This window comes from Mizugakiibacter sp. (assembly GCF_039680435.1).
Lineage (GTDB): Bacteria > Pseudomonadota > Gammaproteobacteria > Xanthomonadales > Rhodanobacteraceae > Mizugakiibacter.
The window spans coordinates 1-55741 of sequence record NZ_JBDKSX010000101.1 but is presented as its reverse complement, the minus strand read 5'-3'; the positions used below and the strand labels follow the sequence as shown (position 1 = coordinate 55741).

Below are 55741 nucleotides of genomic sequence, written 5' to 3'. Positions count from 1 at the left end.
GTCGGTATCGGCTACCTGCGCACGCGCGACTACGACCCTGGCCTGACCAGCGAGATCGCGCTGCTGCTGACCTACCTGCTCGGCGCGCTGGCGGTGCACGCAGCGCAGGCGGCGGCCGCGCTGTTCGTGCTGGTCACCATCCTGCTGGCCGGCAAGCAGCGCATGCACCGCTTCGTCCGCCAGGCGTTGAGCGAGCGCGAGCTGCGCGAGGCGCTGATCCTGGCCGCCTCGGTGCTGATCGTGCTGCCGCTGCTGCCGGATCGCGCGATCGACCCGTTCGGCGTGCTCAGCCCGCGCCGGCTGTGGCTGCTGGCGGTGCTGGTGATGGCGATCAACGCCGCCGGCTACGCCGCGCTGCGCGTATTCGGCCCGGGCCTCGGCCTGCCGCTGGCCGGGCTGGCCGGCGGCTTCGTCTCCTCCGCGGCGACCATCGCCGGCATGGGCCAGCGCGCGCGCGAGCATCCGGCGCTGCTGCCGGCCTGCGTCGCCGGGGCGATGCTGTCCAACGTCGCCACCGTGGTGCTGCTGGCGATCATCCTCGCCGTGCTGGACCGCGCGCTGCTGGCGCGCCTCGCGCCGGCACTGGCGGCCGCGGGCGCAGTCGCGGTGCTGGCGGCGGCGGCGGTCGGCCGGCGCGCGCGCGGCACGCGCGCCGCGGGCGTGTCGCCGCCTGTCGGGCGCGCGTTCCGTATCGAGCACGCGCTGCTGTTCGCGGCGATCGTCGCCGTCGCACTGCTGCTCGGCGCGTGGGTGCACCGCAGGCTCGGCGACGCCGGCGCGGTGACGGCGCTGGCGCTGGCCGGCTTCGCCGACACCCACGCCGCGACGGTGTCGGCGGCGCAGCTCGCGGCCAGCGGCGAGCTGGCCGTCGCGGTCGCCGCGTCGGCGGTGCTGGCGGCGTTCGGCAGCAACGCGCTGCTGAAGATCGGCGTGGTGTTCGCTGGCGGGCGTCGCTATGCGCTGCCGCTGGTCGCGGCGATCGTGCTGATGAACGTCGCCGCCTGGGCGACGTTTTACGCGACCGGCTGAAGCCGCCGATTCGCGCTGCGGCACGCGGTCGCATGCCGCTGACGATCGTCAACGAAAACGCACGCGCCGGCGCCGTGCGCGATTCCGCATGCATCGCTGCAGGCCAGCATCGGCGCGGGCCGCAGCGTGCGTGTCGATTCGCGGCGGGCGGCGTCGCGACGCGCGCGCACGCAACGCTGCGGCATGCGGTCGCACGCCGCTGATAGTCGTCAGAGTGACGCGCGTACCGCTGCGTACGCTGTCTCCATCGCCGGACGCATGGTCCGGCCAGGAGCCTGTCATGAGACGTTCCATCGGTCTGTGCATGTTGTTGGGAGTGGCGCTGGCGGCAGGCGGCTGCCAGCGCGATCGCGGTGCGGCGCAGGCGGACGCCGGCGCGCCGCAGGGCGAGCCGATCCACGCCGTGCTGACCAGCCCGCCGAACGTGCCGCCGCCGATCACGCGCAACCACCCGGCGAAGGTGATCGTCGAGCTGGAAGTGAAGGAGGTGAAGCAGGAGATCGCCGACGGCGTCTTCTACGACTTCTGGACCTTCGGCGGCACCGTGCCGGGCAGCTTCATCCGCGTGCGCGAAGGCGACACCGTCGAGCTGCACCTGAAGAATCCGGCCGGCTCGCACATGCCGCACAACATCGACCTGCACGCGGTCACCGGACCCGGCGGCGGCGCCGAGCCGACGCTGACCTCGCCGGGCCACGAGCGCGTGTTCACCTTCAAGGCGCTGAAGTCGGGCCTGTACGTCTACCACTGCGCGACGACCCCGGTCGGCATGCACATCGCCAACGGCATGTACGGCCTGATCCAGGTCGATCCGCCGGAAGGCCTGCCCAAGGTCGATCACGAGTACTACGTGATGCAGGGTGACTTCTACACCACCGGCAAGTACCACGAGCAAGGCCTGCAGGCGTTCGACATCGACAAGGCGATCGACGAGCGCCCGACCTACGTGCTGTTCAACGGCCGCGAAGGCGCGTTGACCGGCGAGCGCGCGCTGCGCGCCAAGGTCGGCGAGACGGTGCGCCTGTATGTCGGCAACGGCGGTCCCAACCTGGTGTCGAGCTTCCACGTGATCGGCGCGATCTTCGACAAGGTCTGGGACGGCAAGCCGAGCCACTTCGAGGAGAACGTGCAGACCACGCTGATCCCGGCCGGCGGCGCCAAGGTGGTCGAGTTCCGCGCCGAGGTGCCGGGCACCTACATGCTGGTCGACCACTCGATTTTCCGCGCCTTCAACAAGGGCGCGCTGGCGATGCTGAAGGTGGACGGCCCCGGGGCGCCGGCGATCTACCACGCCACGCCCGCGTCGCCGGGAACCGCGCCCGAACAGGCGCCGGCCGGGCACGAACACGGCGCGCCCGCGCCGGCGGCGTCCGCCGCACCCGCGGCGGCGGACGCGCCGGCCGGCAAGGTGGCGAAGATCGACCCGATCGCGCGCGGCAAGGAAGTGTTCGAGAGCACCTGCGCGGCCTGCCACCAGCCGACCGGCAGCGGTGTTCCGGGCGCGTTCCCGCCGCTGGCGAAGTCCGACTACCTGGCCGCCGATCCCAAGCGCGCGGTGCACGTCGTGCTGCACGGCCTGAGCGGCAAGGTCACCGTGAACGGCCAGCACTACGACTCGATGATGCCGCCGTTCGGCCCGCAGCTCAGCGACGAGGACGTCGCCCACGTGCTGACCTATGTGCTGAACAGCTGGGGCAACCCGGGCGGCCGCATCCACAGCGACGACGTCGCGGCGGCGCGTCGCGGCGGCGCCAAGGTCGAGGCGGCGCACTGAGGCGGCGGGGGAGGGCACGCGCATGATCCGTTCCGTGCTGCTGGCGTGTGTGTTCGCGCTGCTCGCGGTGCCCGCGGCGGGGGCCGATTACGAGCGCGTGCCGGGCGGAGCGTTCCGCAGCGTGCTGGCCCAGGAAGGCGGCGCGCGCACGCTCGAGGTGGCCGCGTTCCGCATGCGCGCGCTGCCGGTGACCAACGCCGAGTTCCTCGCCTTCGTGCAGCGCCAGCCGCGCTGGCGGCGCGACCGCGTCGCCGCGCTGTTCGCCACGCCCGGCTACCTGTCGCGCTGGAGCGGTCCGCTGGCGCTCGGCGCCGGCGCGCCCGCGCGCCAACCGGTGACGCGGGTGAGCTGGTTCGCCGCGCGCGCCTACTGCGCCTCGGAAGGCGCGCGCCTGCCGCGCTGGATCGAGTGGGAGTACGCCGCCGCGGCCGACGCGCAGCGCCGCGACGCCCGCGCCGACGCCGCCTGGCGCGCGCAGGCGCTGGCGCGGCTGACCGCGGCCTTCGGCGCGCCGCCCGCGGAGGCGGGCCGCGACGCGCCGAACGTCTACGGCCTGCACGACATGCGCACGCTGGTGTGGGAGTGGGTGGACGACTACGCCGCGCTGTTCGTCAACACCGACGCGCGCCAGCCCGGCGAGGCCTCGCTGCTCGGCCTGTGCGGCGGTGCCGCGCTGGCCTTCGCCGACCGCGACGACTACGCGCTGCTGATGCGGGTGGCCGCGTTGGCCGCGCTGGCGCCGGCCGACGGCGCCGACAACGTCGGCTTCCGCTGCGTGCGGGACATCGAGGGAGCGGAGCATCCATGACGACCACGAGCCGCCTGTTCGCGCGCTGCGCCGCGTTGTTGATTGCCGTCGCCGGCGCGGCCGCCGCCGCGCCGTCCGCGCCGCTGCCCGGCGATTCGCTGTACCAGACCGCGCTGGCGCTGCAGGACCAGCAGGGCCGGCGCTTCGACTTCGCCGCGCTGCGCGGGCGCCCGCTGCTGGTCAGCGTGTTCTACGCCTCCTGCCACTCGGCCTGCCCGCTGACGATCGCCACCGTCGAGCGCGTGCGCCGCGCGGTCGGCGCCGGCGCGCCCGGGGTGCTGATGGTCAGTTTCGATCCCGGCCACGACGACGTCGCCGCGCTGGCCGAGATGGCACGCATGCATCGCGTCGATCCCGCGCACTGGCGGCTGGCGCGCCCCGAATCCGGCGACGTCGAGGCGTTGGCCGCGACGCTGGGCGTCGCCTACCGACGCCGCGCCGACGGCGAGTTCAGCCACAACGTGGTGATCGCGCTGCTCGACGCGGACGGCCGCGTCGTCGCGCGCAGCGCGCAGCTCGGCGATCCCGAGCCCGCGTTCGTGGCGGCCGTGCGCAGGCTGTCGATCGCGCCCTGAGCGGGCTGCTCAGGCGACGTGCGCGGCCAGGCTGGCCGGGTCGCCGTCCCACGGATCGAAGTAGCTGCGCCCCGAACGCGCCACCGAATGCTGCGGCCCGCGCGGCGTCATGCGCAGCGCCTTGCGGCCTTCCAACCACAGCGACACCGCGTTGGCGACGCGCGCGCTGCGGCAGACGCGGGCGTGGTCCGCGGTGTCGGTGTAGGCGGCGAAGGTGACGCCGCGCACGGCGGCGGAGAGGAAATGCACGCGGCCGTCGCCCTGCGTGTCCGTGCGCACGCCGGCGAAGTCGAACCAGTTGGGGTTGCGCGTGTTGCGCGTCTGCACGGTCAGCGTGCGCGGCGTGGCGACGCCGGCGCTGATCAGCACCATCACGCGGTCGGCGGCCGCGGCCAGCGCGTTGTCCGGCAGCAGCGGCGCCGCGCTGCTGCCGCCGTGGCCGGCCGCGCGTGCGCGCACCAGCGCCTCGGCGTCGGCGAGGAAGCGCGCGCTGAACTCGCCGCCGTCGCGCACGTTGGCCTGCCAGTTGGCGGCGTCGAACAGGTCCAGCGGCTGGCCGGCCTCGTCGACCGCGGCGTCGCGGAACGACGGCGTCATCGCGTACACCGAGGGGAAGGTGCGCGCCAGCCGGCGGTAGTCCTCGTCGGTGCCGAACATGCCGTCGCGCTCGCCCTTGACCAGCGACTCGGCGGCGCCGATCGCGCCGCGGAACGGCGGCGCGATGAACACCACGCGGCCGATGCCGGCGAACGGATCGCGCGCGTTGCGCAGGCCGAGCGCCGAGCGCAGCACCAGCCCGCCCATGCTGTGGGTGACGAACGACAGCGGCGCGTCGCGGCCGTGCATGCGCTCGCGGTCCTCGACCTCGCCGATGAACTGCACCAGCCGCGCCGCCGCCAGCTCGACCGGCTTGCGCCAGTCGTAGGTGAACACGTGCACCGGCTCCGGCGCCTTCCACGCGCGCAGCTTGGCCAGCAGCGGCGAGTAGGCGAAGCGGATCAGGCGGAACGGGCGCATCCAGTGCGCGTCGCTGCGGTCGTGCAGGCCGTCGCCGAGCATCATGTCGAGCGGATTCTCGAAGACGTTGCCGACCGTCATGTCCTCCAGGCTCCAGCGCACCGGCCAGTCCAGCGGATAGCTGTCGACCAGCTCGGAGCCCTTGATGCCGGGGAGGAAGATGATGGCCATGGCAGTGCTCGCGCAACCTGTTCAGCAAGAGGGGCGGCAATGACAGGAACGGTTCACGGGGTTCTGTATCGCCCGCTGATGAACGTTACGGGCATGGAGGCGTAGCGTAGCGTCTTCGTGCCCGGGTCAGGTGTAACGCGGCTGCGTATCGCAATCTCGTGCATGCTGTGCCCCACCTCGGGCGTCGGCACGGCGTCGAGCAGCCATGCTTGCGCGGCGGTGCCGTCGGGCCGGAATGCGATGACGTAATCCGCAGTCCCTGATGGAAGCGAGGAGTCGGCATGGTCGGCGCGTGACGGCGCATATGTCCGAGCGAGCGATTGCCTGGAATAATGTTCCTCAATGGCTTTGCTGCAGGCGCGCACGTGCGTGTCGTAGTTGGCAATGAACTGGTTCAGGTCGTCGACCACGGTTGGCATCTGCTTCTTGGGCAGCCACTTGGAGATCCGGTACACCAGTTCGGCGTAATAGGAAGTCTTGCCCCTCGGCGTCTTGGCGTCGAAGACTCCGGTGTAGTAGCCGTAGATCTGCGCCCACACCATCGCATCCAGCGGGTGGTGATCGGCCAGTTCGAGCTCGGCCATCTTGGCCATCGCCAGCTCGTAGCCGTTGACCGCCGCGTTGCTGAGATAGCGGCGCGCCTTCGCCAGGTCCTGCGGGACGATCGGCACGGCACCTTGCTCGCCCAGCCGATAGATCGATCCGACGAGGTACTGCTTGTAGTAGTCGCCCATTTCGGCATCGTGCTCGAAGATGGCGAAGATCTTGCGGCGTTCGGCCAGCGGCGTGTCCGGGTTGACCATTTCCATGAGCCAACGGCCGCTACCATCCGAATCGTTCGCCGGCTTGGCCGGCGGCGTATCGGCCGTCGCATCGGTCGACCTGATGAGCGTGGGGCCGGTATACGAATCCGCTGCCGACGAAGCGGCTGCCGGCGGCGCCGCCCATGCCGAGTGGCAGACCAGGCCTGCGAGGCAGGCGAGCGCGATGACGGTTCCAACGAAGCGCGAGCGTTGCGTGTCCATCCCTGTCCCCCCAAAAGAAACGGCCCGTGCGCGTCGCCGCGCACGGGCCGAATCTAGCGACAACCGGGGTCGCTGAAAAGCGGCTTACTTGGCCGCCATCAGAGCCTTGGTCATGTCGAGCATGCGGTTGGAGAAGCCCCACTCGTTGTCGTACCAGCTCAGCACCTTCACCAGCGTGCCGCCCATCACCTTGGTGAGCGTGGCGTCGTAGACCGACGACAGCGGGTTGTGGTTGAAGTCGACCGACACCAGCGGCCTGGTGTTGACGCCGAGGATGCCCTTCAGCGCGCCGTTGGCCGCTTCGTTGACGACGGCGTCGATCTCCGCCTTGTCGGTCGGGCGCGAGGCGACGAACGACAGGTCGACCACCGACACGTTGATGGTCGGCACGCGCATCGCGAAGCCGTCCAGCTTGCCGTTCAGCGCCGGCAGCACCAGGCCGACCGCGGCGGCGGCGCCGGTCTTGGTCGGGATCTGCGACATCGTGGCGCTGCGCGCGCGGCGCAGGTCCTTGTGGTAGACGTCGGTCAGCACCTGGTCGTTGGTGTAGGCGTGGATGGTCGTCATCAGGCCGTGCACGATGCCGATCTTCTCGTGCAGCACCTTGGCCAGCGGCGCCAGGCAGTTGGTGGTGCAGGAGGCGTTGGAGATGACCTGGTGGCTGGACTTCAGCAGCTCGTGGTTGACGCCGTAGACGAAGGTACCGTCCACGTCCTTGTCGCCGGGCGCGGAGATGATCACCTTCCTGGCGCCGCCGGCGATGTGCGCGCCGGCCTTGGCCTTGGAGGTGAACAGGCCGGTGCACTCCAGCACCGCATCGACGCCGAGCTGGCCCCACGGCAGCTTGGCCGGGTCGCGCTCGGCGAACACCTTGATGCGGTCGCCCTTGACGATCAGGTCGCCCCCATCCACCGACACCTCGTGCGGGAAACGGCCGTGCGCGGTGTCGTGCTGGGTCAGGTGCGCGTTGATCTCCGCATCGCCCAGGTCGTTGATCGCGACCACCTGGATCTCGTTCGTGCGGTTGGCTTCGTACAGCGCACGCAGGATGTTGCGGCCGATGCGACCGTAACCGTTGATGGCGACCTTGATGGCCATGGGGCAGCGTCCTCCGGAGACGATGGGCAAGAGAACCCGCCCACGCGAACGCGCGGCGGGAAGGCCGGTATTTTACCGGATCGGGGCCGTCGCCGGCCGCATGCCTCAGCGGGCCGAGGCCAGCAGCGCGCGCACCGCGGGCTCCAGGCCGGTCAGGCCGGCCTGCCGGCCGGCGGCCAGGGCCTGCGCGGGCGCGTGGCCGTCCACCCATGCGGCTTTCAGCGCCACCAGCGCGCCGACGCGGTTGCCGCTGCCGCAATGGACGAGCACGGGCCCGGCGCCGTGGCGGGCGAGCGCATCGGCGAGCCGCCGGGCGGCTTCGCGGCACAGCGCCGCCGCGCCGTCGATCGGGATATGCACGTAGGCGAGGCCCAGCGCGCGCACCACGGCGTCCTCGTCCCAGTCGCCGAGTTCGGCCTGTGGGCGCAGGTTGATCACGCATCGGCCGCCGGCGCGGGCGAACGCCGCCAACTGTCCGGCGGACGGTTGGCCGCCGCAGAGCAGGCCGGGGTGCGGGCAACATTGGTTGGGCGCGAACGGGGCGGATGCGTTCAAGCGGCATCTCCGGAAACAGCGGGCGGGATCCTGGCGACGTTGCCGCCGCCGGGCGCGGCGGCGGCCAGCCGGGCGGCATGGGTGCGTTCGCTGCGGTCGTTCCGGCCGGGCGACCGGCGAGCACATGCGTGCATCATGGATGACTTGTTTAGATATTTCTCATATTCTGCCGAGCCGCCAGGTATGGAGTCCGTTCGATGAGCCCCCGCATCGTTCCGTTTTTCCACGCCGACAGCGGGACATGGTCGTACCTGGTCGCCGATCCCGCCGGGCACGCGGCGGTGGTCGATCCGGTGCTCGACTACGATGCCGCCGCCGGCCGCGTCTCGACGCGCGCCGCCGACGCGATCGTCGAGCGCGTGCGCACCGACGGCCTCGACGTGCAGTGGATACTGGAAACGCACGCCCACGCCGACCACCTCAGCGCCGCGCAGTACCTCAAGGCGCGGGTCGGCGGGCAGGTGTGCATCGGCGCCGGCATCCGGCGGGTGCAGTCGACCTTCGCCGAGGTCTTCAACCTCGGCGGCGATTTCGCCACCGACGGCTCGCAGTTCGACCGCCTGTTCGACGACGGCGAACGCTTCGCCATCGGCGCGCTGCAGGCGCAGGTGATCGCCTGCCCGGGGCACACCAACGACAGCGTGTGCTACCGGATCGACGACGCCCTGTTCGTCGGCGACACCTTGTTCGCGCCCGACGTCGGCACCGCGCGCTGCGACTTCCCGGGCGGCGACGCGGCGTTGCTGTACCGCACGATCCGCCGGCTCTACGAGTTGCCGGACGCGACCCGCGTGTTCCTCTGCCACGACTATCCGCCGCAGGGCCGCGCGCCGCAGTGCGAGACCAGCATCGGCGCGGAGAAGGCCGCCAACATCCACGTCACGGCCGCCACCGGCGAGGACGAGTTCGTCGCCCGGCGGCGCGCGCGCGACGCGACGCTGGCCGCTCCGCGCCTGCTTTATCCGGCGGTGCAGGTCAACATCCGCGCCGGCGCTCTTCCGGCGGCCGAGGCCAACGGCCGCCGCTATCTCAGGATTCCGCTGCGCGGCGGCGACTGAAAGGCGCCGCCGGCGCGGCCGATCCGAGCAATGGCCCGGCGACGTATCGGGGCCAGGGCGCCATCGGGGTTTCACGCATGCTCATGCCGCTTGCGCGCGATGCGGGGCCGGTTCGCCCGTGGCGCGCCCGCGCGCGGACCTGCCGTGCGCGGGCGTGGCCGACTCAGAGCTTCCAGGCATAGGCGATGCCGAGCGAGTTCTCGTGCATGGAAATGCGCTCGTTGCCGGCCGGCGCGCCGCCCATGAACACGGGCAGGATCGAGGCGCCCTGCACGGAGCGCTCGAACGCGTGCATGTACGCCACCGTCCACTCGCCTCCCGCGCGCGTCGTGTAGGTGAAGCCGAGCGTGAGGTGGTTGGTGACCACGCCGGGCGCGAGGATGTTGAAGGTCACGTCCGCGCTGCCGATCGGCTCGTCGCAGTGGTTGAAGCCGGCGCGCCAGGTCCAGCGTTCCGAGCTGGCGTACTCGAGGCCGAGCTTCCAGACGTTGATGTTCTTCCAGCCGAAGCCCGGGCCGTTGTCGGCGCCCAGTTGCGCCGGCACCAGGCTGTGCTGCCCCACCGACGCGACGTCGCCGTAATTGATGCGCTGGTAGTCGAGGGCGACGGTCAGCGGGGCGCTCGGCGTCCAGGCCACGCCGAGGCTGTAATTCTCCGGAATGTCGAAACTGCCGCGGCCGGCGAACAGGCCGGCGTACTCGGAGAAACGGCTCATGTGCGTCTTGCCCGCGTAGGCCGCGCCCACGGCGAAGGCCGGGCTGATGCGGGCGTAGTAGCCGACGCGGACGCCGACGCCGCGGGAATCGTCGTGCCCGTTGTTGCTCACCTTGTCGGGTTGCGCGGAGAGCCCGGGGATGCCGGCGAATGCCTGCAGGCCCTTGGCCGAGAAGCGCTGGAAGGTGAGCAGCGGCGCGATGCCGATCGACTGGTTCGGGGTGATTGCGTACGACAGCGTCGGCGCGACGATCAGTTGCGTCAGGTCGACGCCCAGCGCACCGGAGCCGCACAGCATGTTGGCGGCGCCCTGTCCGCAATTGAACTGGCCGCCGGGATAGTCGGTGTTCATGCCGCCGTTGCCGTAGACGGTCACGCCGAGGGCGAGGTTGTCGCGCAGCATGCGGTTGTAGGCGAACTCGGGAATCGCGAAGTAGCTGCGGCCGCTGTCGACCGAGCCGTCGAGCCCGGGGCCGAGGCCGCTGCGCTCGGCGCTGCGCTCGGGATTGAACGCATCGAGGCCGACGTCGAGCTGGTTGCCGGCCATCACCATCGTGGCCGGGTTGTTCGCGCCACCGAAGGCCTCGGCCACCACGGCCGCCGACGCGCCGCCGCGGCCTTTCGCCTTCATGCCGTAGCCGTGCGAGAAATAACCGTCGGTTGCCGACGCCGTGCCGCAGCAGAGCATGAGCGCACCGATGAACACCGCGATTCGCCGTTGCATGAATCCCCCTCCCACGTGTTGCCCTGGATCGGGCGTGTCTGTGCCGATTGCGTGTTGGCTATATACTCATACGGGTATTGGTATATGGACCTAGCCTAGCACGCAAAAACAGGATTGCCAGGCGTGGACATCGCGGCCGCGAATAACGCCGTTACCGGCCTCCGGGATAATGCGATGCAGCATTTCCGCTGTCGCGATTGAGCGAGGACGCAACAGTGCCGGAACGCCGCGCCACGTCTGTGGCACCATTGAACGAATGGGATATGCGTTGCCGCGGCGACTCGCCCCGCAGCCGAGAATTTCTGCCGGCCCTTTGCCGTCGGGTCGTGCGGTGCAGCATTATTGATGGGTTCGTTTCGACGGAATCGTCCGCATGAGCGCGAAAGAGCAGCACGACACCGAGCAGGCGCATCGCCGCCGCATTGCCGCCCGCCTGGCCCGCATCGAGGGGCAAATGCGCGGCGTCCAGGCGATGATCCTGGCGAACGGCTCGTGCGAGCAGGTGGCCCAGCAGCTCACGGCGGCGCGCCGCGCGCTGGACAAGGCCTTCTACGACATGCTCGCCTGCAGTCTGGTCAGTCACGTCGAGGCTTCGGCGGACCTGGACGACATCCGCGCCTCGACCGGCGAACTGGCGCGCCTGCTGGCCAAGTTCGGTTGAGTCGGCGTTACTCACCGAGCATTTCCTGCTCCATCTGCAGATAGACGTTGTAGGCGTTGCGGCGGTTGGCGACGTCGAAGGTCGGCTCGGCCTGGAAGCGTTTCCAGTCGACCTGCCGGTATGCGTCGTCGAACGGCACGAAGTTCCGTACCGCGCGGCCCATCTGCTCGCGCAGGAAGTCGAGGTATTCGCGGGTCATGCGGGCGTCGCGGCGCGGCGCGAACGAGGCCGGTCCGTGCCCCGGCACCATCACCCGCGACGGAATCGCCAGCAGGCGGTCGATCGCGCGCAGCCACAGGCGCGTGTCCGCGTCGCCGATGAAGGGCACCCGCCCGGCATAGACCACGTCGCCCGAGTACAGCACGCCGTCGGGTTCGACCTGCATGGCCAGATCCTCGGGCGAGTGCGCCGGGCCCAGTCGGCGCAGCGCGAAATGCACGCCGCCCATGACGAAGTCCTGGTCGCCGTCGATCCAGCGGTCGGGCAACGGCAGGCTGAAATGCGGGCCGAGCCAGCGGCCGATGATGCGTTCGCGCTCGGCCAGGCGCTCGGCCGCGGCGGGAGAGTTCAGGTAGGCGCGGGCGCGGGCGTCGGCCCAGATCTCGGCGCCGATGCGGCGGAATGCCGGGATGCCGTAGAAGTGGTCGGCGTGGTAGTGGCTTATGACGACGCGCCGGATCGGCCGGTCGGTGCGCGCGCGGATCGCCGCGATCAGGCGGTCGGCCAGGGCCGGCGAGCCCAGCGCGTCGAACACCACCACGCCGCCGTCCGTGATCACGAAGCCGGCGTTGGCGATGAAACCCTCGTTGGCCCGGCTGGCTTCCTCGAGCCGCCCCTCGACGTAATAGCTGTGCGCTCCGACCCGGTGCACCGGCAGCGCCATGTCGCTCGCCGCCCATGCCGCGGGGGCGGCGTGCGCGGGCGGCGCGGGCGCGGCGCGCGCCGGTGCCGCGGTGGCGATCAACGCCAGCAGTGCGGACAGCGCGAGCCGGAGCATGGTCAGGCGATGCCGGGGTCGTCCCGCACGCCGACCAGGCGCGGAAGGTTGAGCCTGGGCGCAGCCAGCGCCGGGTGCGCCTTGAGGTAGTCGGCGACCACGTCCCAGACCGGTTCGCCGCTGGCGTCCTCCGCGACCGAGGCCCAGCCGGCGACCTTGTAGGTGCGGGTCGCGTCGATTGGCTTGCCGTCGAGGCGCAGGTCGCTGATGCGCCGCCCCATGGGCGCGCCCGGGTCGCAGGCGTAGCTGAGCCCGCCGACGCGCACCATGTCGCCGCCCTGCTGGTAGTAGGGATCGGGGTTGAACAGGTTGTCGCCGACGTCCTCGAGAATCGCCTTGATGCGCTCGCCGGTGAAAGCGTTGACGGTGACGGTCGGATAAGTGATTGCGGTCTGGTCCATCAGCCGCTCGCGCGTGATCGGCTCGCCGGGCAGCAGCGTGGTGCCCCAGCGGAAGCCGGGCGAGAACGCGATCTCGGCGTCCTTGACCGCCATCAGCGCGTCGAGGATCAACTGGTCGAAGCTGCCGTTGAAGTTGCCGCGGCGGTACAGCAGGCCCTCGCTGACCGCGAACCGTTCGGACAGCCGGGCCTCGTGGGGTTGGCGATGGCGCGCGATCAGCGCCTGCATCGCCGGGTCGGCTTCGAGCAGGTTGCTGAACACCGGCAGCAGCCGGTAGCGGAAGTCGTGCAGCCTGCCGTCGCGCACGTCGAGGTCGAGCACGCCGACGAACTTGCCGTTGCTGCCGGCGTTGGTGACCAGGGTCTGGCCGCCCGCGTTCTTCACCGCCACCGGCCGCGGCACGCCGTCGTGGGTGTGGCCGCCGAGGATCGCGTCGAGGCCGCGCACGCGCGAGGCGAGCTTGAGGTCGCAGTCCATGCCGTTGTGCGAGAGCAGCACGACGATCGCGGCGCCGGCCTTGCGCGCCTTGTCGATCACCTGCTGCAGGTGGTCGTCCTGGATGCCGAACGTCCAGTCGGCGACGAAATGGCGCGGGTGGGCGATCGGCGTGTACGGGAACGCCTGGCCGATCACCGCCACGTCGACGCCGTTGACCTCGCGCAGCGCGTAATCCGGGAATACCGGGTCGCCGAAGTCGGCGGTCTGCACGTTGTGGGCGACGAAATCGACCTTGCCCTTGAACGGCCCGTCGACGACTTCCCTGACGCGTTCGGCGCCGTAGGTGAATTCCCAGTGCCCGGTCATCACGTCGACGCCCAGCTCGAGCTGCGCATCGACCATGTCCTGGCCGCGCGTCCACAGCGAGGTCGCGGAGCCCTGCCAGGTATCGCCGCCGTCGAGCAGCAGCGCGCCGGGGCGGCTGGCGCGCAAGCGCTTGATCAGCGTCGCCAGGTGCGCGTAGCCGCCGACCCGGCCGAACCGGCGCGCCGCCTCGACGAAGTCGAGGCAGGTCAGCGCGTGCGCCTCGCGCGTGCCCGGCCGGATGCCGTAGTGCTTCAGCAGATGCTCGCCGACCAGGTGCGGCGGCTGTCCGCGCGCGGCGCCGACGCCGATATTGGCCGACGGCTCGCGGAAGTGGATCGGCAGCAGTTGCGCGTGGCTGTCGGTGACGTGCAGCAGGCTGACATTGCCGAACGCCGGCGCATCGTACAGCGCCTCGCCGGCGGCGGCCGCGAAGGCGCGCCGCGAACCCAGCGGCAGTCCGGCGGCGACGGCGGCGGCCAACAGCCGGACGAACTCGCGGCGGCTCATGCTCATGTCGTGGACTCCCGTGCGCCTACCGGTTGACCGGCGAATCGGGGTCGAACAGCAGCGCCATGACGTCCTTGATCTGCTGTTCGTCGAGGATGCCCCGGCTGCCGAAGCGCGGCATCGCCGAGCACAGCGTGAACGCCTTCATGTCGTAGATCATGCTCCAGGTGAGTTTCAGCATCTCCTCGGAGCGCCCGCGGTTCTTGCCGAACTGGTACAGCGACGGGCCGATCGTGCCGTAGGCGACCTCGTCCCCGGACAGCCGGTGGCAGGCGTAGCAGTTGCCGCCGGAGGGCTTGCCCGGGTCGTCCGAATACTGCTTGCCGGTGCCTTCCTGGGCGATCGCCTCGCCGCGCTTCCAGTCGCCGAGGAAGTTGCCGTCGGCCGGATACCTGATGCTCGCGCGGTTGGCCGCCATCGCGCGCGCGGCGTCCTCGCCGGGCGGCATGCCGGGTGCGTAGCGCGAGCACAGCGCCTGGGTCGCGTCCTGGTCCAGGCGCTCCATGCCGGCCTGGCCGTGGGCCTTGAACGAGGACTGCATCGCGGCGCGCGCCTGCGCGTTGCGGTCGGGGCCGGCGGCGGCGGACAGCAGCGGCACGGCGGCCAGCAGGGGCATGAGGCGGATCAGGATGCGCATGGTCGGGTCCTCAACGCTTGAGACCGGGGGCTGCCAGCTCGCCGCCTTCGGCGTTCTTGGCGAGGAACATGGTCAGGGCGATCGCGGCGTCGGAGCCGTACGTCATTTCCGGCAGGCGCTGCTGGCGGAAGCAGTCGCCCAGGCGCCACTCCATGGTGCGCACCTCGCCCTGCGAGACGCGATAGGCGGGCCAGGTGGTGTAGGCCTCGCGCGCGCCCTCCGGCGTGGCGAGGTCGGGCAGCCGCTGCAGGCGGATGCGCTTGTCGGGCTGGCTGTGGCACGTCGCGCAGGAGAAATCGTGGGTGCCGGCGCGGTAATAGAAGATCGCCTCGCCCAGTGCGTAGGCCCGCTTTTCCTGCGGGTGGTCCAGCGGCAGGCTGATCGGCACGCCGCGCGAGGCGTCGACGAGGTAGGCCGCCAGCGCCTCGAGGTCCGACTTGCGGTCGCCGTCGCCGAAGCGGTTTGCCACCAGGTCGGCCTGCTTGAAGCCCTGCTGCACGACCATGCAGGTGAGCAGGCGCGATTCCAGATCCTGCACGCGGCCGCTGTCGACGAAGTAGCGGGGCAGGTGCGCGTAGGCGCCGGCGATCACGCCGACGCCCATGCCGAGGTCGCAGGTGTTCGCCAGCGCGACGTGCTTCGGGCCGCGCGGCGCGGTCCACAGATCCTTGCCGCGCGTCAGCCACAGTTCGGCCGGATTGTCGTCGCCGAACATCGCGCGGTATTCGGCCACCGGATCCTGGTTCGCGGCGGACTGCGCCCAGACCAGCGTCGCCGTGAAACTGCAGGCGGCGGTTACCGCAGCCGCCAGCCAGAATCCGAACTTCTTGGCACTCGCCTTCATGTTTCGTTCTCCCGATCGCCCCCGGCGCTCATGGCTTGATGTGTGCGTGGCCTTCGCGCGCCTGCAGGCGCGCGATCCCGGTCGTGCCGGATGGCACGGCCTGCACGCCGTCCGGCAGCGGCTCCCCGACCACCGGCGCAAACGGGTAGCCGCCCGGCGTCCGGCTGCCCCCGAGCAGGAAATCCGCGCCCGCGCCGATCGCCCCCGGCACGACCCGCGTGCACGCGGCGGCGCCGGCCTGCGCAGCGGCGGCGCGCGCGGGCGTCGCCGCCGCGAACGCCGCGGCGGTGCCCGGCAGCAGGATCGAAAGCGGGGTTCGCATCGTCTCCGTCTTCTCGCAGGCGCATCGTTCGCCCTGGCCGCGCCCGGGCGCGCTCAGCCGATCGCCGCCTCGTCGGTGCGGCTCTCGCCCTCGGAGTCGGTCCACGTGACCGTGACCTTGTCGCCCTTGGCCGCGCCCTTGAAGCGGAACGCCAGGAACGGGTTCTTGGACACCGCAGGGCCCCAGTCGGCGGTCAGGACGTCCTTGCCGTTGCAGTTGACCTTCACCGTCTCGATGTAGCGCGCGGGCACCAGCTTGCCGTCGGCATCCTTGCGCAGGCCGGTTTCCATCGGGTGCGCCATCAGGACCTTCACCTCGACGGTGTCGCCGGTCAGGGTGGCGCGGATTCGCATCGGATCTGCCATTGCTCTCTCCTCGGAATACCGCTCAACCGCCGCAACCGCCCAGGGTCACCTTGACCAGGCGGTTGGCGTAGAAGAAACCCTGGTCGGTCTGCACCAGCGCGTACAGGTTCGACGTCTCCGCGATCTTGACGCGCGTCGACACGTACGGCTCGGTGCCGTCGGGGATGTGGAAGGCGGCGGACAGCGCGTGCGGGTTCTTCTCCGAGACGATGGCGATCAGGCGCGTGCCCGGCAGCTTGCTCTGGATCTCCACCGGCACCACGGCGCCGTTCTCGGCGATCTCGGGTGCCTTCAGGTCGATGTCGGCGGACGGCTGCGCCTTGCCGCCGCCCAACTGCTTGACGACGTCGTCGAGGTTGGTCGCCTCGAATTGCGGGCGGTGGTCGCTCGGCGCGAGCGGGTTGACCGCTGCTGCGGCGCGGCGCGGGGCGAGGCCCGTGGCGGCGACGAGTAGCAGGGCGGTGCCGCTGGCGGTGGCCTGCAGGAACGCCCGTCTGGACAGGTTCATGGATGGTGTCTCCTCGACTTGGTGTTGCGGTTGCTGTTCAGGGGCCCTGCGCATGGCGGCGCGATCGCGTGGTCCGCTCACGGCGTCTTCGCACCGGCCAGCACCCACTGGATGATGGCGGTCAGCTCGACGTCGGACGGCCCGGTCTGCGGCGGCATCGGCACGCTGCCCCAGACGCCGGAACCGCCCTCGCGGATCTTGCGGGTGAGGTGCGCGGTGGCCGTGGCGTCGCCCTGGTACTTGCGCGCGACGTCGCGGAACGCCGGGCCGACGATGGCTTTGTCCGTGCCGTGGCAGGCGACGCAGCCGTACTGCTGCGTCAGGGCATGTCCGGAGGGTGCGCCGGCCGGCGCCGCGCCGGCCGGCGGCGGCGCCTCGTTCATCGTGGCCAGGCCGCGGAAGTTGTCGCGGATGTCGCCGTACATGCCCTCGACGAATCCGGCCGGAAGCTGGCCGGTGATCGCGACCGCCTTCTCGCAATCCTTCATGCAGGCGGTGTTGCGCACGTCGGGTTTGCCACGCACGCTCATCATGCCGGGGAACGGCTTGAAGCCGTCGCGGTTCGGCATCTTCACCGCAGGCAGCGTCTGCCGGTTCGCCACGAAGTCGGCGGGCACGATGTCGTTGAGGTTGAGCACGTAGGCGGCGACCGCGTACACCTCGTCCGCGCTCAGCGACTTCGAGTGCGGGAAAGGCATCGCGCGGTTGATGTAGTCGAACAGCGTGGTGGCGTAGTTGAGCTTGCTGCCGACCGTGCGTACCGGCGCGCCGCTGGCCAGCGAGCCGACGCCGCCGGCGAGCGCGATGTACTCGTTGCTGTCGCCGAAGGTGCCGTGGCAGGCCGCGCAGTTGGCCTCGTAGACCTGCTCGCCGTCGGCGACCGAGCCCTGTCCGTCCGGCAGGCCCGTGCCGTCCGGGCGCACGTCGATGTCCCATCCGGCGATCTGCTGCGCGCTGGCCGGATGGCCCAGCCCGTAGTCCCGGGCGTGCGCGGCCAGGGCGATGCCGATCAGCGCCAGCGCTGCCGCCGCGCCCGCGAACCGGTCATACCTGGACATTGTGCACCTTCCCCTCGGCGTCGACGGCCCAGGTCTGGATGGCGTTGTTGTGGTAGATCGAGTGCGTGCCGCGCACCTCGCGCAACTGGCGCATCTTCGGCTGCACGTAGCCGGTCTCGTCGATGCAGCGGCTCTGCAGCAGCGCGGGGTCGCCGTTCCACGTCCAGTCGATGCGGAAGCGGGTCAGCGCCTTGCTCAGCACCGGTTCCTGCAGCGTCGCCGTGCGCCAGTTCCTGCCGCCGTCGGTGGACACGTCGACGCGCTTGATGCGGCCGCGCCCGGACCAGGCCAGGCCGGTGATCTCGTAGTAGCCGCCCTTGTCCAGCAGGTGCTGGCCGCCGGACGGCGAGGTGATCACGGATTTCGCCTCCTGGATCCAGGTGTACTGGCGGCTGCTGCCGTCGGGCATCAGGTCGCTGTACTGCAGCGATTCCTCGCGGGTGTTCCACGGCATGTCGCCGACCTCGAGGCGGCGCAGCCACTTCACGTTGGAGATGCCCTGCACGCCAGGCACCAGCAGGCGCACTGGGTAGCCCTGCTCCGGGCGCAGCATCTCGCCGTTCTGGCCGTAGGCGACGAGCACGTCGTCGAGCGCGAACTCGATCGGGATGGTGCGCGTCAGGCTGGCCGCGTCGGCGCCCTCGGCGAGGATGTACTTCGCCTTGGCGCGGTCGAAGCCGGCGTCGTCGAGCAGGGTGGACAGCGGCACGCCGGTCCACTCCGAGCAGCTCAGCATGCCGTGGGTGTACTGCACGGTCGGCACGGCCGGGTTGCCCCATTCCATCGCCGTGTTGGCGCCGCATTCGACGAAGTGGATGCGCGACACCGACGGGAACCGCAGCAGGTCCTCCATCGTGTAGATCTTCGGCTGGCGCACCAGGCCGTGCAGCATCAACCGGTGCTCGTAGGGATTGATGTCCGGCCGGCCGTTGTGGTTGCGCTCGAAGTGCAGGCCGTTGGGGGTGATGATGCCGAACAGGTTCTGCAGCGGCGTGAATGCCACCGAGGAATGCTTGGTCGTGGTGAGGCCGGGGCTGAGCCGGCGGATGATGTTCTTCTCGTAGGAGGCAGGCACGCCGTACGGGTTTGCGCCGACCGGCTGGCCGAGCACTTGCGACCACGGCGGCACGTTGGGCGGCAGGTGCGCGGGATCCGCCGGCGCGCCTGCGGCGTGCAGCGCGCGCGCGCCGAGCAGCGCCGCGCCGCCGGCGATCAGGTTGCCGAGCGCGCGCCGGCGCGCCTGCCCGGGGGCGCCGAGGAAGTTTTCCGGCGCCGGTAGCAGTCGGCCCCGCTTCGGATCCTGTCGATCCATGCGTTTCTCCGCGTCTTGCGCCGACGCGGCCCGACCGGGGCGCGCGTCGCCGTGGAGCTCATCGCCGCAGCCGCGTGCCACCGCGCGCGGTCGCCTCAGGGCAGTCCGACCACCGGGCGCTGCTCGGTGGTCCATTCGTACATCGAGCCGTCGTACAGCCGCACACTCGGGTTCTTCATCACTTCGCTGAGCACGAACCAGGCGCCCGACGCGAGGTGGCCGGTGTTGCAGTAGGTGATGCTCGGCTTGCCCGGGTCGACGTCCACGTGTTTGAGCACCGCCGCGTAACGGGCCGCGTCGAGGAAGCGCTCGCCGCCGTCGGCCTTGACCGTGCGCAGCTCCGGCGGGAAGTCGACCGCGCCCTCGATGTGGCCGGCCTGCGCCACGTTCGGCTTCTTGGCCAGGCCGACGTAGAACGCCAGCGGCCGCGCGTCGACCATCTGCACGCCGGTGCCGATCGCCTTGGCGACGTCCTCGCTGCTGGCCACGTATTGCATGCGCGCCGCGGTCGCGGCCCAGTTGCCGGCGCCGGGCGTGGCCGCGGCGGCGCTGAACGGCAGGCCCTGCTGCAGCCAGCCGGCGGTGCCGCCGTCGAGGATCGCCAGGTGGTCGTCGCCGTACACCTTCATCGACCAGTACACGCGCGCGGCCATGTCGAGGTCGCCGCCGGACTCGCCGTTGGCGACGATCACGGTGGGGCGGTCGGCGCGGACGCCGGTCGCGCGCATCAGCGCCTGGAAGGCGTCGCGGTCGGGCAGCATCCATTTGATCTCGCGGCCGTCGATCTGGCGCGCCGTGCGCACCTTGGCGAAGTCGAGCGGCAGCGCGCCGGGGATGTGTCCGCCAAGTTCGGACAGCGACGGCTTGCCGTTCTCGGTGACGAACGCGGGCGCCTTGGTGAAGGAGGCCAGGTCGTCGCGCACGTCGACGACGTTGACCTCCGCGCGGTGCTGCGCGAGCCACTGCGGGCTCACCAGCGGACCGGGCAGTTCGACCGCGTGGACGATCGCGGGCGCGAACAGCGCGAACGCGAGTGTGATGACCGATGTGATGCGCATGGACATGGCGAGACCCCGGCTCTGTGGATGCCTAGTGGAAAACGCGGTCGAGCGCGGCGAGCTGGTCCTCGACCGACACCCGGCACTGGCTGAGTACATACATGCGCCGGTCCTCGGACAGCCCGGGCCGACGGCCGCCGCGCCGGCGCGCGGCGATGCGCCGGTCGCGGTGGCGCAGCAGCGCGGCGATCTGCGGCGCGAACACGCCGAGCTGCGCGCGCAGCCAGCCCTCGACCGGATCGGTTCGTGCGGCCGGCGCAGCGGCGATGCGTTCCGCCAGCGCGATCACGCGCGCGGCGGGCAGCCAGGTTTCGTCGGTGACCCAGCGCTGGGTGGTGAACAGGCGCAGCGGCAGCCCCCGAGCGTCGACGCCGATCGCGACCAGGTGCGCATAGCGCGGCGCGCCATCCGCGGCGGGATCGAGCCGCGCGAACAGGTGGAAGTGCCCGTGCTCTCCGCGCGGCGTGCCGGCTGCCGCGTGCGCGTGATAGTAGTAGTGCAGTCCGCCCGGCTTGCCCTCGAGTCGACCGGCGGCGCCGGCGGACCGGTAATGCCGCCACGCCTCCGGCGCGGCGCCGTCGTCGACCAGCGCCGCCAGCGGCGCGTGGCCGGCGCCGACGAACGCCTTCAGGCTGTCGACCAGCGTGCCGGCCGCCGCGTAGGCGCGCGCGCGGCGCGTGCGGTCGAGCATGCGCAGGCGCCTGGCGATGCGGACCCGCGGGAAGTGCAGGTACGGGCTGTCGGCGTCGGCGCGCGGCGCGGGCATCGTCACTTGCCGTCGTCCTGCGTGCACTTGGGCTTCGGCGCGCACGGGTTCTTCGGCGCGGCCTGGTCGCACTTCGGCTTGCTCGCCTTCGTGCCCGCCTTCGGCGCGCATGGGTTGGCGGCCTTGCTCGGCGCGCAGGGATTGGCGCTGCGCGTTTTCTGCGGTGCGCACGGATTGGCGCTGCGCGTTTTCTGCGGTGCGCACGGGTTGGCGCTGCGCGTTTTCTGCGGCACGCACGGGTTGGTCTGCGCCCGCGCGTTCTGGATGCCCGCGAACGGGGCCAGCGCCGCGGGCAGCGGCGCCAGCGCGCCGAGCGCCAGGGTCACGGCGGACAAGGCGCCCGCGAGCGATGCCGGGTGGGTATGCTTCTTCGCTTTCATCGGTGGCCGCCTCGCGACGGGATGGGGGCCGGGGTCAGTCGGCGCAGGTGATCGATGGGGAAGTGCCGGTGCGGCGGGTGAACCAGCTCACGGCGACGGCGCATCCGATCAGCAGCGCCAGCACCGCCCATACCGGCAGGCCGAGCAGTTGGCCCAGGGTCTGCGCTTCCGGACCCGCCGCGGCCGTCAGCATGGGCGCGATGCGGTCGTAGATGCCCGCGAACAGGAACACGCCGATGATCAGGCCGACGAAGAACACGATGCCGTCGAGTCGCCCCGCCGCCGCGCCCACGATCGACGTGCCCGGGCAGTAACCGCCCACGCTCATGCCGGTGCCGATCAGCGCGCCGCCCAGCAGGGTGGCCCAGAGGTAGGTCGTCGGCACGAACAGATCGGTCTGCCGCACGAGGCCGGCCAGTTCGAGCACGTACAGGCCGCTGGCCGCCACCAGGATCGCGGTGAACATCACGTTGAACACCGTCCAGTCCTGCAGGCGCAACTGCGCCGACAGCCGGCAGCCGTTGCCGAGACCGCCGCGCTGCAGCACGTAGCCGAACAGGACCCCGCAGACCAGGCCCGAGAGCGGGCCGTTCCATCCGAACGACAGGATCATTGCCACATCCTCCGCGTGAGCAGGCCGGTCAGCAGGCCGAAGCCGAAGAAGCCGATCAGGAACACGAACCCCGCCGTCGCCAGGGTGGCCGCGCCCGACAGGCCAAGGCCGCTGGTGCAGCCGGCCGAGACGCGCGCGCCGAAACCCGAGGCGATCCCGCCGAACAGCGCCAGGGCAAGCCTGCCGCCCGTGCCGAAGCGCGGCGCGCCTTCCACGCGCAAGCGCAGGCGCCCCGACCACCAGGCGGCGAGCAACGCGCCGATGCCCATGCCCAGCACTTCCCAGACGATCCAGCTGTTCAGCGGGTTGTTGCCCTCGGCCACCATCGGGCCGAGGTAGCCGTTGCCCTGGGTCGCGGTCGGCGCGAGGACATCGGACGCGGCGGCGGCGACCGCGGTGGGCGCGCCCGAAGCCCCCAGGCCGTGGCCGGTGAGGACGAAAGTCAGAAGCAGGACGAGGCCGAGTGCCGCACCCGCCAGGTAGGCATTCCAGATCGGTCGCTGTCGCATGTCGAACGCTCCAGGGCTGTTGACGGCGCGCGGGGAAAGTCGGGTGGCCCGAAATACCCCTAGGGGTATATAGCGACAATTTGCCGCAGTGTCATGTTGCGCCGCGATAAGTGGCGCGCTGCCTGGCTTTCGGCGGCTTGGCCGCGACGGAAGCGACGGGTCAGCAGCGGCGCCGCGGGCGCGGCGCGGCGCGCGTCGGCGCCTCGTCGGCGCCGCTGCCGCAATAGATGTCGTGCAGCGTCGCGATCAGGCGCTCGACCGGACCTTCGGCGAGCCGGTACCAGATCGTCTGCGATTCGCGCCGGGTCTGCACCAGACCTTCCCTGCGCAGCTTCGCCAGATGCTGGGAGAGCGCGGACTGGCTCAGGCCCTCGAGGCGCTCGTTGATCTGGCCGACCGACAGTTCCTGGCCCACCAGCAGGCAGAGGACGCGCAGGCGTTGGGCGTTGGCCAACGGCTTGAGCAGGCGCGAGGCCTCGTCGGCGCTGCCCTGCATGGCTTCGAGATCGAACGGGAAGGTGGTGGTCATGGCGGCGTTACCGAAACGCCGGTGCGTGGCCGGCGAGCGTTGACATCGTAGCACCGACTAAATAAGCTAATGCTAAATTAGTTATTAAAGATATCCGCGGGGCTGGATCAGGATCAAGTCCGCGGCCGGCGAGCTGCCTAGCCTGAGCGCGCATGCGGAGGAGAGTCGGTCATGGCCAAGATCGTTGTGCTCGGTGCGGGTTTGGGCGGGATGAGCGCCGCCTACGAAATCAAGGCGCTGCTGGGTGCCGCCCACGCGGTCACGGTGGTCGGCGACGGCCCGCGCTTCTCGTTCACGCCGTCCAACCCGTGGGTGGCGGTGGGTTGGCGCCAGCCCGACGAGATCCAGCTCGAGGCCGCCGTGCACCTGCGCAAGCGCGGCATCGAGTTCATCGACGACCCGGCGGCCGAGATCCGTCCCGCCGAAAACCGGCTGCTGACCAAGGGCGGGCGCAGCGTGCCGTACGACTACCTGGTGATCACCACCGGCCCGCGCCTCGCCTTCGACGAGGTGCCCGGGCTCGGACCGGACGGCCACACGCAGTCGGTGTGCACCACGCCGCACGCGAGCGCCGCCTGGGCCGCCTACCAGGCGTTCCTGCAGCAGCCCGGCCCGATCGTGGTCGGCGCGGCGCAGGGCGCGAGCTGCTTCGGCCCGGCCTACGAGTTCGCGATGATCCTCGATGCCGACCTGCGCAAGCGCAAGTTGCGCGACAAGGTGCCGATGACCTTCGTCACCAGCGAGCCGTACATCGGCCACATGGGCCTCGGCGGCGTGGGCGACTCCAGGGGGCTGATGGAGGCGGAGATGCGCCAGCGCCACATCCGCTGGATCGCCAACGCGCGCATCAAGGAGGTGCGCCTCGCCGAGATGCGCGTGGAGGAACTGGATGCGCAGGGCAAGGTGGCGCAGGAGCACGCGCTGCCGTTCGCCTACTCGATGGTGATCCCGGCGTTCACCGGCGTCGACGCGGTGCGCGCCGTGGAGGGCCTGGTCAACCCGCGCGGCTTCGTGCAGATCGACCAGCACCAGCGCAATCCGAAGTACCCCAACATCTTCTCCGCCGGCGTGTGCGTGGCGATCCCGCCGGTGGAGCCGACGCCGGTGCCGACCGGCGCGCCCAAGACCGGCTTCATGATCGAGTCGATGGTGACGGCGATCGCCACCAACCTGCGCGACGAGCTGGCCGGCCGCCCGGCCACGGCGGAGGCGACCTGGAACGCGGTGTGCCTGGCCGACATGGGCGATACCGGCGCCGCGTTCGTCGCGCTGCCGCAGATCCCGCCGCGCAACGTCACCTGGACCAGGATCGGCAAGTGGGTGCACGTGGCCAAGGTGGCGTTCGAGAAGTACTACCTCGGCAAGCTGCGCTCGGGCAACACCGAACCGATCTACGAGAAATACATCTTCAAGGCGCTCGGCATCGAGCGGCTGAAACCCGCCGGCGGCAAGCGATGACGCCGGTTCGCGACCGACCCAGGAGAAAGGCATGAATATCGACCGCATGGTGATGCGCTTCGCCGGCAGCGTGGTGATCCTCAGCGTGGCGCTTGCGTACTTCTTCTCGCCGTGGTGGCTGCTGCTGGCGCTGTTCGTCGGCGCCAACCTGCTGCAGTCCTCGTTCACCGGTTTCTGTCCGCTGGCGCGCATCCTGCGCAAGCTCGGCCTGAAGCCCGGCTGCGCGTTCCCGTCGTGACGACCATGCGCATCGCAGCCAACGGAGAGCGGACGTGTACTACATCGTGAAATCGGACAAGACCTTCGCGCAGGCGGTGGACGACCTCGACGCCGCCGTCAGGCGCCACCAGTTCGGCGTGCTGCACGTGCACGACATCGGCGCCACGCTGCGCGGCAAGGGCCAGGCGTTCGCCGGCGAGTGCAAGGTGTTCGAGGTATGCAGCCCGCGCCATGCGGCGAGCGTGCTGGCCACCGACCTGCGCCTGAACATGGCGCTGCCGTGCCGCATCTCGGTGTACACCGAGGGCGGCGCCACGCGCATCGGCATGATCGAGCCGCAGCGCATGCTGGCGATGCTGTCCGACGATCCGGCGCTGGCCGCCGTCGCGCGCGAGGTCGAGGACGCGACCCGGCACATGATCGACGAGGCCCGCTGATGCGCCACGCCGCCCGCTGCGCCGCGCTGCGCCGCCTGCTGCCGCTGGCCGCTTCCGCGCTGCTCGCCGCCTGCGGCGGGGCGCAGCAGGCGCCGTCGCCGCAGGCGCCGCCGCCGCTGGCGATGCTGACCGTGCAGCCGCAGCAGGCGCGCCGCGAGCAGGCCTGGGACGGCGTGGTCGAGGCGGTGCACCAGGCGACCATGTCGGCGCAGACGGCCGGCCGCGTGGTCGAGCTGCCGTTCGACGTCAACGACTACGTGCCGGCCGGCGCGGTGGTCGTGCGCTTCACCGACGTCGAGCAGCAGTCCGCGCAGCGGCGCGCGCAGGCCGCGCTGGCGGCGGCGCAGGCGACCTACGACGAGGCGCAGGCCTCGTACCAGCGCACCGCCGAGATCTACGCGCGCAAGTTGGTCGCCAAGGCGCAGCTCGACCAGGCGCTGGCGCGCCGCGACGCCGCGCGCGCGGCGCTGCAGTCGGCGCAGGCCGCGCTGCGCGAAGTCGGCCAGCAGCTCGACTACACCGTGGTGCGCGCGCCGTATTCCGGCATCGTTACCAAGCGCCATGTGCAGGTCGGCGAGGCGGTGCAGCCGGGCCAGCCGCTGATCTCCGGCGTGTCGCTGGAGGAACTGCGCGTCAACGTGCAGGTGCCGCAGAGCGCGGTCGACGCGATCCGCCGCTTCAACGCCGCCGACGTGCTGCTCGACGGTGGCGTGCATCGCGTCGCCGCGGCCAAGGTGACGGTGTTCCCGTACGCCGACCCGGACACGCACACCTTCAGCGTGCGCCTCGACCTGCCGCCGCAGAAGACCGGGCTGTACCCGGGCATGACCGTCAAGGCCGCGTTCGCGGTCGGCGAGGCCAGGCGCCTGCTGCTGCCGGCGAGCGCGCTGGTGCAGCGCAGCGAGGTCAGCGGCGTGTACGTGATCGGCGCGGACAACGCCGTCAGCCTGCGCCAGGTGCGCCTCGGCCACCGCTACGGCGACAAGGTCGAAGTGCTGGCGGGCCTCGCCGCCGGCGAGAAGGTCGCCGCCGATCCCGGTGCGGCCGCGCTGTTTCTCGCCAAGCAGCACGCGGCGGAGCCGGCGCGATGAGCGAGCCGCGGCTCGGTTTTTCCGGGCGCATCGCGCGCGCCTTCCAGGACAACCCGCTGACGCCGATCCTGGCGCTGGCGGCGCTGCTGCTCGGCCTCGCCGCGGCGCTGATCACGCCGCGCGAGGAAGAGCCGCAGATCGACGTGACCATGGCCAACGTGTTCGTGCCGTTCCCCGGCGCGGACGTGCACGACGTCGAGAACCTGGTCGCGTTCCCGCTGGAGCAGAAGCTCGCCGAGATCCAGGGCGTCAAGCACGTCTACTCGGTCAGCCGGCCGGGCATGGCGGTGATCACCGTCGAGTTCCAGGTCGGCGTGCCGCGCCAGACCGCGATCGTGCGCCTGTACAACCAGGTGTTCCAGAACCAGGACTTCGTGCCGCCCGGCCTCGGCGTCGGCCCGCCGCTGATCCGGCCGATGAGCATCGACGACGTGCCGGTGATGGCGCTGACGCTGTGGACCGACGACGCGCAGCGCGGCGCCACCGAGCTGGCCGAGGTGGCGCACACGCTGGAGACCGAGCTCAAGCGCGTTCCCGGCACGCGCGACGTGTACACCATCGGCGCGCCCGAGCGCGCGGTGGTGGTGCAGCTCGACGCGGCGAAGATGGCCGCCTACGGCCTCGCCATCGGCGACTTGTCGCGCGCGCTCGGCGCCGCCAATGCGGTCAGCCAGGCGGGCGAGCGCGTCGCCGGCGACCGCGACGTGCCGGTCACCGCCGGCACCTTCCTCGCCGACGCCGACGAGGTCGCCGATCTGGTGATCGGCCTCAAGCACGGCCAGCCGGTGTTCCTCTCCGACGTGGCGACGATCCGCCAGGGCGCCGACCTGCCCAGCCGCTACGTCTGGTTCGGCACACCGCCCGGCAAGGGCGGGCCGGCGACCGGCATCGCGCCGGCGGTGACGGTCGCCATCGCCAAGAAGTCCGGCACCAACGCCGCCGACATCACCACCGCGATCGCGCGCCGCGTCGAAGCGCTGCAGGGCGTGTCGATCCCGGCCGGCGTGCATGTGGCGGTGACCCGCGACTACGGCCGGACCGCCACCGACAAGGCTGACAAGCTGATCCACAAGCTGATCTTCGCCACCTTCTCGGTGGTGCTGCTGGTGTTGATGACGCTGGGCTGGCGCGAGGCGGTCGTGGTCGGCTCGGCGGTGATCATCACCCTGATGCTGACCCTGTTCGCCTCCTGGGCGATGGGCTTCACCATCAACCGGGTGTCGCTGTTCGCGCTGATCTTCTCGATCGGCATCCTGGTCGACGACGCCATCGTGGTGGTCGAGAACATCCACCGGCACATGGCGCTGGGCGGGCACAGCCTGCGCCAGGCGATTCCCGAGGCGGTCAGCGAAGTCGGTGGGCCGACCATCCTCGCCACCTTCACCGTGATCGCCGCGCTGCTGCCGATGGCGTTCGTCTCCGGCCTGATGGGCCCGTACATGCGGCCGATCCCGATCAACGCCTCCGCCGGCATGCTGCTGTCGCTGGCGGTGGCGCTGGTCGTGACGCCGTGGCTGGCGCTGAAGCTGCTCGGCCACCACCACGTGCCGCCGGCGGAGGAAGCGCGCGAAGCGACGCGCGGCGGCCGCCTGCTGCGCCTGTTCCGCCGCGCGATGCTGCCGTTCCTCGAAGGCGAGCGCGCGCCGCGCCGCCGCCGCCGGCTGTTCGTCGCGATGGGCGCGCTGGTGATCGCCGCCGCCGGCCTGGTGGTGGTGAAGGCGGTGATCCTGAAGATGCTGCCGTTCGACAACAAGTCGGAATTCCAGGTGGTCGTCGACATGCCCGAGGGCAGCACGCTGGAGACTACCGACCGCCTGCTGACCGAACTGGCGCACGCGCTGGACCGCGTGCCCGAGGTGGAGAACTACCAGGGCTATGCCGGCACCGCTTCGCCGATGACCTTCAACGGCCTGGTGCGCCAGTACTACTTGCGCAGCGGCCCGATCGTCGGCGACCTGCAGGTGACGCTGGTCGACAAGGCCAGGCGCAAGCGCCAGAGCCATGCGATCGCGCTGGCGGTGCGCCCGGCGCTGGCCGCGATCGGCACGCGCTACGGCGCCTCGGTCAAGGTGGTGGAGGTGCCGCCGGGCCCGCCGGTGCTGGCGCCGATCGTGGCCGAGATCTACGGCCCCGACTACGCCAAGGTGCGCGCGATCGCGCTCGGCCTCGAGAAGGATTTCCGCGCCGACCCCGACCTGGTCGACGTCGACACCAGCGTCGAGGCGGACGCGCCGCGCGAGGTGATGGTGGTCGATCGCGAGCGCGCGGCGCGGCTCGGCCTCGACCAGGCGGCCATCGCGCAGGCGCTGCGCGCGGCGCTGTCCGGCGTCGACGCCACCTACCTGATGGACGGCCGCTCCAAGTACGCGGTGCCGGTGCGCCTGCGCCTGCCGGCGGGCGACCAGGCGGCGCTGGCGCAATTGTTGGCGCTGCGCGTGCGCGCGCAGGACGGCGCGCTGGTGCCGCTGTCGGAAGTGGTCGCGGTGCGCCCGGCGAACTGGGAGAAGGCGATCTACCACAAGGACCTGCTGCCCTACGCCTACGTGACCGGCGACGACGCCGGCCGCACCGACAGCCCGCTGTACGGCATGTTCGCGATGGTCGGCAAGCTGCGCCACGACGCCGTGGCCGGGCAGCGGTTGCAGCAGCGCTTCATCGCCCAGCCGGACGACGCCACGCGCTACGCGGTGAAGTGGGACGGCGAATGGCAGATCACCTACGAGACGTTCCGCGACATGGGCCTGGCCTATTCGGTCGGCCTGCTGCTGATCTACCTGCTGGTGGTCGGCCAGTTCCGCAGCTACGTGGTGCCGCTGATCATCATGGCGCCGATCCCGTTGACCGTGATCGGCGTGATGCCCGGGCATGCGCTGGTGGGCGCGCAGTTCACCGCCACCTCGATGATCGGCATGATCGCGCTGGCCGGCATCATCGTGCGCAACTCGATCCTGCTGATCGACTTCATCAACCACGCGCGCGCCGCCGGGCGACCGCTGCGCGAGGCGGTGATCGAGGCCGCGGCGGTGCGCGCCAAGCCGATCGCGCTGACCGCGCTGGCGGCGATGATCGGCGGCTTCTTCATCATCGACGACCCGATCTTCCAGGGCCTGGCGGTGTCGCTGATCTTCGGCATCCTGGTCTCGACCCTGCTGACCCTGCTGGTGATCCCGCTGCTGTACTACGCCTGGCTGGCGCACCGCGAGGGGCCGGATTAGCGGGCGCGACGCCTGCGCCGTCCCGGCGCGGGCTGTGGCACACTCGCACGCTTTGCGCCACGACCCGCCGCCTTTCCCCCCATGCACCGATCGTTGTGGATCGCATGCCTGTTCGCCGCCTTCGCCGCCGCGCCCGCCCGGGCGTGGGGGCCGCTGGGCCATCGCGTGGTTGCCGAGCTGGCCGGGCAGCAGTTGTCCCCGGCCGCGCGCGCCGAGGTCGAGCGCCTGCTCGCGCCCGAGCACGCGCGCACGCTGGCCGACGTCGCCACCTGGGCCGACGAGCTGCGCGACGATCCCGCGCAGCGCGCGTTGGCGGAGCGCACGCGCCGGCTGCACTACGTCAATTTCCGCGGCGCCGACTGCGTCTACGTGCCGCCGCGCGACTGCCGCGACGGCCAGTGCGTGGTCGCGGCGATCGACCGCTACGCCGCGATCCTCGCCGACCGTTCGCGCCCCGACGCCGAGCGCCGCGAGGCGCTGAAGTTCGTCGTGCACTTCGTCGCCGACGTGCACCAGCCGCTGCACGCCGGCTACCGCGACGACAAGGGCGGCAACGATTACCAGGTGCGCCATGGCGAGCAGGGCACGAACCTGCACGCGGTGTGGGACTCGCTGCTGCTGGATTCGCGCGGCCTGCGCTGGCGGGCGTACGCGGCGGCACTGGACGACGACGGCCCGGTGTCGCTACCGCCGCCCTCGCCGCCGCTGGACGATCCGCCGGCGCAGTGGGCGCAGGAATCCTGCCGCATCGTCCGCGACGACGGCGTCTATCCGCGCGGTCATGCCATCGACGCGGCCTATGTCGCCGCGGAACGCCCGCTGGCCGAACGCCGCCTGCGCGAAGCGGGCGCGCGCCTCGCCGCGCTGCTGAACCGGGCGCTGGCGCGCTGAAAACGATTGCGGAGCGGCGGTCGCGGCGCCGCCGTCGGGCTGTGCTAGCTTGACGGCATGAGCACGATCCGCCGCACCAAGATCCTCGCCACCCTCGGACCCGCCACCGATGCGCCGGGCATGCTGGCCCGGCTGCTCGAAGAGGGCGTCGACGTGGTTCGCCTGAACCTCTCGCACGGCAACGCCGACGACCACCTGCGCCGCGCCGCGGCGGTGCGCGCGGCCGCCGCCGCGATCGACCGCGAGGTCGGCGTGCTGGCCGACCTGCAGGGGCCGAAGATCCGCATCGAACATTTCGCCGCCGGGCCGGTCGAGCTGGCCGCCGGCCAGCCGTTCACGCTGGACTGCCGCGCCGACGCGCCGCCCGGCGACGCCAGCCGCGTCGGCGTCAGCTACCTCGGCCTGCCCGGCGACGTGCGCGTCGGCGACGTGCTGCTGCTGGACGACGGCCTGATCGCGCTGGACGTGGTCGAGGTGGCCGCGCCGGAGGTGCGCTGCCGGGTGCGTTTCGGCGGCCGCCTGTCCGACCGCAAGGGGCTGAACCGGCAGGGCGGCGGCCTCAGCGTCGCCGCGCTGTCCGACAAGGATCGCGCCGACATCCGCCTCGCCGCCGAGCTGGACGCGGACTTCCTCGCGGTGTCGTTCGTGCGCAGCGCCGCCGACCTCGCCGAAGCGCGCGCGCTGCTGCGCGCGGCCGGCGGCCACGGCGCGCTGGTCGCCAAGATCGAGCGCGCCGAGGCGATCGACGTGCTCGGCGAGATCATCGACGCGGCGGACGCGGTGATGGTCGCGCGCGGCGATCTCGGCGTGGAGATCGGCGACGCCGAGCTGCCCGGCCTGCAGAAGAAGATCATCCGCGAATCGCTGGCGCGCAACCGCGCGGTGATCACCGCCACGCAGATGCTGCAGTCGATGGTCGAGGCGCCGATCCCGACCCGCGCCGAAGTGCTGGACGTCGCCAACGCGGTGATCGACGGCACCGACGCGGTGATGCTTTCGCAGGAAACCGCGGCCGGCAAGCATCCGGACAAGGCGGTGGCGGCGATGCGCCGCGTCTGCCTCGGCGCCGAGCGCCAGTTCGAGCCGACCGAGGACCTGTCGCAGGTCGCGCACCAGCTCGATCGCACCGACCAGGCGATCGCGATGGCGGCGATGTTCCTGGCCGGGCGCGTCGGCGCGCGCGCGATCGTCGCGCTGACCGAATCCGGCGCCACCGCGCAGTGGCTGTCGCGCTACCGCTCCGCGGTGCCGATCTACGCGCTGGCGGGCAACGATGCCGCGCGCAGGCGCATGCTGCTGCTGCGCGACGTGGTGCCGGTGCGCTTCGATGCCGGCGACGTCGAGCCGGCCCACGTCGCCCGCAGCGCCGTGCAGCACCTGTTCGCGCTCGGCGCGCTCGGCGAGGGCGACCGCGTGATCCTCACCCACGGCGACCGCACCGGCCGCCTCGGCGGCACCAACACCCTGAAGCTGCTGCGCGTTGGGCCGGACGGCATCGCCGAGAGCCTGCGCGACCTGTGACGGCGGCCGGGACATCGGGAGACGGAGCACGCGGAGGTGCGCGCGCGCGGCGTCCGCCTGGCTGCTTGACCGTCGGGCGGCAGTCTTGATCTGACGCAGATCGCGTGCGCCGCGTGCGGCACAGAGTGCGATCCGGCAGCGCCGCGGCGGATCGTCAATCCCGCGCCGGGCTGATAGATTGACCGTCCGTTTGGGCCATCGCGTGGCGGAGAGTGGACATGAAGGGCTGTGAGCGCACGCCTCGTACCGCAGCGGTGCTGGCCGGCATCGGGCTGATCCTCGTCGGCGCGGCCGCCCAGGCCGCCACCCGCCGCGTCGCGCCGGAGCGGCTGGAGCACTACTGGATCCTGTCCAACCGTGCCGAGCTGACCGCCGACGCGCCGATCTCGGGCAAGAATCTCGACAAGCCGAGCTGCGCGGCGGTCAGCTACACCATCGGTTCCGACGGCGCCACCTACGACCTCAAGCTCGAGCGCGTGGTGCCGCAGGGCGATCTCGGCAAGGTGGCGCTCAGCATGGTGGGCAACATGCGCTATGCGTTCGCGCCGGCCAACCTGGCGCGCGAGCCGGTGCGCACCTACCTGGTGGTGCCGTTCAACCTGCCGCGGGCGCCGGCCGGCGCTTCCTCGGCGGCGCAGGCGCAGGTGCAGGCCGAACGCGACCGCATCGGCGCGGCTTGCCGCCTGCCCGGCTTCGGCGCGCCCGCCGGCTGAGCGGGCGCCTTGCCGGCCGGGCATGGCGCCATGGGCTGGCCTATAATCCGCGTTCCCCCTGGGAGCCGCACTCCGGCGGAGGCGGCGCAACGGCCGGGTCACGTCCGGCCATCGGTCTTTTCGGAGTGGTCATGAGCATCGAACAGCTTGAGAGCATCGCCCAGGCGATGGTCGCCCCGGGCAAGGGCATCATCGCGATCGACGAGTCGAACAACACCATCAAGAAGCGCTTCGATGCCGTCGGCGTGGAGAACAGCGAGGAGCATCGCCGCGCCTACCGCGAGATGCTGCTGACCACGCCGGGCCTGAACGAGCACATCTCCGGCGCGATCCTGTACGACGAGACCATCCGCCAGTCGACCAAGGCCGGCGTGCCGTTCACCAAGATCATGCTGGACAACGGCATCCTGCCGGGCATCAAGGTGGACAAGGGCCCGCACCCGCTGGCCGGCTTTCCCGGCGAGGTGGTGACGGAAGGCCTCGACGGCCTGCGCGAGCGCCTCAACGAGTACGCGCGCCTCGGTGCCAGGTTCGCCAAGTGGCGCGCGGTGATCGCCATCGGCGAGGACATGCCCAGCTCCACCTGCATCGACGCCAACTGCCACGCGCTGGCGCGCTACGCGGCGCTGTGCCAGGAAGCGGGCCTGGTGCCGATGGTCGAGCCGGAGGTGCTGATGGACGGCGACCACGACATCGACCTCTGCTACGACGTCACCGAGGCCACGCTGCGCAGCCTGTTCGCCTCGCTGTACGAGCAGGGCGTGATGCTCGAGGGCACCATCCTCAAGGCCAGCATGGTGCTGTCCGGCAAGGACTGCGCGGAGCAGGCGGACATCGAGGAAGTCGCCGAGGCGACCATCCGCTGCCTGAAGACGACCGTGCCGGCCGCGCTGCCGGGCATCGTGTTCCTGTCCGGCGGCCAGAGCGACGAGATGGCCACCGCGCACCTCAACGCGATGAACCAGATGGGCCCGCACCCGTGGCCGCTGTCGTTCTCCTACGGCCGCGCCATGCAGCAGGCCGCGCTGAAGCTGTGGGCCAAGGACATGGCCGGCAACTTCGCCGCCGCGCAGAACACCGTCGCGCAGCGCGCGAAGGAAAACGGCCTCGCCGCGCTCGGCCAGTGGTCCAGGGCCGCCTGAGCGGTTCCGTCGGCGGACGAAAAAACGGGCGCCTCGCGGCGCCCGTTTTCGTTTGCGGCATCGCCTGGGCGATGCGGTGTCCGATCAGAAGCGGTACTCGGCGCTGACCGACAGCAGGTCGCCCTTGGCGTCGATGTCGGAGTCGTTCGCCCAGTAGCGGTCGTAATTCAGCCCGACGCTGACGTTGTTGCTGAAGTCGTAACCGAAGCCCACGCCGCCGTAGTACTTGTTCTTGTTGTTGCTTTCGCTGACCGAGATGATGCCGGCGCCGGTGTCGACGGTGCCGCTCAGCTTGCGGTGGCCATTGAAGAAGCCGGCGCGCGCGGAGAAATACCACTGCTCGGCGATGGCGAACTTGCCGTTGACGCCGACGTTCCAGCCGCTCAGCTTGAACTCGGCGCTGGCGCCGGGAACCTTGTCGGTGAACTTGCCAAGGTCGACGTAGCCGGCTTCGACGCCGAGCAGCACGGACGGCGATACCGCCCAGCGGTAGCCGCCGTTGATGGCGAAGCCGGTGTCGGTGTCGTCGGAGGCGTTGACGCCTTTCAGCTTGGACTGGCCGACCTGGCCGTTGACGAAGACGCCGCTGCTGTAGTCGGCGGCCTGGCTGAGGGTCGGGACAGCGAAGGCGCACGCGACCAGGGCGAGCGCAAGCATGCTCTTCTTCATTTTTCAGGTGTCCTGTATGGCTTGGCGATGTTTCTGCGCCGCCGGCCCATGCTCGGTCAGCGCTTCCTGTCGCGCTCGATCCCCCGCGGGCACGGCGCGGCGACTCTAGGGGCGCGTGTGCCGATCCATCGTGTGTTGGATCAAGGAACGAGAAAAAAAACGGGCGCCGTACGGCGCCCGTTAAGTTGGAGAGTGCGGTGCGAGCGGGGAAGGGGGCGGCGCCTGTCCCGAGGCGTCGGTGCTCTGGCCACACGCGGCCCGCTTGCGCGGACCGGCCTGAAGGCCCGGGTCGGGCCTTCGGACTCGTGTGCAGCACGCGCGGTGCGGGCGCGCGGCGCGATGCTGCTGGAAAACCGTGGGGTAACGCAGCGTGCGGGGCACCGATGCCGCCGGCGCCCCGCGCGCCGTTCATCAGAAGCGGTACTCGGCGCCCACCGACCACATGTCGGTGCTGAGGTCGAGGCCCTTGTTGTCGGCCTTGTAGTAGTCGTAGTTCAGGCCGATGCCGAAGTTGTTGCTGAAGTCGTAGCCGAAGCCCACGCCGCCGTACCAGTCGGTGTTGTCGGCGCTGACCCGCACCGGCGCGGCGCCGTTGTCGTTGACGCCGTGGCCGGTCCAGCCATAGATGCCGGCGCGCGCGCTGGCGTACCAGTTCGGCGTGAAGTTGTAGTGGCCGTTCACGCCCGCGGTCCAGCCGTGCAGCTTGGACTTGTCGTTGGCGACCACCGGGTCGCTGTTGAAGGCGTTCTTCAGCTTGATGTTGCCGAGGTCGTTGTAGCCGACCTCGACGCCGAGCAGGGTCTGCGGGGCGACGGCCCAGCGATAGCCGCCGTTGATGCCGTAGGCGGTGTCGCTGTCGTTGTACGGGCCCTTGTCGACCGAGGCCTGGCCGACGTTGCCGTTGACGAACCAGCCGTTGGTGGCACCGGCGTCCTGGGCGAAGGCCGGCGCGGCTGCGATACCGGCGACGAGGGCGAGGACAGTCAGGGACTTCTTCATGGGGAGTATCTCCATATTCGTAGTGAAGCCGCGGCGCGGGGGACGTCGCGGTGAAGGTGCCCGGCCTTTGTTCGCCTGCGCGGCCGGGTCACGCTTCGACCGTAGCTGGAGCGTCCTGAATGCAATTACAATACCAGTGCGTTCAGTTTTTGCTCAGGAACCTGAGCGCGACAAGCCAGCCCCCGATCGGCGACAATTTCGGCTTTGTAGCCCCACGATCCCCGGAGATCCTCGATGCCGACCCGCCGCGAACTCGCCAACGCCATCCGCGCCCTCGCGATGGACGCCGTGGAGGCGGCCAGGTCCGGCCATCCGGGCATGCCGATGGGCATGGCCGACATCGCCGAGGTGCTCTGGAACGACTTCCTCAGCCACAACCCGGGCAACCCGAAGTGGCCCAACCGCGACCGCTTCGTGCTGTCCAACGGCCACGGCTCGATGCTGCAGTACGCGCTGCTGCACCTGACCGGTTACGACCTGCCGATCGAGGAGCTGAAGCGCTTTCGCCAACTGCATTCGAAGACCGCCGGTCACCCCGAGGCCGCGGAAACTCCGGGCGTGGAAACCACCACCGGTCCGCTCGGCCAAGGCCTCGCCAACGCCGTCGGCATGGCGTTGGCCGAGAAGGTGCTGGCGGCGCGCTTCAACCGCGACGGCTTCCCGATCGTCGACCACTACACCTACGTGTTCGCCGGCGACGGCTGCATGATGGAAGGCATCTCGCACGAGGCCGCCTCGCTGGCCGGCACGCTGAAGCTCGGCAAGCTGGTCGTGCTGTACGACGACAACGGCATCTCCATCGACGGCGAGGTGCACGGCTGGTTCACCGACGACACGCCGAAGCGCTTCGAGGCCTACGGCTGGGAAGTGATCCGCGACGTCGACGGCCACAATCCGGAAGCGGTCAAGGCGGCGCTGGTGTCGGCCGCGCTCGATCCGAACAAGCCGACGCTGATCTGCTGCAAGACCGTGATCGGCTTCGGCGCGCCCAGCAAGCAGGGCAAGGAAGTCAGCCACGGCAGCCCGCTCGGCAAGGACGAGATCGCCGCCGCGCGCCGGCAGCTCGGCTGGACGCATCCGCCGTTCGCGATCCCCGACGCGATCTACGACGCCTGGAACGCCGAGGCGCGTGGCGCCGAGCGCGAAGCGGCATGGAACGCGCTGTTCGCGCGCTACGAGCAGGCGCACCCCGCGCTCGCCGACGAGTTCGCGCGACGCATGGCCGGCGAGCTGCCGGCCGGCTGGCAGGTGCATGCCGATGCCTGCATCCGCAAGCTGCAGGCGGACGGCCCGGTGGTCGCCTCGCGCAAGGCCTCGCAGATGGCGCTGGACGCCTACGGCCCGCTGCTGCCCGAGCTGATCGGCGGCTCGGCCGACCTGGCCGGCTCGAACCTGACCGTGTGGAAGGGCTCCAAGGACGTCAACAGTAGCGACGGCAGCGCCAACTACGTGCACTTCGGCGTGCGCGAGTTCGGCATGACCGCGATCTGCAACGGCCTCGCCCTGCACGGCGGCTTCCTGCCCTACGACGCCACGTTCCTGGTGTTCTCCGACTACGCGCGCAACGCGGTGCGCATGTCCGCGCTGATCCCGGCGCACGTGATCCACGTCTACACGCACGATTCCATCGGGCTCGGCGAGGACGGCCCGACCCACCAGCCGGTCGAGCATCTGGCCAGCCTGCGCTACATTCCCAACAACCGCGTCTGGCGGCCATGCGATGCGGTCGAGTCCGCGGCGGCGTGGAAGGCGGCGATCGAGCGTCGCGACGGCCCGTCCTGCCTGGTGTTCTCGCGGCAGAACCTGGCCCACCAGCAGCGCGACGCGGCGCAGCTCGCCGACATCGCGCGCGGCGCCTACGTGCTGTCCGACCCGCCGGAGGCGGCGTTCAAGGCGATCCTGATCGCCACCGGCTCGGAGGTTGAGCTGGCGATGGAGTCGATGCGCGCGCTGGCGCAGCAGGGCATCGCCGTGCGCGTGGTGTCGATGCCGTGCGCGGAAGCGTTCGACGCGCAGCCGCTGGAGTACCGCGAGGGCGTGCTACCGTCGTGGTGCCGCGCGCGCGTGGCGATCGAGGCCGGCACCGCCGACTACTGGCGCAAGTACGTCGGCCTCGACGGCGCGGTGATCGGCATGACCACGTTCGGCGCCTCGGCGCCGGCCAACGTGCTGTTCGAGCACTTCGGCTTCACCGTCGCCCACGTCGCCGACGCGGTGAAGGCCGCCCTGCGCTGACGCGCGGCCCGCGGCCGCCGCGGCGCGCACGCTGCGCGGGGCCGCGAGCGCGTGCCGTGGCGCGCCTACGCCCCGGCGAGCAATGCCCGCAGCGCCGCAGGCGCGTCGGCGAGCGCGTCCGCGCCGGCCGCTTCCAGCTCATCGCGGTTGCCGAAGCCCCACAGCGCGCCAATGCCGCGCACGCCGTTGGCGCGCGCGCCCTCGATGTCGAAGTGGCGGTCGCCGACCATCGTCGCGTCGTCGGCGCGCACGCCGAAATCGGCGAGCGCCTGCGCGATCATCGTCGCCTTGGTGCAGTGCCGGCCGTCCGCATCCGGGCCGTACACGCGCGCGAAAGCGGCGCCGAACGGCAGGTGCGCGACGATCTTCTCGGCCTGCGGGCGCACCTTGGTGGTGACGATGGCGAGGCGGCGACCGGCGCCGGCGAGCGCGTCGATCAGCTCCGGCACGCCGGCATAGATCTCGTGCTCGGCCCAGCCCAGCGCGTCGAAGCGCTCGCGGTAATGGCGCACCGCCTGCTCGACGCGCGCGGGGTCGTCGCCGACCACGCTCGGGAACGTCTGCCGCAGCGGCGGACCGATCCAGCCGCGCAGCGTCTCCGTCGGCGGCGCCTCGGCGTCCATGCGCGCGAAGGCGTGGCGCATGCAGGCAAGGATGCCCCGCTCGGAGTCGATCAGGGTGCCGTCGAGGTCGAACAGGCAGAGCATGCTGTCGTCTTGTCTTTCCCGTATGCGGGGTCAATTGCGGTCGCCTGCACGCAGGCGACCGGCGCAGGCGATTTCCCGCAGCGCCCGTTCAGCCCTGCGCCCGCGCTTCCAGCACCGCCACCGCCGGCAGGGTCTTGCCCTCGAGGAATTCGAGGAAGGCGCCGCCGCCGGTGGAGATGTAGGAGATGCCGCCCTCGACGCCGTACTTGTCCACCGCGGCGAGGGTGTCGCCGCCGCCGGCGATCGAGAACGCGCGCGACGCGGCAATCGCCTTCGCCAGCGTCTCCGTGCCGCGGCCGAACTGGTCGAACTCGAACACGCCGACCGGGCCATTCCAGACCACGGTGCCGGCCTGGGCGATCAGCGCGGCGTAGCGCGCGCTGGTTTCGGGGCCGATGTCGAGGATCATCTCGTCGGCGCCGACCCGGTCGACCGGCTTGACCGTCGCCGGCGCGCTCGCCGAGAACTCCGGCGCCACCACCACGTCGCTCGGGATCGGCACTTCGGCGCCGCGCGCCTTGGCGTCGGCGATCACCTTGCGCGCGGCGTCCAGCAGGTCCGGCTCGGCCAGCGACTTGCCGATGCCGTAGCCGGCCGCGGCGATGAAGGTGTTGGCGATACCGCCGCCGACGATCAACTGGTCGACGCGGCCGACCAGGTTCTCCAGCAGCGTCAGCTTGGTCGACACCTTGGAGCCGGCGACGATCGCCAGCAGCGGCCGCGCCGGCGCGTGCAGCGCCTTGGCCAGCGCATCCAGTTCGGCCGAGAGCAGCGGGCCGGCGCAGGCGACTGGCGCGAACTTCGCCACGCCGTGGGTCGAGGCCTGCGCGCGGTGCGCGGTGCCGAACGCATCCATCACGAACACGTCGCACAGCGCGGCGTATTTCCTCGCCAGCGCCTCGTCGTCCTTGCCCTCGCCGACGTTCATGCGGCAGTTCTCCAGCAGCACGATTTCGCCGGGCGCCGCCTCGACGCCGCCGAGGTAGTCGCGCACCAGGCGCACCGGGCTGCCCAGCGCCTGGCTCAGCCAGTCGGCGACCGGTGCCAGCGACTCGGACGCCTCGAATACGCCTTCCTTCGGTCGGCCGAGGTGCGACATCACCAGCACGCGCGCGCCGGCCTCGCGCGCCGTGCGCAGCGTGGGCAGGGCGGCGTCGAGGCGCTGCGTCGAGGTGATGCGGCCGTCCTTGATCGGCACATTGAGGTCTTCCCGGATCAGCACGCGCTTGCCGCGCAGGTCGAGGTCGGTCATGCGAATCACGGACATGGTCGTTTCCTTGGATGGGGTGTCGAATGCAAGCGCGTAAGCCCGTACGAGCAGCCGTCCCTGGTGCGGTGCCACGGCCCGGCCATCCATGGCCGGGCGCTCGCCGGCGCGGGCTGCTATCCGTAGCAGTTCGCGGCGGATCCCGGCTCGCCTTCCCGGATCAGCACGCGCTTGCCGCGCGGGTCGAGGTCGGTCATGCGGATGACGGCCATGGGATCGGTTCCGTAAGGGGGACGCCTGCGGCAGGCGCCGCAGCAGGTGGGCCGCGTATTTTCCGACGGCGCCGGCAGGCAGGCAAATCGGCCCTTCAAAGCCGACGTGGCTCGGGGTACGCTGCGCGATCCCGGCACGCGCGCAGAGGGCGCACATGCAGCACGGACTGGTGCTCTACAGCTACTGGCGCTCCAGCGCGGCCTACCGCGTGCGCATCGCCCTGAACCTGAAGGGACTGCCCTACGCGATCCATGCCGTGCACCTGGTGCGCGAGGGCGGCGAGCAGCATCACGACGGCTACCGCGCGCTCAACCCGCAGGAGCTGGTGCCGGTGCTCAAGGACGGCGAGCGCGTGATCCGCCAGTCGCTGGCGATCGTCGAGTACCTCGAGGAAGCCTACGAGGGCGAGACGAAGCTGCTGCCGATCGCGGCGCGCGACCGTGCGCGCGTGCGCGCGCTGGCGCAGATCGTCGCCTGCGACATCCATCCGCTCGGCAACCTGCGCGTGCTGCAGTACCTCGACCACGAGTTCAATGCCCCGCAGGTCGAGCGCGAACGCTGGGTGCGGCACTGGATGGCGGCCGGCTTCGGCGCGCTGGAGAAGCTGCTTGCCGACAGTCCCTGCACCGGGCGCTTCTGCGAGGCCGATTCGCCCGGCTATGCCGACCTCTGCCTGGTGCCGCAGGTCTACAACGCGCAGCGCTGGGGACTGTCGCTGGAACCGTATCCGACGATCCGCCGCATCCACGACGCCTGCATGGAGCTGGAGGCGTTCCGGCGCGCGCGCCCGGAAGCGCAGCCGGACGCGCCGAAGCCCGGATGATGGCGCGGTTGCGTGGATTGCCCCCGGGACGTAAGCGGAGCGCACGCTGCGCGCTACGCTTTTCCCGAGCCCCGAGCCTCAGAACGCGTTGACGTCGTAGGGGTCCGTTTCGCCCAGCGTGTTGCTGTTGCCGCCTTCGGCGAGGCGGATCTTCAGCGCCAGGCCGTCGCGCGAATCGGCCTTGCTGAGCGCCTCTTCCAGTTCGACCTTGCCCTCCTTGTACAGCCGGTACAGCGACTGGTCGAAGGTCTGCATGCCGTCCTGCAGGCTGCGGTCCATCGCTTCCTTGATCTCGTGGATCTGGCCGCGGCGCATCAGGTCGCGGATGTGCGGCGTGTTGATCAGCACCTCGACCGCCGGCACGCGGCGGCCGTCCTTGCCGACCACCAGGCGCTGGCTGATCACCGCCTTCAGGTTCAGCGCCAGGTTCATCAGGATGTTCTTGTGCGCCGACTCCGGGAAGAAGTTGAGGATGCGTTCGATGGTCTGGTCGGCGTTGTTGGAGTGCAGGGTGGCGAGGCAGATGTGGCCGGTCTCGGAGAACGCGATCGCCGCTTCCATCGTGTCGACGTCGCGGATCTCGCCGATCATGATCACGTCCGGCGCCTCGCGCATCGCGTTCTTCAGCGCCTCGTGGTAGCTGTGCGTGTCGAGGCCGACCTCGCGCTGGTTGACGATCGACTTCTTGTGCCGGTGCAGGTACTCGATCGGATCCTCGATGGTGAGGATGTGGCCCGAGGAGTTCGAGTTGCGGTGGTCGATCATCGCCGCCAGCGTGGTCGACTTGCCCGAGCCGGTGGCGCCGACCACCAGGATCAGGCCGCGCGGCTCCATGATGATGTCCTTGAAGATCTGCGGCAGCTTGAGCTGATCGACGGTCGGGATCTCGCTCTTGATCGCGCGGATCACCATGCCGATCTCGCCGCGCTGCTTGAACACGTTGATGCGGAAGCGGCCGGCGTCCTTGACCGCGATCGCCATGTTCAGCTCGAGGTCGCGCTCGAACTGCGGCACCTGGCCCTCGTCCATCAGCGAGTAGGCGATCTTCTTGACCATGCCGCTGGGCAGGCCGGTGTTGCCGAGGGGGTAGAGCTTGCCCTCGACCTTGATGTTCACCGGGGCGCCCGTCGTCAGGAACATGTCCGACGCGCCCTTGTCGACCATCAGCTTCAGGAAGTAACCGATATCCATGTGACCGCCTGCATTGCAATGGTGGACGCGGGTTCCCCACAATAGCCCGCGCTTCGCAGGGTTTCGTTTATGGCACGTATGTTTCCGAAAATCCAATACCCGCTTCCGCTTTTGGCGCTGCTGGCGCTGGCCGCCTGCAGCACGGCCCCGCCGCCGACCGACGCGCTGGCGCGGGCCCAGGCGCAGGTGGAGTCCGCGCGTGCCGCCGAGGCCCGCGACTACGCGCCGGTCGACCTCGGCTTCGCCGAGCAGAGGCTGGACGCCGCCAAGGCGGCGATGGCGGCGAAGAAGTACGCCGATGCCGCCGACCTCGCCGACGAGGCCGGGGTGGCGGGCGAGCTGGCGCGCGCCAAGGCGCGGCTGGCCAAGCTGCGCGGGGACGTGCAGGACCGCAGCGCGCAGAACGCAAAGCTGCGCGCCGACGTGCTCGACCACGCCGTGGCCGCGCCGGCCCCCTCCAGCAGCAGCGGCGGCGTGCAGTTGCCGCAGATCGAGCTGGCACCCGCGCCGGCCAGCAGCACGCCGCCGCCCGCCGGCGACGGCCAGGACACGACGACTTCCGGAGGCCGGCCCTGATGCTGCGCAAGTACGTTTCGCTGACGCTGGCCGCCCTGCTGCTCGCCTGCACCGGCCTGGCGGCCCACGCCGCCAAACCGGATCTCGACTACCAGCGGCTGGGCGCCAGCCTCGGCCAGCTCGCCGCCGATCCGATCATGGGCGGCTACGCGCAGGCCGAGCAGGCGCGCGCGCGCGATGCGCTGGAGCGCCTGCGCGACGCCGATCGCCGCGGCCGTCCGCACGCGCTGTACATGGCCGAGAAGCTGGTCGACCTGGCCGCCACCGCCGCGCAGATCGAGGACGCCCAGCGCAAGCTGGCCCTGCTCGAGCGCGAGCACGACCGCATCCTGCTCGAGGCCAGCCGCCGCGATGCCGACGCCGCCCGCGCCGAGCTGGAGCGCCAGCGCCTGCAGAACCTGGCCGCCGCCGAGGAAACCGCGCGGCTGCAGGCGCAGGGCGAGGAGGCGGCGCAGCAGGCCGAGCAGGCGCGCAAGGAGGCCGAGCAGGCGCACAAGGTGGCCAAGGCGCAGTCGCGCGCGGCCGCGCTGGCGCGCCAGGAGGCTTCGCTGGCCGAAGCCGCAGTCGCGGCGATGCAGGGCAACCTCGACCATCTCGAGGCGCGGCCCGGCGAGCGCGGCCGGCAGATGGTCCTGGATGCCGACATCTTCGCCGCCGGCCAGGCCAGCCTGCGGCCGGAGGCGAAACGCCATCTCGGCCGCGTGGTCGAGTTCGTGCAGGCCGAGCCGGGCAAGCGCATCCGCATCGAAGGCCACGTCGACACCGGCGGCAGCAAGGCGCTGGCGCGCCAGCGTGCGGATGCCGTGCGCGGCGCGCTGGTCGGCGCCGGCGTCGACGCCGGCCGCATCAGCACCGCCGGCAGCAACGGCCACGGCGACGGTCGAGTGGTCGTGAGCCTGCAGGGCGGATGAGCGCCAAGACGTTGATTTAGCGTTATTTTCACGACAAGTCGCCATTTCCGGAAGCGGGCGCCGGGCGCGGTTGCACCCCCCTCCGCAAAGGAGTAGCGTCGGGCTCATGGAGGGTCGTGCGGCCCTCCCGCGAGCACGGCCCCAGGCATGCTTCCTCGTGTCGATCCGTCACCCGCCAGCGCCGGTTTTCCGCGGCGCGCGGGTGCCCGATGGATCGGCATCTCCCGTTTGTGCTTCCCCCACCGCGGCGCCGCTTCCCCGGGGCGGCCGCGCCGCGCCTTGTCGTACGCCAGAGGAGGTTCGACGATGTTCGAAAACCAGCAGCGTGAAGATGTCGAGGCGCTGATGAAGGCGAATACCGAGTTCCGCCGCCTTTATCAGCATCACCAGGAGCTCGACAGCAAGGTTCGCGACGCGGAACTGGGCGTGCTGCCCATGGACGACACCACGCTCACCACCATGAAGCGTGAAAAGCTGCGGGCCAAGGACCGCCTGCTTCGCATGTGGGACATGCACCGAGGACGCACGCACTGACGGTTTTCCCCTGCGGCCCGCATCGCGGGCCGACCGTCGGCTCGGTTATCATCCGTGCTTGCCCGCCCTGCGGGCAGACTGAGCCGACGACATCCCGACCGCCGCGGCGCCGCGCCGCGGCGGTGGCCCGCACGGAGCCCGCATGAAGGTCCAATCCAGCGTCCTCGAACTGATCGGCCGCACGCCGATGGTGAAGACGCAGCGCCTCGACACCGGCCGCTGCGAGCTGTTCCTGAAACTCGAGAACGCCAATCCCGGCGGTTCGATCAAGGATCGCATCGGCCTGAAGATGATCGAGGCCGCCGAGCGTACCGGGAAGATCGCGCCCGGCGCCACCCTGGTCGAGGGCACCGCCGGCAACACCGGCCTCGGCCTCGCCCTGGTCGCGCAGCAGAAGGGCTACCGCCTGATCCTGGTGGTGCCCGACAAGATGAGCCGCGAGAAGATCTTCAACCTGAAGGCGATGGGCGCCGAGGTGGTGCTGACGCGCTCGGACGTCGCCAAGGGCCACCCCGAGTACTACCAGGACTTGGCGAAGAAGATCGCCGACGACACGCCGGGCGCGTACTTCATCAACCAGTTCGGCAATCCGGACAACCCGGCCGCGCACGAGGAAACCACCGGCCCGGAGATCTTCGAGCAGCTCGACGGCAGGGTCGATGCGATCGTGTTCGGCTGCGGCTCGTCCGGCACCATGACCGGGCTGTCGCGCTACTTCGCGCGCGTCTCGCCGCAAACCGAGCTGGTGCTGGCCGATCCGGTCGGCTCGATCCTCGCCCAGTACATCAACGAGGGCACGCTCTCGATCAAGTCGGCGAGCTGGATGGTCGAGGGCATCGGCGAGGACTTCCTGCCGACGATCAGCGATTTCACGCGCGTCCGGAAGGCCTACGCCATCACCGACAAGGAAAGCTTCCTGACCGCGCGCGAGCTGCTGCAGAAGGAAGGCGTGCTGGGCGGCTCCTCCACCGGCACCCTGCTCGCCGCCGCGCTGAAGTACTGCCGCGAGCAGACCGCGCCCAAGCGCGTCGTCACGCTCGTCTGCGACACCGGCAACAAGTACCTGTCGAAGATGTACAACGACTACTGGATGCTGGACAACGGCTTCCTCGCGCGCCCGCAGTACGGCGACCTGCGCGACCTGATCCTGCGCCCGTACGCGCAGCGCGACACCGTGGTGGTCGGCCCGCACGAGCCGCTGACCACCGCCTACCAGCGCATGAAGCTGTACGACGTCTCGCAGTTGCCGGTGATGGAGGGCGACCGCATCGTCGGCATCATCGACGAGTCCGACCTGCTGCTGCACGTGCACGCCGACGAGCAGCGTTTCCGCGACCCCGTCTCCACCGCGATGGTCGCCGCGCTGCACGTGCTCGACGTCAAGGCGCAGATCCAGGCGCTGCTGCCGGTGTTCGACGCCGGCCACGTCGCCATCGTGATGGACGGCGACAAGTTCCTCGGCCTGATCACCCGCATCGACCTGCTCAACTACCTGCGGCGGCAGGTGCAGTAGGCGCGTCGCAGGGCCGCGGCTGAAGCCGCTCCTGCAGAGGTGATGGCGTCGGGTTTTCGTGGGAGGGGCTTCGGCCCCGACCAGCGCACCGGTCGCGGCTGAACGCTTCCGCAACCGTCGGGTTCCCGGGAATCGCCGACGGTCACGGCGAGTGGGCCCTCGCCGTCGGTACAATGGCAGCTTTCCGGCGCAACCGCCGGCAGAAGCGAGATATTCCATGACAAAAGCCCCGAATCTCGGCCTCGGCACCCGTGCGATCCACGCCGGCCAGAGCCCCGACCCCACGACCGGCGCGATCATGACGCCGATCTACGCCACCTCGACCTATGTCCAGGCGAGCCCCGGCAAGCACAAGGGATACGAGTATTCGCGCACGCAGAATCCGACGCGCATGGCCTACGAGCGCTGCGTCGCCAGCCTCGAGGGCGGCAAGGCGGGCTTCGCCTTCGCTTCCGGTTTGGCCGCGGCCGCCACCGTACTCGACCTGCTCGATTCGGGCAGCCACGTGATCGCGATGGACGACCTCTACGGCGGCACCTACCGCCTGTTCGAGCGCGTGCGCCGCCGTTCCGCCGGTCTCGACTTCAGCTTCCTCGACCTGAATGACCTGCAGGCGCTGAAAGCCGCGCTTAAGCCCAACACCCGCATGATCTGGGCGGAGACGCCGACCAACCCGATGCTGAAGCTGGTCGACCTGACGAAGCTCGGCGCATTCGCACGCAAGCATGGCCTGATCCTGGTGGTCGACAACACCTTCAGCTCGCCGATGGTGCAGCGCCCGCTGGAGCACGGCGCGCACCTGGTGCTGCATTCGGCGACCAAGTACATCAACGGCCACTCCGACATGGTCGGCGGCATCGTGGTCGTCGGCGACCATCCCGAGCTGGCCGAGCGGATGGCGTTCCTGCAGAACTCGGTCGGCGCCGTCGCCGGACCCTTCGACGCGTTCCTCGCCATGCGCGGCCTGAAGACCCTGCACCTGCGCATGCGCGCGCATTGCGCCAACGCGCTGGAGCTGGCGCAGTGGCTGGAGAAGCATCCGGCCGTCGGGCGCGTGATCTATCCCGGCCTGAAGTCGCATCCGCAGCACGCGCTGGCGCGCCGGCAGATGCACGGCTTCGGCGGCATCGTCACCATCGAGGTCAAGGGCGGCTTGAAAAAGGCGCGGCGCATGCTGGAGCGCTGCGAGCTGTTCGCGCTGGCCGAATCGCTCGGCGGTGTCGAGAGCCTGATCGAACACCCGGCGATCATGACCCACGCCTCGGTGCCGCCGGCCAACCGCAAGCGGCTCGGCATCAGCGACGGGCTGGTGCGGCTGTCGGTGGGGGTGGAGGATATCGAGGATCTGAAAGCCGAGTTGCGCGAAGCGCTTGCTTGAGGCCCGCTGGAGTGCGGGTGATTGCCGAGTATTGAGGGTGTGTTGATGCCGGCATTGATGATCCGCAGGCTCTCAGCCCTACTGCTGCGCGGGATTGCGCGGGGGCGGGCTTATGCGCCGCTGATGCGTGTGTACGCTTGGGTGCCGGCGCCGGTGCGGGCCGGCATTCGCCGCAGGCTAACCTGGTTTGCAGGCGGTATGCGGCGAAGGCCTGTCGTGGCGGTACGCGCGAACGACGCGAAGACGATCGCTCCGGCGGATTGGAGGCCACGCCCGCAACACCACGGGGCCGGGGTCAACCTTTACGGCTATGTCCGCGGGGGATTTGGCCTCGCTGAAAACATGCGCCTTTACGCGCGCGCATTGCTCAGCGTCGGTTATCCGACCACACTGCTCGATGCGGGCATCCCAATTCCCGGCCGCATGCTCGACGATTCGCTTGCGCCATGGATTGGCGACACGCCGGCCCACCCGGTCAATTTGTGCTTCGTGAATCCGGACCAGTTTCCTGCGATGCGCGAACATGCGGGCAGTGAAGCTTTCACGAAGCGCTACACGATCGGGTTCTGGCTCTGGGAGCTTGAGCGCATACCGGAAGCATGGTTGCCCGTGCTTGACCTTGTCGACGAGATCTGGGTGCCCACGTCGTTCGTGCAGCAGGCGTTCCGCAAGGTTACGCGCAAGCCGGTGACGTGTGTTCCCATGGCGATCGATGTCGACCCCGGACTTGCGCTCGGGCGTCGGGATCTGGGTCTTGAAGAAGGATGTTTTACTTTCCTGTTCAGTTTCGATTTTCACTCGTATTTCGCCCGCAAGAATCCCATGGCGGTGATCGATGCGTTTTGCGCCGCGTTCCCGCCGACACGCGGCGACGTGCGCTTGGTGATCAAGTCGATCAACGGCGAGCGCTTCCCCGACCAGCTCGCCCAGCTGGCGAGCATGACGGCGCGCGACCGACGCATCATGTTGCACGACGGCTTCCTGGATCGCGGCGAGATGTTCGCATTCCTCGCGTGTGCCGATGCTTATGTCTCTCTGCACCGAGCGGAGGGCATAGGACTGGGGCTGGCGGAGTCGATGTATCTGGGTAAGCCCGTGATTGCGACCGGCTATTCCGGCAATCTCGATTTCATGTCGACGGCGAACAGCTGCCTGGTGGATTTCCACATGGTCGACGTGCAAGCAGGCGAATACGCGTTTACCGAGGGGCAGCAATGGGCCGAGCCTGATGTGGAAGCCGCCGCCGCGCACATGCGCCGCCTGGCCGACCATCCGGAGCAGGCTCGCGCACTCGGTGCGGCTGCTGCAGCCAGTGTCCGCGAACGGCTGTCGCGTGCGCGTTGCGCAGAAGCGGCTGTCGCGCGCCTGCGGGAGATCGCGGCGCTACGTACAACAGACACGGCGCAGGAGACAGCAATATAGCGTTGTCGGCCGTTTGCCGCGGTGAGGTCCAATCCACAGACACCTTCACATGAACGAAATGCTACGGGCCATCTGGCGCTATCGCCACTTCATCCTGTCGTCGATACGCAACGATTTGCGAGCGCGCTTTGCGCGCAGCCGGCTCGGCGCGATTTGGATGATCCTGCAGCCGTTGGCACAGGTGGCGATCTACGCCTTGATTCTGTCGCGCGTGCTGGCCGCGAAGCTGCCCGGCATCGATAACCGCTATGCCTACGTGATCTATTTGATGGCTGGCATGATCGCCTGGGCACTGTTCAGTGAGGTGCTCACTCGCTCGATGACGATGTTCGTCGAGAGCGGCAATCTCATGAAGAAGATCGTCTTCCCGCGTGTGTGCCTCCCGGTGATAACGGCCGGCTCGGCGCTCGTGAACAACTTTCTCCTCCTGCTGGCGTCGGCCGGGGTGTTCGCGCTGGTCGGGCACTTCCCCGGGCCGAACATGCTCTGGCTACCCGTGTTGATCGCGGTCAACTTGGTCTTCGCGCTCGGCGTAGGGCTGATTCTTGGCGTTGTCAACGTGTTCGTACGCGACGTTGCCCAGGTGATGAACGTGGTGCTCCAGCTCCTGTTTTGGCTCACGCCGATCGTATACATGCCGACCATCATTCCCGCGCGGCTGCAATCGGTGCTGGTGCTCAACCCCCTGTATCACCTCGTGGCTGATTTCCAGAGCGTCATCCTGTACGGCCGCGCACCCGGTGTGGTCGGTCTCGCGGTGATCGGGAGCGCCTCCGTGTTGCTGCTGGGTATTTCACTTCTGCTGTTCAGAAAGGCAGCACCCGAAATGGTGGACGTGCTGTGAGCGACGCATTGTTGAGTGTGCGCAATCTCGGCAAGGCCTACCGCGATTACGGCAGCGAGTGGAAGCGTTTCGCTTCCTGGTTCGGCGTTACGGTTCGCTTGCGTGCGGAGCATTGGGTGCTGCGTGGCGTGTCCTTCGACGTTGCCCCCGGCGAGGCGATCGGTATCGTCGGCCAGAACGGCGCAGGGAAGAGCACGTTGTTGAAGCTGGTCACGGGAACGCTGCGCGCCAGTGAAGGCATGTTGACAGTGCGGGGCAGGATCTCGGCGATCCTCGAGCTCGGCATGGGATTCGATCCCGATCTCACCGGACGCGAGAACGTCGTTCACGCGGCGGGCCTGATGGGCTTTCCGCGCGATGCCATCGACTCCGCCATGCCGGACATCGAGTCTTTCGCGGAGGTCGGCGAGTACTTCGACCAGCCGGTGCGCACCTATTCGAGCGGCATGCAGATGCGCGTAGCTTTCAGCGTGGCCACCGCATTCCGCCCCGACATCCTGATCGTCGATGAAGCGCTTTCCGTCGGCGACGCCTATTTCCAGCACAAGTGCTTCAAGCGGATCCGCGAATTCCGCGAACAAGGCACCACGCTTCTGATCGTCTCGCACGACAGCGGCGCCGTGCAGAGTCTGTGCGACCGGGCCTTGCTGCTCGATGCGGGCACGCTGGTGAAGGATGGCGATCCTGCGGAGGTGATGGACCTCTACAACGCTTTGATTGCGGAGCGCGAGAACAGCACGGTGAAATCGCTCAGGCATGAGAGCGGGCGCGAACAGACGGTATCGGGCACTGGTGAGGTGACGGTCGAATCGATTTGCCTCGTGGATGCCGACGGCGCACCGCTCGATCTCGCCGATGTCGGACAGCCTGTTACGCTGCGCGTGCGGGTGACCGTGCACGCCGATGTGCCGCGCCTGGTGTTCGGCTACATGATCAAGGATCGCCTTGGTCAAGCGATGTTTGGTACGAATACACATCACACGAGGCAGGCTCTGCACGATGTGCGTGCCGGGCAGGTCATCGAGTACCGTGCGACGTTTCCGATGAACTTTGGGGCTGGAAGCTACTCGGTGTCCACCGCCCTTGTGAGCACTGACACGCACTTGGTGAACAACTATGAGTGGCGCGATCTGGCACTCGTGTTTACCGTGTCTAACATGACCCGAACACCATTTGCGGGATCAGCGTGGGTGCCCCCGATGATCGAGATCGTGGCATGAGCAGGGTGTCGTACGCGCAGAATTTCGAAGATGTCATGCTTCTGCGCGCTCTGGGTGATATTGAGCGCGGCTTCTACATCGATGTCGGCGCGCAAGACCCCACCACGGACTCTGTGACGCGCCTTTTCTATGAGCGCGGTTGGCACGGTATCAACATCGAGCCCGTGGGGCATTGGCATGAACGTCTCGAGTCAGAGCGACCCGACGATCTCAATCTTCGCGTTGCCATCTCCGATCATGAAGGTGTGGCCAGTTTCTTCGAGGTGATCGGCACCGGTCTTTCGACGACGTCGGTGGAAATCGCCGATCGGCATCGGCGCGATGGGCGTGAGGTCGTGGAGTCAAGCGTCCCCGTCACTACACTCGACGCGGTATGCGCCGTTCATGGCGTCGTCGAGGTGCATTTCCTGAAGATCGACGTCGAAGGGGCGGAAGACGCCGTTCTTCGTGGCCTGTCTCTCGATCGCGTCAGGCCCTGGATCATCGTCTCTGAAGCGACGGAGCCGAACACGCAGATTGCTACCCATGCGCGCTGGGAGAACCTGCTCACTTCCCGCGGTTATGAATTTGCGTACGGCGACGGTCTCAATCGTTTCTATCTTTCGAGAGAGCATAGGGACAGGCGGTCCGCGTTCGCCGTGCCGCCGAATTGCTTTGACGATTTCATCACCTATCGAGAATGGCTCGGGCGCAAGTACGCCGATGAGCTGAAGACGAAACTGGATGGCGAGCACGCAAGGTCGGTAAGCATCGGGGAAGAGCTTCGGCACTTTCGCGATGTATCCGCCGATGCCTTGCGCAAACTTGATTCTGCCGAGGCGCGTGCAGCAGAGATTCAACGTGCGCTCGAGGATGTCGTAGGGATCCGGGACGAGCTCCTTGCGCAAATCGAGGTCGTTCGCGTCGCTGCTGAGAACAGGGGGCGGCGAATTGGCGAGCTTGAACAGCAGGTAAGCGCACTGGATACCGAGCGGCATGACCTGCATCACGCGCTGCAGGTCCGCGATGCTGCGATCGACGCCCTGTTGATGAGCAGGTCGTGGAGATTGACCGCGCCACTTCGCTCCGTTGGGCGTTTACTTCGCATTCCGGCGCGAGGGCTGCGAAGGGCCCGGGGGTTTGCAGCGGCATGGGCGAGGCGTCTCGGCTTGCGAATGGCGGCTGTTCCGTGGCTTCGCGCGCACGCTCGCCGCTTGACAGCCAGCCACCCCGCGGTTCGGCGCAGATTGCGTGACTTTCTCATTGGTCGCGCCGTTTTTACCGATGATGCCATTGAGCGCGTGCAGGAGGACACCTCTGCGGGCAGGGACCTGTCTGCGCGTGAGCGCAAGGTGCTTATGGTTCTTAAGGACGTTTTGGAGTCGACTCGCGGGCCCGGAGGGAAACCCTGATACATGCGTATCGTGATCGATCTTCAGGCATGCCAATCGCGTGCGCACGCGAATCGCGGCATTGGCCGTTATTCGCTGTCACTTGCAAAGGCCATGGCACGGGCATGCGGTGACGACGAGATATGGGTTGCGCTCAACGGCGAAATCGATGGCTCCGTAGAGGCGGTAAGGGCAGAGCTGCTTGGATATCTCCCCAGTGAACGCGTCATCGCGTGGCATGGCACGGGTTCGACACGTGCCGACGCGGCCACGAATCGATGGCGACGGTATGCCGCCGAGCGCGTGCGTCAGGACTTCCTGGATTCGCTTCGTCCCGATGTCGTGCATGTCAGCAGCCTCTTCGAGGGATTCATCGATGACACCGTAACGTCGGTACCAGCAGATCGTAGTTACGCAGTAGCGGTAACGCTCTACGACCTCATCCCCATGGTTCATCAGGATGTCTACCTGAGGGATGCGCAGACGCGCGCCTGGTATTTCGAGAAGATCGAGGCATTGAAACGTGCTGACCTGCTCATGGGCATCTCTCGCTACTCGTGCGATGAGGCGGTGCTCGAACTAGGTGTGGCGCCGGCACGGGTCGCCGCCATTTCAGCCGCGGTCGATGCGGCATTCCGCCCGGAACGGCCAACTCCGCAGCGAGCGCGCGAGCTGAAGGAGCGCTTGGGTTTGGGCGGGCAGTTCGTGATGTATACGGGAGGCATCGACTATCGCAAGAACATCGCTGGCCTGATCGGGGCTTATGCCAAGTTGCCTGAACGCCTACGCGAGGGGCACCAGCTCGTCATAGTTTGCGATGTGCGGCCGGAACAACGCCTGCAGTTGATGTCGGTCGCGGCGCGGGCTGGGCTTCGCGATGGCGAAGTGATCTTCACCGGCTTCGTCGACGCTTCTGATCTTGTGGCGCTCTACAACCTGTGTGAGGTATTCGTTTTCCCTTCCCTGCACGAGGGGTTCGGCTTGCCGGCGCTTGAAGCCATGGCTTGCGGCGCGCCGGTCATCGGCGCCAACACTTCGAGCATCCCTGAGGTGATCGGACGCGAAGACGCGTTGTTCGATCCACGCAGCGAAGATGCCATGGCGACGAAGCTCGCCCAGGTCATGACTGACGCGTCATTTCGCGAAGACCTCAGCAGGCACGGACTGGCGCGTGCGCGTCAGTTCAGTTGGGAAGCATGTGCGGCGGCAGCTCTATCTGCGATGCGGGATCTTCACGCACGACGCACACGGACCCTTCCTGCCCGCGAACGTGGTGCTACGGCGGCCCGCCCGCGCCTGGCTTTCGTGTCGCCGCTGCCGCCGGAGAAATCAGGCATTGCCGACTACAGCGCGGAGCTGTTGCCCGCACTCGCTGAACACTACGAGATCGAGGCGGTGGTTGCCCAGGAGACCGTCGCCGATGGGTGGGTGCGCGAGCATGTCGTACCTCGTTCAGTCGAGTGGTTCTCGGCGCATGCCGGTCGCTACGATCGGGTGCTATACCAATTCGGGAACTCCATCTTTCATGGCCACATGTTCGGATTGCTGGAGCGCATTCCCGGTACGGTCGTCCTGCACGATTTCCACTTGGGTGGCATTGCCAGCCACCTCGAGTGGGCCGGTAAGGCCCCCGGTTTCTGGACGCGTGCCCTCTACGAGTCGCACGGGTATCGCGCTCTGCTGGATCGACAGGCCGCCGACGATCCCGAGCGGATCCTCGAAATGTATCCGTGCAATGCGGGTGTGCTGGAGAATGCGGACGGCATCATCGTCCATTCGCTCCACAGTTGCGCGCTCGCCGATCGCTGGTATGGCGCCGGAACCAGTCTAGGTTGGAAGGTGATTCCGCATTTGCGTGCGCTTCCCGAGTGCCAGGATCGAGTTGAGGCCCGCAAGGCGCTCGGGATCGATGCCGAAGACTTGGTTGTATGCAGTTTCGGAATCCTCGGCCCCGGGAAGCACAGCCGCCTGATTATCGAGACGTGGGCAGCATCTGCACTGGCACGCGATCCGGCGGCAAGGCTCATCTTTGTAGGCGGTTGCCACGACCCTGAATACGATCGGGAACTGCGCGGCATCATCGACAGCCACGGACTGGCTGGACGAGTCACCATTACCGGATACGTCGACCGTCCTGCCTATACGCGGTTCCTGGCGGTGGCCGATCTAGCGGTGCAGCTACGCAGCCGATCAAGAGGGGAAACCTCGGGAACAGTCCTCGACTGCATGGCGCATGCTGTGCCGGTCATTGTCAATGCACACGGCTCGATGGCGGAACTGCCGCAGGACGCCGTCGTTTCGCTTCCCGACGCGGTCGCTCCGCGAGAACTGGCAGCCGCGCTGGAGAGGCTGGCTCTCGATGCGGGTTCTCGACGCGCGCTCGGTGAGCGAGCGCGGAAGTATTGCCAGTCCGAGCTGGACCCCATCCACATCGCGCGGATGTATCGGGACGCGATCGAGTCGTTCCACGGTTCCGGAAGCCGCCAGAGAGTGCGTCGACTGGCAGCTGACCTTGCGGCGATGCACGATGTGCCTTACCCGAGTGAGGGTGACCTTCGACGGGTCGCTTCGGGTATTGCGGCCAACGCCGTGCGCAGGGTGGCGACACGGCAATTAATGGTGGACGTGTCGGAGCTGGCGCGTCGTGACGCGAAGAGTGGCATCCAGAGAGTGGTACGTAGCGTCCTGAGCCATCTGCTCACCTCGCCGCCGGACGGTTATCGCGTCGAACCCGTGTTTGCGGAACCTGGTGAACGTTATCGCTATGCACGAGGCTTCACTGCGCGGCTGCTGGGGCTTGAAAGCATCGGTCTCCCGGATGATCTGGTCGATGTGGAGTCGGGTGACATATTCCTCGGCCTCGACTTGGCCTTGGAGGAGGTCCCTGCGAACGCGTCGCAGTTCCGCGTCATGCGCGACAAGGGGGCGTCGGTTTACTTTGTGGTTTATGACCTGCTGCCTTTGATCCGCGCCGACTGCTTCCCAGCGCATGCATACGAGCTCTTCGGCAAGTGGGTCGATACGCTTGCAACCGTCGGGGACGGCGCGGTCTGCATTTCTCGGGCGGTTGCCGATGAGTTGCTCCTGCACCTCGACGCCGTGAAGCCGGTCCGGCATCGCCCATTCAGTATCGGGTACTTCCATCTTGGCGCGGACATCGCCTCCAGTGCGCCGAGTTCGGGTATCCGTGAAGATGAGTTGCGCGCGTTGGCGATGCTGTCCAGCCAGGCGGCATTGCTGATGGTTGGGACCATCGAGCCGCGCAAGGGCCATGCGCAGGCATTGGATGCATTCGAGGTGTTGTGGCGACGGCAAGAGAACATCGCGCTCGTCATGGTCGGCAAGCAGGGCTGGATGACGGATGCGCTGACGGAGCGCCTTCGCTCACATCCACAGCGCGGCAGGCGGCTGTTCTGGTTTGATTCTGCCAGCGACGAACTGCTCGCGCGCCTCTACGCGACAAGCAGGGCTTTGCTGGTTCCCTCCGAGGGCGAAGGTTTCGGCTTGCCGCTCATCGAGGGAGCCCAGCACGGGCTGCCGATCATCTGCCGGGATCTGCCGGTGTTTCGTGAGATCGCCGGCGATGGCGCGTTCTACTTCTCGGGCTTTGATGGGCGCGATCTGGCCGAAGCGATCGACGCATGGCTGTCTTGTAGTGCTCGCGGAGAGGCGCCTGGTTCCACGTCCCTGCGTTGGCACAACTGGAGCCAGGCTACGCAGCAGTTGCTGGAAGTCGTGCTCGGGGGGCGCTGGTATACCGCATGGGTCGATCGCCCCAGCTACTGTTTCCCCTCGTATGATCGTCGAGTGGCGCCAAAAACGGGACGGCTCGAGCGTGGAGCTGCAGTTGCCGACGACCAGGGGGGGGTGTCGTTGTCGCGGTGCGGGGTGAAGGTTGAAGCAGGGCGCTACCGTTACCGGGTGTATGGAGAAATCGTGTTCGCAGGGCGGGGGGCGCGTTATGAGCTCCTGCTAGATCCCGTCGGACTGCCCGTGCTTGAGGGTGCGCTGCAGCAAGTTCGGCGCGGCGACCCACTTGTGGATGTCTATGTCGATGTGCCTCATGGCGCCGCGAGCCCTCGAACCCGTGTGCAGGCCGGTGAGGGGGCGTGCGTGCGCGTCGAGCGATTCACGTTGGAACGCGTAGATGGTCGGGTGCCCGTGGATAGCGCGGAATCGAAGAGCCCCGGCGAGTCATCGAGCTCCTATTGTAGGGACGAAGGATGAAAAATGCTTTGATCACCGGCGTCACCGGCCAGGACGGCGCCTACCTGACGCGCCTGCTGCTGAACAAGGGTTACCGCGTCTACGGCACCTACCGGCGCACCAGTTCGGTGAACTTCTGGCGCATCGAGGAGCTGGG

Annotated in this window: 54 protein-coding genes (1 of these 54 cut by a window edge); 29 read left to right on the top strand and 25 right to left on the bottom strand. The window is 69.3% G+C overall.

From position 1 onward, the window contains the following. The 5 genes from ABFC67_RS11080 to ABFC67_RS11060 form a co-directional block, all read left to right on the top strand. On the top strand, positions 1-1029 hold the 3' portion of the coding sequence (locus ABFC67_RS11080; RefSeq protein WP_346738093.1) for a DUF4010 domain-containing protein. Its footprint begins 213 nt before the window's first position; the window shows 1029 of its 1242 coding nt (coding positions 214-1242); the start codon falls outside the window, past its left edge; it ends in the stop codon at positions 1027-1029. A 32-nt stretch (positions 1030-1061) separates the two neighbouring features. Then, positions 1062-1232: a hypothetical protein gene (locus tag ABFC67_RS11075; protein WP_346738092.1), complete on the top strand. Its 171-nt coding sequence runs from the start codon at positions 1062-1064 to the stop codon at positions 1230-1232. A gap of 77 nt (positions 1233-1309) precedes the next feature. Beyond that, the gene (gene nirK, locus ABFC67_RS11070; protein ID WP_346738091.1) at positions 1310-2803 is read left to right on the top strand and encodes a copper-containing nitrite reductase; all 1494 of its coding nucleotides are present in this window, start codon (positions 1310-1312) and stop codon (positions 2801-2803) included. 22 nt (positions 2804-2825) lie between these two features. Then, positions 2826-3611, top strand: a complete 786-nt coding sequence (locus tag ABFC67_RS11065; protein WP_346738090.1) for a formylglycine-generating enzyme family protein — start codon at positions 2826-2828, stop codon at positions 3609-3611. Continuing rightward, positions 3608-4186, top strand: coding sequence for an SCO family protein (locus ABFC67_RS11060; protein ID WP_346738089.1), 579 nt, complete (start codon positions 3608-3610; stop codon positions 4184-4186). Before ABFC67_RS11065 ends, ABFC67_RS11060 begins: the two co-directional genes overlap by 4 nt. Before the next feature lie 9 nt (positions 4187-4195). On the opposite strand, the gene ABFC67_RS11055 is transcribed toward ABFC67_RS11060, so the two are convergent. The 4 genes from ABFC67_RS11055 to ABFC67_RS11040 all read right to left on the bottom strand — a co-directional run bounded on the left by ABFC67_RS11055 (position 4196) and on the right by ABFC67_RS11040 (position 8052). Further along, positions 4196-5374 (bottom strand): hypothetical protein, encoded by a 1179-nt coding sequence (locus ABFC67_RS11055; RefSeq protein WP_346738088.1) that lies wholly within the window; start codon positions 5372-5374, stop codon positions 4196-4198. Positions 5375-5427: 53 nt separating this feature from the next. Further along, positions 5428-6399, bottom strand: coding sequence for a hypothetical protein (locus ABFC67_RS11050; RefSeq protein WP_346738087.1), 972 nt, complete (start codon positions 6397-6399; stop codon positions 5428-5430). Between the two features lie 84 nt (positions 6400-6483). Continuing rightward, complete coding sequence (gap, locus tag ABFC67_RS11045; RefSeq protein WP_346738086.1) at positions 6484-7497, bottom strand: type I glyceraldehyde-3-phosphate dehydrogenase; 1014 nt, start codon at positions 7495-7497, stop codon at positions 6484-6486. Positions 7498-7602: 105 nt separating this feature from the next. Beyond that, entirely contained in the window at positions 7603-8052 is a 450-nt protein-coding gene (locus ABFC67_RS11040; protein WP_346738085.1) for a sulfur transferase domain-containing protein, read from the bottom strand. 197 nt (positions 8053-8249) lie between these two features. On the opposite strand from ABFC67_RS11040, the gene ABFC67_RS11035 reads away from it, so the two are divergent. After that, entirely contained in the window at positions 8250-9110 is an 861-nt protein-coding gene (locus ABFC67_RS11035; protein ID WP_346738084.1) for an MBL fold metallo-hydrolase, read from the top strand. A gap of 163 nt (positions 9111-9273) precedes the next feature. Here ABFC67_RS11035 and ABFC67_RS11030 read toward each other — a convergent pair whose 3' ends face one another. Further along, positions 9274-10548 (bottom strand): outer membrane protein transport protein, encoded by a 1275-nt coding sequence (locus ABFC67_RS11030; protein WP_346738083.1) that lies wholly within the window; start codon positions 10546-10548, stop codon positions 9274-9276. Between the two features lie 373 nt (positions 10549-10921). On the opposite strand from ABFC67_RS11030, the gene ABFC67_RS11025 reads away from it, so the two are divergent. Further along, complete coding sequence (locus tag ABFC67_RS11025; RefSeq protein ID WP_346738082.1) at positions 10922-11209, top strand: metal-sensing transcriptional repressor; 288 nt, start codon at positions 10922-10924, stop codon at positions 11207-11209. Positions 11210-11216: 7 nt separating this feature from the next. Here ABFC67_RS11025 and ABFC67_RS11020 read toward each other — a convergent pair whose 3' ends face one another. From ABFC67_RS11020 to ABFC67_RS10950, 15 genes are all read right to left on the bottom strand, one after another. Beyond that, positions 11217-12206 (bottom strand): MBL fold metallo-hydrolase, encoded by a 990-nt coding sequence (locus ABFC67_RS11020; RefSeq protein WP_346738081.1) that lies wholly within the window; start codon positions 12204-12206, stop codon positions 11217-11219. A 2-nt stretch (positions 12207-12208) separates the two neighbouring features. Next, positions 12209-13924 carry a thiosulfohydrolase SoxB gene (gene soxB / locus ABFC67_RS11015; RefSeq protein WP_346738080.1) on the bottom strand — a complete coding sequence of 572 codons (1716 nt, stop codon included), beginning with the start codon at positions 13922-13924 and terminating at the stop codon, positions 12209-12211. 19 nt (positions 13925-13943) lie between these two features. After that, positions 13944-14555 (bottom strand): sulfur oxidation c-type cytochrome SoxX, encoded by a 612-nt coding sequence (gene soxX, locus ABFC67_RS11010; protein WP_346738079.1) that lies wholly within the window; start codon positions 14553-14555, stop codon positions 13944-13946. 10 nt (positions 14556-14565) lie between these two features. Then, positions 14566-15399, bottom strand: a complete 834-nt coding sequence (soxA, locus tag ABFC67_RS11005) for a sulfur oxidation c-type cytochrome SoxA (RefSeq protein ID WP_346738078.1) — start codon at positions 15397-15399, stop codon at positions 14566-14568. 28 nt (positions 15400-15427) lie between these two features. Further along, the gene (locus ABFC67_RS11000) at positions 15428-15721 is read right to left on the bottom strand and encodes a hypothetical protein (protein ID WP_346738077.1); all 294 of its coding nucleotides are present in this window, start codon (positions 15719-15721) and stop codon (positions 15428-15430) included. A gap of 53 nt (positions 15722-15774) precedes the next feature. Next, positions 15775-16086 carry a thiosulfate oxidation carrier complex protein SoxZ gene (soxZ, locus tag ABFC67_RS10995; protein ID WP_346738076.1) on the bottom strand — a complete coding sequence of 104 codons (312 nt, stop codon included), beginning with the start codon at positions 16084-16086 and terminating at the stop codon, positions 15775-15777. A gap of 22 nt (positions 16087-16108) precedes the next feature. Further along, on the bottom strand, positions 16109-16594 hold the full coding sequence (soxY, locus tag ABFC67_RS10990; protein WP_346738075.1) for a thiosulfate oxidation carrier protein SoxY: 486 nt from the start codon (positions 16592-16594) through the stop codon (positions 16109-16111). A 77-nt stretch (positions 16595-16671) separates the two neighbouring features. Further along, positions 16672-17652 carry a c-type cytochrome gene (locus ABFC67_RS10985; RefSeq protein WP_346738074.1) on the bottom strand — a complete coding sequence of 327 codons (981 nt, stop codon included), beginning with the start codon at positions 17650-17652 and terminating at the stop codon, positions 16672-16674. Further along, a complete protein-coding gene (gene soxC, locus ABFC67_RS10980; protein WP_346738073.1) occupies positions 17639-18964 on the bottom strand; it encodes a sulfite dehydrogenase in 1326 nt (441 codons plus the stop codon). Before soxC ends, ABFC67_RS10985 begins: the two co-directional genes overlap by 14 nt. Before the next feature lie 95 nt (positions 18965-19059). Then, entirely contained in the window at positions 19060-20028 is a 969-nt protein-coding gene (locus ABFC67_RS10975) for a rhodanese-like domain-containing protein (protein ID WP_346738072.1), read from the bottom strand. Between the two features lie 25 nt (positions 20029-20053). Then, a complete protein-coding gene (locus ABFC67_RS10970) occupies positions 20054-20794 on the bottom strand; it encodes a hypothetical protein (RefSeq protein WP_346738071.1) in 741 nt (246 codons plus the stop codon). Continuing rightward, complete coding sequence (locus ABFC67_RS10965; protein ID WP_346738070.1) at positions 20791-21168, bottom strand: hypothetical protein; 378 nt, start codon at positions 21166-21168, stop codon at positions 20791-20793. Before ABFC67_RS10965 ends, ABFC67_RS10970 begins: the two co-directional genes overlap by 4 nt. A gap of 34 nt (positions 21169-21202) precedes the next feature. After that, positions 21203-21781: a YeeE/YedE thiosulfate transporter family protein gene (locus ABFC67_RS10960; RefSeq protein ID WP_346738069.1), complete on the bottom strand. Its 579-nt coding sequence runs from the start codon at positions 21779-21781 to the stop codon at positions 21203-21205. Continuing rightward, positions 21778-22359, bottom strand: a complete 582-nt coding sequence (locus ABFC67_RS10955) for a YeeE/YedE thiosulfate transporter family protein (protein WP_346738104.1) — start codon at positions 22357-22359, stop codon at positions 21778-21780. The genes ABFC67_RS10960 and ABFC67_RS10955 overlap by 4 nt, the downstream gene beginning before the upstream one ends. Positions 22360-22450: 91 nt before the next feature. Then, positions 22451-22819: a metalloregulator ArsR/SmtB family transcription factor gene (locus ABFC67_RS10950; protein WP_346738068.1), complete on the bottom strand. Its 369-nt coding sequence runs from the start codon at positions 22817-22819 to the stop codon at positions 22451-22453. A 171-nt stretch (positions 22820-22990) separates the two neighbouring features. Here ABFC67_RS10950 and ABFC67_RS10945 point away from each other — a divergent pair, with 171 nt between their 5' ends. The 9 genes from ABFC67_RS10945 (at position 22991) to ABFC67_RS10905 (ending at position 33506) form a co-directional block, all read left to right on the top strand. Then, the gene (locus ABFC67_RS10945; RefSeq protein WP_346738067.1) at positions 22991-24277 is read left to right on the top strand and encodes an FAD/NAD(P)-binding oxidoreductase; all 1287 of its coding nucleotides are present in this window, start codon (positions 22991-22993) and stop codon (positions 24275-24277) included. 31 nt (positions 24278-24308) lie between these two features. Next, on the top strand, positions 24309-24515 hold the full coding sequence (locus tag ABFC67_RS10940) for a DUF2892 domain-containing protein (protein WP_346738066.1): 207 nt from the start codon (positions 24309-24311) through the stop codon (positions 24513-24515). Positions 24516-24549: 34 nt separating this feature from the next. Continuing rightward, a complete protein-coding gene (locus ABFC67_RS10935; RefSeq protein WP_346738065.1) occupies positions 24550-24933 on the top strand; it encodes a DUF302 domain-containing protein in 384 nt (127 codons plus the stop codon). Further along, positions 24933-26024 (top strand): efflux RND transporter periplasmic adaptor subunit, encoded by a 1092-nt coding sequence (locus ABFC67_RS10930; protein WP_346738064.1) that lies wholly within the window; start codon positions 24933-24935, stop codon positions 26022-26024. The genes ABFC67_RS10935 and ABFC67_RS10930 overlap by 1 nt, the downstream gene beginning before the upstream one ends. Next, positions 26021-29239, top strand: coding sequence for an efflux RND transporter permease subunit (locus ABFC67_RS10925; protein WP_346738063.1), 3219 nt, complete (start codon positions 26021-26023; stop codon positions 29237-29239). Before ABFC67_RS10930 ends, ABFC67_RS10925 begins: the two co-directional genes overlap by 4 nt. Before the next feature lie 81 nt (positions 29240-29320). Next, entirely contained in the window at positions 29321-30130 is an 810-nt protein-coding gene (locus ABFC67_RS10920; RefSeq protein WP_346738062.1) for a S1/P1 nuclease, read from the top strand. A 57-nt stretch (positions 30131-30187) separates the two neighbouring features. Beyond that, a complete protein-coding gene (gene pyk, locus ABFC67_RS10915; protein ID WP_346738061.1) occupies positions 30188-31651 on the top strand; it encodes a pyruvate kinase in 1464 nt (487 codons plus the stop codon). 218 nt (positions 31652-31869) lie between these two features. Further along, positions 31870-32364, top strand: coding sequence for an energy transducer TonB (locus ABFC67_RS10910; RefSeq protein WP_346738060.1), 495 nt, complete (start codon positions 31870-31872; stop codon positions 32362-32364). 131 nt (positions 32365-32495) lie between these two features. Further along, on the top strand, positions 32496-33506 hold the full coding sequence (locus tag ABFC67_RS10905; RefSeq protein ID WP_346738059.1) for a class I fructose-bisphosphate aldolase: 1011 nt from the start codon (positions 32496-32498) through the stop codon (positions 33504-33506). An 84-nt stretch (positions 33507-33590) separates the two neighbouring features. Here the strand turns inward: ABFC67_RS10905 and ABFC67_RS10900 are convergent, their stop codons facing one another. Both ABFC67_RS10900 and ABFC67_RS10895 read right to left on the bottom strand, forming a co-directional pair. Continuing rightward, positions 33591-34175: a porin family protein gene (locus ABFC67_RS10900; RefSeq protein WP_346738058.1), complete on the bottom strand. Its 585-nt coding sequence runs from the start codon at positions 34173-34175 to the stop codon at positions 33591-33593. A 411-nt stretch (positions 34176-34586) separates the two neighbouring features. Next, positions 34587-35174 carry a porin family protein gene (locus ABFC67_RS10895; protein ID WP_346738057.1) on the bottom strand — a complete coding sequence of 196 codons (588 nt, stop codon included), beginning with the start codon at positions 35172-35174 and terminating at the stop codon, positions 34587-34589. 234 nt (positions 35175-35408) lie between these two features. On the opposite strand from ABFC67_RS10895, the gene tkt reads away from it, so the two are divergent. After that, a complete protein-coding gene (gene tkt, locus ABFC67_RS10890; RefSeq protein ID WP_346738056.1) occupies positions 35409-37409 on the top strand; it encodes a transketolase in 2001 nt (666 codons plus the stop codon). Between the two features lie 65 nt (positions 37410-37474). Here the strand turns inward: tkt and ABFC67_RS10885 are convergent, their stop codons facing one another. Both ABFC67_RS10885 and ABFC67_RS10880 read right to left on the bottom strand, forming a co-directional pair. After that, complete coding sequence (locus tag ABFC67_RS10885) at positions 37475-38116, bottom strand: HAD hydrolase-like protein (RefSeq protein WP_346738055.1); 642 nt, start codon at positions 38114-38116, stop codon at positions 37475-37477. A gap of 88 nt (positions 38117-38204) precedes the next feature. Next, positions 38205-39383: a phosphoglycerate kinase gene (locus tag ABFC67_RS10880; RefSeq protein WP_346738054.1), complete on the bottom strand. Its 1179-nt coding sequence runs from the start codon at positions 39381-39383 to the stop codon at positions 38205-38207. A 367-nt stretch (positions 39384-39750) separates the two neighbouring features. Here ABFC67_RS10880 and maiA point away from each other — a divergent pair, with 367 nt between their 5' ends. Continuing rightward, the gene (maiA, locus tag ABFC67_RS10875; RefSeq protein WP_346738053.1) at positions 39751-40419 is read left to right on the top strand and encodes a maleylacetoacetate isomerase; all 669 of its coding nucleotides are present in this window, start codon (positions 39751-39753) and stop codon (positions 40417-40419) included. Positions 40420-40497: 78 nt separating this feature from the next. On the opposite strand, the gene ABFC67_RS10870 is transcribed toward maiA, so the two are convergent. Then, positions 40498-41610, bottom strand: coding sequence for a PilT/PilU family type 4a pilus ATPase (locus tag ABFC67_RS10870; protein WP_346738052.1), 1113 nt, complete (start codon positions 41608-41610; stop codon positions 40498-40500). A gap of 69 nt (positions 41611-41679) precedes the next feature. Here ABFC67_RS10870 and ABFC67_RS10865 point away from each other — a divergent pair, with 69 nt between their 5' ends. The 11 genes from ABFC67_RS10865 to ABFC67_RS10815 form a co-directional block, all read left to right on the top strand. Next, positions 41680-42186, top strand: coding sequence for a DUF4398 domain-containing protein (locus tag ABFC67_RS10865; protein ID WP_346738051.1), 507 nt, complete (start codon positions 41680-41682; stop codon positions 42184-42186). Next, complete coding sequence (locus ABFC67_RS10860; RefSeq protein WP_346738050.1) at positions 42186-43097, top strand: OmpA family protein; 912 nt, start codon at positions 42186-42188, stop codon at positions 43095-43097. Before ABFC67_RS10865 ends, ABFC67_RS10860 begins: the two co-directional genes overlap by 1 nt. A gap of 306 nt (positions 43098-43403) precedes the next feature. Then, entirely contained in the window at positions 43404-43631 is a 228-nt protein-coding gene (locus ABFC67_RS10855) for a YdcH family protein (protein ID WP_346738049.1), read from the top strand. A 142-nt stretch (positions 43632-43773) separates the two neighbouring features. Further along, positions 43774-45144 (top strand): pyridoxal-phosphate dependent enzyme, encoded by a 1371-nt coding sequence (locus tag ABFC67_RS10850; RefSeq protein ID WP_346738048.1) that lies wholly within the window; start codon positions 43774-43776, stop codon positions 45142-45144. Between the two features lie 217 nt (positions 45145-45361). Beyond that, positions 45362-46522: a PLP-dependent aspartate aminotransferase family protein gene (locus ABFC67_RS10845; RefSeq protein ID WP_346738047.1), complete on the top strand. Its 1161-nt coding sequence runs from the start codon at positions 45362-45364 to the stop codon at positions 46520-46522. A 45-nt stretch (positions 46523-46567) separates the two neighbouring features. Continuing rightward, complete coding sequence (locus ABFC67_RS10840; RefSeq protein WP_346738046.1) at positions 46568-47944, top strand: glycosyltransferase family 4 protein; 1377 nt, start codon at positions 46568-46570, stop codon at positions 47942-47944. A 49-nt stretch (positions 47945-47993) separates the two neighbouring features. After that, positions 47994-48788, top strand: coding sequence for an ABC transporter permease (locus ABFC67_RS10835; protein ID WP_346738045.1), 795 nt, complete (start codon positions 47994-47996; stop codon positions 48786-48788). Beyond that, positions 48785-50008, top strand: a complete 1224-nt coding sequence (locus tag ABFC67_RS10830; RefSeq protein ID WP_346738044.1) for an ABC transporter ATP-binding protein — start codon at positions 48785-48787, stop codon at positions 50006-50008. Before ABFC67_RS10835 ends, ABFC67_RS10830 begins: the two co-directional genes overlap by 4 nt. Next, positions 50005-51399 carry an FkbM family methyltransferase gene (locus ABFC67_RS10825; RefSeq protein WP_346738043.1) on the top strand — a complete coding sequence of 465 codons (1395 nt, stop codon included), beginning with the start codon at positions 50005-50007 and terminating at the stop codon, positions 51397-51399. Before ABFC67_RS10830 ends, ABFC67_RS10825 begins: the two co-directional genes overlap by 4 nt. Before the next feature lie 3 nt (positions 51400-51402). Then, positions 51403-55605: a glycosyltransferase gene (locus tag ABFC67_RS10820; RefSeq protein WP_346738042.1), complete on the top strand. Its 4203-nt coding sequence runs from the start codon at positions 51403-51405 to the stop codon at positions 55603-55605. Beyond that, positions 55602-55741, top strand: a 140-nt coding sequence (locus tag ABFC67_RS10815) for a GDP-mannose 4,6-dehydratase (RefSeq protein WP_346738103.1), incomplete at its 3' end; no start/stop codon positions are given. The genes ABFC67_RS10820 and ABFC67_RS10815, both read left to right, overlap by 4 nt.

Coding starts and splice junctions, on each gene's coding strand:
- ABFC67_RS10845 (WP_346738047.1), top strand. CDS start 45,362: ATGACAAAAGCCCCGAATCTCGGCCTCGGCACCCGTGCGATCCACGCC.
- ABFC67_RS11000 (WP_346738077.1), bottom strand. CDS start 15,721: ATGCGAACCCCGCTTTCGATCCTGCTGCCGGGCACCGCCGCGGCGTTC.
- ABFC67_RS11020 (WP_346738081.1), bottom strand. CDS start 12,206: ATGCTCCGGCTCGCGCTGTCCGCACTGCTGGCGTTGATCGCCACCGCG.
- ABFC67_RS10945 (WP_346738067.1), top strand. CDS start 22,991: ATGGCCAAGATCGTTGTGCTCGGTGCGGGTTTGGGCGGGATGAGCGCC.
- ABFC67_RS10825 (WP_346738043.1), top strand. CDS start 50,005: ATGAGCAGGGTGTCGTACGCGCAGAATTTCGAAGATGTCATGCTTCTG.
- soxC (WP_346738073.1), bottom strand. CDS start 18,964: ATGGATCGACAGGATCCGAAGCGGGGCCGACTGCTACCGGCGCCGGAA.
- ABFC67_RS10820 (WP_346738042.1), top strand. CDS start 51,403: ATGCGTATCGTGATCGATCTTCAGGCATGCCAATCGCGTGCGCACGCG.
- ABFC67_RS10900 (WP_346738058.1), bottom strand. CDS start 34,175: ATGAAGAAGAGCATGCTTGCGCTCGCCCTGGTCGCGTGCGCCTTCGCT.
- ABFC67_RS10940 (WP_346738066.1), top strand. CDS start 24,309: ATGAATATCGACCGCATGGTGATGCGCTTCGCCGGCAGCGTGGTGATC.
- ABFC67_RS10865 (WP_346738051.1), top strand. CDS start 41,680: ATGGCACGTATGTTTCCGAAAATCCAATACCCGCTTCCGCTTTTGGCG.
- ABFC67_RS10930 (WP_346738064.1), top strand. CDS start 24,933: ATGCGCCACGCCGCCCGCTGCGCCGCGCTGCGCCGCCTGCTGCCGCTG.
- ABFC67_RS10985 (WP_346738074.1), bottom strand. CDS start 17,652: ATGTCCAGGTATGACCGGTTCGCGGGCGCGGCGGCAGCGCTGGCGCTG.
- ABFC67_RS10905 (WP_346738059.1), top strand. CDS start 32,496: ATGAGCATCGAACAGCTTGAGAGCATCGCCCAGGCGATGGTCGCCCCG.
- ABFC67_RS11065 (WP_346738090.1), top strand. CDS start 2,826: ATGATCCGTTCCGTGCTGCTGGCGTGTGTGTTCGCGCTGCTCGCGGTG.
- ABFC67_RS10860 (WP_346738050.1), top strand. CDS start 42,186: ATGCTGCGCAAGTACGTTTCGCTGACGCTGGCCGCCCTGCTGCTCGCC.
- nirK (WP_346738091.1), top strand. CDS start 1,310: ATGAGACGTTCCATCGGTCTGTGCATGTTGTTGGGAGTGGCGCTGGCG.
- soxB (WP_346738080.1), bottom strand. CDS start 13,924: ATGAGCATGAGCCGCCGCGAGTTCGTCCGGCTGTTGGCCGCCGCCGTC.
- gap (WP_346738086.1), bottom strand. CDS start 7,497: ATGGCCATCAAGGTCGCCATCAACGGTTACGGTCGCATCGGCCGCAAC.
- soxA (WP_346738078.1), bottom strand. CDS start 15,399: ATGAAGGCGAGTGCCAAGAAGTTCGGATTCTGGCTGGCGGCTGCGGTA.
- ABFC67_RS10855 (WP_346738049.1), top strand. CDS start 43,404: ATGTTCGAAAACCAGCAGCGTGAAGATGTCGAGGCGCTGATGAAGGCG.
- pyk (WP_346738061.1), top strand. CDS start 30,188: ATGAGCACGATCCGCCGCACCAAGATCCTCGCCACCCTCGGACCCGCC.
- soxZ (WP_346738076.1), bottom strand. CDS start 16,086: ATGGCAGATCCGATGCGAATCCGCGCCACCCTGACCGGCGACACCGTC.
- ABFC67_RS10840 (WP_346738046.1), top strand. CDS start 46,568: ATGCCGGCATTGATGATCCGCAGGCTCTCAGCCCTACTGCTGCGCGGG.
- ABFC67_RS11060 (WP_346738089.1), top strand. CDS start 3,608: ATGACGACCACGAGCCGCCTGTTCGCGCGCTGCGCCGCGTTGTTGATT.
- soxY (WP_346738075.1), bottom strand. CDS start 16,594: ATGAACCTGTCCAGACGGGCGTTCCTGCAGGCCACCGCCAGCGGCACC.
- ABFC67_RS11075 (WP_346738092.1), top strand. CDS start 1,062: ATGCCGCTGACGATCGTCAACGAAAACGCACGCGCCGGCGCCGTGCGC.
- ABFC67_RS11055 (WP_346738088.1), bottom strand. CDS start 5,374: ATGGCCATCATCTTCCTCCCCGGCATCAAGGGCTCCGAGCTGGTCGAC.
- ABFC67_RS10870 (WP_346738052.1), bottom strand. CDS start 41,610: ATGGATATCGGTTACTTCCTGAAGCTGATGGTCGACAAGGGCGCGTCG.
- ABFC67_RS11030 (WP_346738083.1), bottom strand. CDS start 10,548: ATGCAACGGCGAATCGCGGTGTTCATCGGTGCGCTCATGCTCTGCTGC.
- ABFC67_RS10880 (WP_346738054.1), bottom strand. CDS start 39,383: ATGTCCGTGATTCGCATGACCGACCTCGACCTGCGCGGCAAGCGCGTG.
- ABFC67_RS10850 (WP_346738048.1), top strand. CDS start 43,774: ATGAAGGTCCAATCCAGCGTCCTCGAACTGATCGGCCGCACGCCGATG.
- ABFC67_RS10975 (WP_346738072.1), bottom strand. CDS start 20,028: ATGTCCATGCGCATCACATCGGTCATCACACTCGCGTTCGCGCTGTTC.
- ABFC67_RS10960 (WP_346738069.1), bottom strand. CDS start 21,781: ATGATCCTGTCGTTCGGATGGAACGGCCCGCTCTCGGGCCTGGTCTGC.
- ABFC67_RS10925 (WP_346738063.1), top strand. CDS start 26,021: ATGAGCGAGCCGCGGCTCGGTTTTTCCGGGCGCATCGCGCGCGCCTTC.
- maiA (WP_346738053.1), top strand. CDS start 39,751: ATGCAGCACGGACTGGTGCTCTACAGCTACTGGCGCTCCAGCGCGGCC.
- ABFC67_RS10965 (WP_346738070.1), bottom strand. CDS start 21,168: ATGAAAGCGAAGAAGCATACCCACCCGGCATCGCTCGCGGGCGCCTTG.
- ABFC67_RS10885 (WP_346738055.1), bottom strand. CDS start 38,116: ATGCTCTGCCTGTTCGACCTCGACGGCACCCTGATCGACTCCGAGCGG.
- ABFC67_RS10910 (WP_346738060.1), top strand. CDS start 31,870: ATGAAGGGCTGTGAGCGCACGCCTCGTACCGCAGCGGTGCTGGCCGGC.
- ABFC67_RS11035 (WP_346738084.1), top strand. CDS start 8,250: ATGAGCCCCCGCATCGTTCCGTTTTTCCACGCCGACAGCGGGACATGG.
- ABFC67_RS10950 (WP_346738068.1), bottom strand. CDS start 22,819: ATGACCACCACCTTCCCGTTCGATCTCGAAGCCATGCAGGGCAGCGCC.
- ABFC67_RS10920 (WP_346738062.1), top strand. CDS start 29,321: ATGCACCGATCGTTGTGGATCGCATGCCTGTTCGCCGCCTTCGCCGCC.
- soxX (WP_346738079.1), bottom strand. CDS start 14,555: ATGCGCATCCTGATCCGCCTCATGCCCCTGCTGGCCGCCGTGCCGCTG.
- ABFC67_RS10895 (WP_346738057.1), bottom strand. CDS start 35,174: ATGAAGAAGTCCCTGACTGTCCTCGCCCTCGTCGCCGGTATCGCAGCC.
- ABFC67_RS10835 (WP_346738045.1), top strand. CDS start 47,994: ATGAACGAAATGCTACGGGCCATCTGGCGCTATCGCCACTTCATCCTG.
- ABFC67_RS11025 (WP_346738082.1), top strand. CDS start 10,922: ATGAGCGCGAAAGAGCAGCACGACACCGAGCAGGCGCATCGCCGCCGC.
- ABFC67_RS11050 (WP_346738087.1), bottom strand. CDS start 6,399: ATGGACACGCAACGCTCGCGCTTCGTTGGAACCGTCATCGCGCTCGCC.
- tkt (WP_346738056.1), top strand. CDS start 35,409: ATGCCGACCCGCCGCGAACTCGCCAACGCCATCCGCGCCCTCGCGATG.